Source organism: Janibacter sp. DB-40 (assembly GCF_029510815.1).
GTDB lineage: Bacteria > Actinomycetota > Actinomycetes > Actinomycetales > Dermatophilaceae > Janibacter.
Genome location: NZ_CP120360.1, coordinates 1,017,620 through 1,074,198, shown reverse-complemented (window position 1 = coordinate 1,074,198; position 56,579 = coordinate 1,017,620). Strand labels below are relative to the sequence as shown.

55 protein-coding genes and 2 pseudogenes (2 of these 57 running past the window's edge) are annotated in these 56,579 nt (G+C 72.0%); 8 read left to right on the top strand and 49 right to left on the bottom strand.

All coding sequences use genetic code 11. The features are described from left to right. Both PVE36_RS05145 and PVE36_RS05140 read left to right on the top strand, forming a co-directional pair. Positions 1–1,238, top strand: partial view of an aspartate aminotransferase family protein gene (locus PVE36_RS05145; protein ID WP_277455000.1) — the 3' portion only. It extends 157 nt beyond the left edge of the window; the window shows 1,238 of its 1,395 coding nt (coding positions 158–1,395); its start codon lies beyond the left edge, outside the window; the stop codon is at positions 1,236–1,238. Positions 1,239–1,286: 48 nt separating this feature from the next. Further along, positions 1,287–2,483: an LOG family protein gene (locus PVE36_RS05140; RefSeq protein ID WP_277454999.1), complete on the top strand. Its 1,197-nt coding sequence runs from the start codon at positions 1,287–1,289 to the stop codon at positions 2,481–2,483. 17 nt (positions 2,484–2,500) lie between these two features. Here PVE36_RS05140 and purU read toward each other — a convergent pair whose 3' ends face one another. The 12 genes from purU to PVE36_RS05080 all read right to left on the bottom strand — a co-directional run bounded on the left by purU (position 2,501) and on the right by PVE36_RS05080 (position 14,092). Next, on the bottom strand, positions 2,501–3,376 hold the full coding sequence (gene purU / locus PVE36_RS05135) for a formyltetrahydrofolate deformylase (RefSeq protein WP_277454998.1): 876 nt from the start codon (positions 3,374–3,376) through the stop codon (positions 2,501–2,503). Next, entirely contained in the window at positions 3,373–4,593 is a 1,221-nt protein-coding gene (rlmN, locus tag PVE36_RS05130) for a 23S rRNA (adenine(2503)-C(2))-methyltransferase RlmN (RefSeq protein WP_277454997.1), read from the bottom strand. Before rlmN ends, purU begins: the two co-directional genes overlap by 4 nt. Positions 4,594–4,675: 82 nt before the next feature. Next, entirely contained in the window at positions 4,676–5,554 is an 879-nt protein-coding gene (locus tag PVE36_RS05125; RefSeq protein WP_277454996.1) for a phosphatidate cytidylyltransferase, read from the bottom strand. Between the two features lies 1 nt (position 5,555). Continuing rightward, positions 5,556–6,113: a ribosome recycling factor gene (frr, locus tag PVE36_RS05120; protein WP_277454995.1), complete on the bottom strand. Its 558-nt coding sequence runs from the start codon at positions 6,111–6,113 to the stop codon at positions 5,556–5,558. 73 nt (positions 6,114–6,186) lie between these two features. Further along, a complete protein-coding gene (gene pyrH / locus PVE36_RS05115) occupies positions 6,187–6,915 on the bottom strand; it encodes a UMP kinase (RefSeq protein ID WP_277454994.1) in 729 nt (242 codons plus the stop codon). 196 nt (positions 6,916–7,111) lie between these two features. Next, entirely contained in the window at positions 7,112–7,939 is an 828-nt protein-coding gene (gene tsf, locus PVE36_RS05110) for a translation elongation factor Ts (protein WP_277454993.1), read from the bottom strand. Positions 7,940–7,988: 49 nt separating this feature from the next. Further along, on the bottom strand, positions 7,989–8,969 hold the full coding sequence (gene rpsB / locus PVE36_RS05105) for a 30S ribosomal protein S2 (RefSeq protein ID WP_277454991.1): 981 nt from the start codon (positions 8,967–8,969) through the stop codon (positions 7,989–7,991). Positions 8,970–9,262: 293 nt separating this feature from the next. Next, positions 9,263–10,594: an ABC transporter substrate-binding protein gene (locus PVE36_RS05100; protein ID WP_277454990.1), complete on the bottom strand. Its 1,332-nt coding sequence runs from the start codon at positions 10,592–10,594 to the stop codon at positions 9,263–9,265. A gap of 27 nt (positions 10,595–10,621) precedes the next feature. After that, positions 10,622–11,653: a branched-chain amino acid ABC transporter permease gene (locus tag PVE36_RS05095; protein ID WP_277454989.1), complete on the bottom strand. Its 1,032-nt coding sequence runs from the start codon at positions 11,651–11,653 to the stop codon at positions 10,622–10,624. Next, complete coding sequence (locus tag PVE36_RS05090; protein ID WP_277240029.1) at positions 11,653–12,528, bottom strand: branched-chain amino acid ABC transporter permease; 876 nt, start codon at positions 12,526–12,528, stop codon at positions 11,653–11,655. The genes PVE36_RS05095 and PVE36_RS05090 overlap by 1 nt, the downstream gene beginning before the upstream one ends. Before the next feature lie 12 nt (positions 12,529–12,540). Beyond that, on the bottom strand, positions 12,541–13,245 hold the full coding sequence (locus PVE36_RS05085; protein WP_277454987.1) for an ABC transporter ATP-binding protein: 705 nt from the start codon (positions 13,243–13,245) through the stop codon (positions 12,541–12,543). Next, positions 13,238–14,092, bottom strand: a complete 855-nt coding sequence (locus PVE36_RS05080; RefSeq protein ID WP_277454985.1) for an ABC transporter ATP-binding protein — start codon at positions 14,090–14,092, stop codon at positions 13,238–13,240. Before PVE36_RS05080 ends, PVE36_RS05085 begins: the two co-directional genes overlap by 8 nt. Before the next feature lie 155 nt (positions 14,093–14,247). Here PVE36_RS05080 and PVE36_RS05075 point away from each other — a divergent pair, with 155 nt between their 5' ends. The 3 genes from PVE36_RS05075 to PVE36_RS05065 all read left to right on the top strand — a co-directional run bounded on the left by PVE36_RS05075 (position 14,248) and on the right by PVE36_RS05065 (position 17,296). Further along, positions 14,248–15,504 carry a helix-turn-helix domain-containing protein gene (locus PVE36_RS05075; protein WP_277454984.1) on the top strand — a complete coding sequence of 419 codons (1,257 nt, stop codon included), beginning with the start codon at positions 14,248–14,250 and terminating at the stop codon, positions 15,502–15,504. A 21-nt stretch (positions 15,505–15,525) separates the two neighbouring features. Continuing rightward, entirely contained in the window at positions 15,526–16,686 is a 1,161-nt protein-coding gene (locus PVE36_RS05070; RefSeq protein ID WP_277454983.1) for a pyridoxal phosphate-dependent aminotransferase, read from the top strand. A 235-nt stretch (positions 16,687–16,921) separates the two neighbouring features. Next, positions 16,922–17,296: a M23 family metallopeptidase gene (locus tag PVE36_RS05065; RefSeq protein WP_277454982.1), complete on the top strand. Its 375-nt coding sequence runs from the start codon at positions 16,922–16,924 to the stop codon at positions 17,294–17,296. 10 nt (positions 17,297–17,306) lie between these two features. Here the strand turns inward: PVE36_RS05065 and PVE36_RS05060 are convergent, their stop codons facing one another. The 13 genes and pseudogenes from PVE36_RS05060 to rpsP all read right to left on the bottom strand — a co-directional run. After that, on the bottom strand, positions 17,307–18,251 hold the full coding sequence (locus PVE36_RS05060; RefSeq protein WP_277454981.1) for a tyrosine recombinase XerC: 945 nt from the start codon (positions 18,249–18,251) through the stop codon (positions 17,307–17,309). Positions 18,252–18,292: 41 nt separating this feature from the next. Continuing rightward, positions 18,293–19,483: a DNA-processing protein DprA gene (gene dprA, locus PVE36_RS05055; protein ID WP_277454980.1), complete on the bottom strand. Its 1,191-nt coding sequence runs from the start codon at positions 19,481–19,483 to the stop codon at positions 18,293–18,295. Continuing rightward, a complete protein-coding gene (locus PVE36_RS05050) occupies positions 19,480–21,018 on the bottom strand; it encodes a YifB family Mg chelatase-like AAA ATPase (RefSeq protein WP_277454979.1) in 1,539 nt (512 codons plus the stop codon). The genes dprA and PVE36_RS05050 overlap by 4 nt, the downstream gene beginning before the upstream one ends. Next, a complete protein-coding gene (locus PVE36_RS05045; RefSeq protein ID WP_277454978.1) occupies positions 21,015–21,386 on the bottom strand; it encodes a YraN family protein in 372 nt (123 codons plus the stop codon). The genes PVE36_RS05050 and PVE36_RS05045 overlap by 4 nt, the downstream gene beginning before the upstream one ends. A gap of 103 nt (positions 21,387–21,489) precedes the next feature. Continuing rightward, on the bottom strand, positions 21,490–21,819 hold the full coding sequence (locus tag PVE36_RS05040; RefSeq protein ID WP_277454977.1) for a DUF2469 domain-containing protein: 330 nt from the start codon (positions 21,817–21,819) through the stop codon (positions 21,490–21,492). Further along, positions 21,816–22,583: a ribonuclease HII gene (locus PVE36_RS05035; RefSeq protein ID WP_277454976.1), complete on the bottom strand. Its 768-nt coding sequence runs from the start codon at positions 22,581–22,583 to the stop codon at positions 21,816–21,818. The genes PVE36_RS05040 and PVE36_RS05035 overlap by 4 nt, the downstream gene beginning before the upstream one ends. Then, positions 22,580–23,401 carry a signal peptidase I gene (lepB, locus tag PVE36_RS05030; protein ID WP_277454975.1) on the bottom strand — a complete coding sequence of 274 codons (822 nt, stop codon included), beginning with the start codon at positions 23,399–23,401 and terminating at the stop codon, positions 22,580–22,582. Before lepB (PVE36_RS05030) ends, PVE36_RS05035 begins: the two co-directional genes overlap by 4 nt. Then, positions 23,385–24,104 carry a signal peptidase I gene (gene lepB / locus PVE36_RS05025; protein ID WP_346780636.1) on the bottom strand — a complete coding sequence of 240 codons (720 nt, stop codon included), beginning with the start codon at positions 24,102–24,104 and terminating at the stop codon, positions 23,385–23,387. Before lepB (PVE36_RS05025) ends, lepB (PVE36_RS05030) begins: the two co-directional genes overlap by 17 nt. Before the next feature lie 117 nt (positions 24,105–24,221). Then, positions 24,222–24,578 (bottom strand): 50S ribosomal protein L19, encoded by a 357-nt coding sequence (rplS, locus tag PVE36_RS05020; protein WP_277454973.1) that lies wholly within the window; start codon positions 24,576–24,578, stop codon positions 24,222–24,224. A gap of 229 nt (positions 24,579–24,807) precedes the next feature. Further along, positions 24,808–26,007: a tRNA (guanosine(37)-N1)-methyltransferase TrmD gene (gene trmD, locus PVE36_RS05015; protein ID WP_277454969.1), complete on the bottom strand. Its 1,200-nt coding sequence runs from the start codon at positions 26,005–26,007 to the stop codon at positions 24,808–24,810. Between the two features lie 38 nt (positions 26,008–26,045). After that, positions 26,046–26,558 (bottom strand): annotated as a pseudogene (gene rimM / locus PVE36_RS05010) (ribosome maturation factor RimM); the annotation flags it as partial. A 94-nt stretch (positions 26,559–26,652) separates the two neighbouring features. Further along, a complete protein-coding gene (locus PVE36_RS05005; protein WP_277240012.1) occupies positions 26,653–26,895 on the bottom strand; it encodes an RNA-binding protein in 243 nt (80 codons plus the stop codon). 29 nt (positions 26,896–26,924) lie between these two features. Further along, positions 26,925–27,386: pseudogene (gene rpsP, locus PVE36_RS05000) on the bottom strand (30S ribosomal protein S16); the annotation flags it as partial. A 290-nt stretch (positions 27,387–27,676) separates the two neighbouring features. On the opposite strand from rpsP, the gene PVE36_RS04995 reads away from it, so the two are divergent. Further along, positions 27,677–29,038: an alkaline phosphatase PhoX gene (locus tag PVE36_RS04995; RefSeq protein ID WP_277454968.1), complete on the top strand. Its 1,362-nt coding sequence runs from the start codon at positions 27,677–27,679 to the stop codon at positions 29,036–29,038. 55 nt (positions 29,039–29,093) lie between these two features. On the opposite strand, the gene PVE36_RS04990 is transcribed toward PVE36_RS04995, so the two are convergent. Further along, positions 29,094–29,552, bottom strand: coding sequence for an Rrf2 family transcriptional regulator (locus tag PVE36_RS04990; protein ID WP_277454967.1), 459 nt, complete (start codon positions 29,550–29,552; stop codon positions 29,094–29,096). 122 nt (positions 29,553–29,674) lie between these two features. On the opposite strand from PVE36_RS04990, the gene PVE36_RS04985 reads away from it, so the two are divergent. Then, a complete protein-coding gene (locus PVE36_RS04985; RefSeq protein ID WP_277454965.1) occupies positions 29,675–30,604 on the top strand; it encodes a sulfite exporter TauE/SafE family protein in 930 nt (309 codons plus the stop codon). 26 nt (positions 30,605–30,630) lie between these two features. On the opposite strand, the gene PVE36_RS04980 is transcribed toward PVE36_RS04985, so the two are convergent. The 15 genes from PVE36_RS04980 to PVE36_RS04910 form a co-directional block, all read right to left on the bottom strand. Further along, positions 30,631–31,719, bottom strand: a complete 1,089-nt coding sequence (locus tag PVE36_RS04980) for an amidohydrolase family protein (RefSeq protein ID WP_277454963.1) — start codon at positions 31,717–31,719, stop codon at positions 30,631–30,633. A gap of 31 nt (positions 31,720–31,750) precedes the next feature. Next, positions 31,751–32,398, bottom strand: a complete 648-nt coding sequence (locus tag PVE36_RS04975) for an SDR family oxidoreductase (protein ID WP_277454962.1) — start codon at positions 32,396–32,398, stop codon at positions 31,751–31,753. 55 nt (positions 32,399–32,453) lie between these two features. After that, positions 32,454–33,269: an alpha/beta fold hydrolase gene (locus PVE36_RS04970; protein ID WP_277454961.1), complete on the bottom strand. Its 816-nt coding sequence runs from the start codon at positions 33,267–33,269 to the stop codon at positions 32,454–32,456. Continuing rightward, positions 33,269–34,894 (bottom strand): signal recognition particle protein, encoded by a 1,626-nt coding sequence (gene ffh / locus PVE36_RS04965; protein WP_277454960.1) that lies wholly within the window; start codon positions 34,892–34,894, stop codon positions 33,269–33,271. The genes PVE36_RS04970 and ffh overlap by 1 nt, the downstream gene beginning before the upstream one ends. A 39-nt stretch (positions 34,895–34,933) precedes the next feature. Further along, on the bottom strand, positions 34,934–37,291 hold the full coding sequence (locus PVE36_RS04960; protein WP_277454959.1) for a [protein-PII] uridylyltransferase: 2,358 nt from the start codon (positions 37,289–37,291) through the stop codon (positions 34,934–34,936). A 13-nt stretch (positions 37,292–37,304) separates the two neighbouring features. After that, positions 37,305–37,643, bottom strand: coding sequence for a P-II family nitrogen regulator (locus PVE36_RS04955; protein ID WP_277454958.1), 339 nt, complete (start codon positions 37,641–37,643; stop codon positions 37,305–37,307). Further along, positions 37,640–38,983, bottom strand: a complete 1,344-nt coding sequence (locus tag PVE36_RS04950; protein ID WP_277454956.1) for an ammonium transporter — start codon at positions 38,981–38,983, stop codon at positions 37,640–37,642. Before PVE36_RS04950 ends, PVE36_RS04955 begins: the two co-directional genes overlap by 4 nt. Positions 38,984–39,081: 98 nt before the next feature. Continuing rightward, the gene (gene ftsY, locus PVE36_RS04945; protein WP_277455763.1) at positions 39,082–40,554 is read right to left on the bottom strand and encodes a signal recognition particle-docking protein FtsY; all 1,473 of its coding nucleotides are present in this window, start codon (positions 40,552–40,554) and stop codon (positions 39,082–39,084) included. A gap of 38 nt (positions 40,555–40,592) precedes the next feature. Continuing rightward, positions 40,593–41,051, bottom strand: a complete 459-nt coding sequence (locus tag PVE36_RS04940; protein WP_277454955.1) for a DUF309 domain-containing protein — start codon at positions 41,049–41,051, stop codon at positions 40,593–40,595. A gap of 4 nt (positions 41,052–41,055) precedes the next feature. Beyond that, positions 41,056–43,041 (bottom strand): M13-type metalloendopeptidase, encoded by a 1,986-nt coding sequence (locus PVE36_RS04935; protein ID WP_277454954.1) that lies wholly within the window; start codon positions 43,039–43,041, stop codon positions 41,056–41,058. Continuing rightward, positions 43,038–43,274: a hypothetical protein gene (locus PVE36_RS04930; protein WP_277454953.1), complete on the bottom strand. Its 237-nt coding sequence runs from the start codon at positions 43,272–43,274 to the stop codon at positions 43,038–43,040. The genes PVE36_RS04935 and PVE36_RS04930 overlap by 4 nt, the downstream gene beginning before the upstream one ends. Before the next feature lie 66 nt (positions 43,275–43,340). Next, positions 43,341–46,934 (bottom strand): chromosome segregation protein SMC, encoded by a 3,594-nt coding sequence (gene smc / locus PVE36_RS04925; RefSeq protein ID WP_277454951.1) that lies wholly within the window; start codon positions 46,932–46,934, stop codon positions 43,341–43,343. 139 nt (positions 46,935–47,073) lie between these two features. Beyond that, the gene (gene map / locus PVE36_RS04920; protein WP_277454950.1) at positions 47,074–47,838 is read right to left on the bottom strand and encodes a type I methionyl aminopeptidase; all 765 of its coding nucleotides are present in this window, start codon (positions 47,836–47,838) and stop codon (positions 47,074–47,076) included. After that, on the bottom strand, positions 47,835–48,140 hold the full coding sequence (locus PVE36_RS04915) for a chorismate mutase (RefSeq protein WP_277454948.1): 306 nt from the start codon (positions 48,138–48,140) through the stop codon (positions 47,835–47,837). Before PVE36_RS04915 ends, map begins: the two co-directional genes overlap by 4 nt. 53 nt (positions 48,141–48,193) lie before the next feature. Beyond that, the gene (locus tag PVE36_RS04910; protein ID WP_277454947.1) at positions 48,194–48,496 is read right to left on the bottom strand and encodes an acylphosphatase; all 303 of its coding nucleotides are present in this window, start codon (positions 48,494–48,496) and stop codon (positions 48,194–48,196) included. A gap of 71 nt (positions 48,497–48,567) precedes the next feature. On the opposite strand from PVE36_RS04910, the gene PVE36_RS04905 reads away from it, so the two are divergent. Beyond that, complete coding sequence (locus PVE36_RS04905; RefSeq protein ID WP_277454945.1) at positions 48,568–50,532, top strand: acyltransferase family protein; 1,965 nt, start codon at positions 48,568–48,570, stop codon at positions 50,530–50,532. 12 nt (positions 50,533–50,544) lie between these two features. Here PVE36_RS04905 and mutM read toward each other — a convergent pair whose 3' ends face one another. The 8 genes from mutM to PVE36_RS04865 all read right to left on the bottom strand — a co-directional run. Continuing rightward, positions 50,545–51,414, bottom strand: a complete 870-nt coding sequence (gene mutM / locus PVE36_RS04900) for a bifunctional DNA-formamidopyrimidine glycosylase/DNA-(apurinic or apyrimidinic site) lyase (protein ID WP_277454941.1) — start codon at positions 51,412–51,414, stop codon at positions 50,545–50,547. 1 nt (position 51,415) lies between these two features. Continuing rightward, the gene (rnc, locus tag PVE36_RS04895) at positions 51,416–52,201 is read right to left on the bottom strand and encodes a ribonuclease III (RefSeq protein ID WP_277454940.1); all 786 of its coding nucleotides are present in this window, start codon (positions 52,199–52,201) and stop codon (positions 51,416–51,418) included. Between the two features lie 13 nt (positions 52,202–52,214). After that, positions 52,215–52,409, bottom strand: coding sequence for a 50S ribosomal protein L32 (rpmF, locus tag PVE36_RS04890; protein ID WP_277454939.1), 195 nt, complete (start codon positions 52,407–52,409; stop codon positions 52,215–52,217). A 1-nt stretch (position 52,410) separates the two neighbouring features. Next, positions 52,411–53,007: a YceD family protein gene (locus PVE36_RS04885; RefSeq protein ID WP_277454938.1), complete on the bottom strand. Its 597-nt coding sequence runs from the start codon at positions 53,005–53,007 to the stop codon at positions 52,411–52,413. A gap of 105 nt (positions 53,008–53,112) precedes the next feature. After that, positions 53,113–53,607, bottom strand: a complete 495-nt coding sequence (gene coaD, locus PVE36_RS04880; protein WP_277454937.1) for a pantetheine-phosphate adenylyltransferase — start codon at positions 53,605–53,607, stop codon at positions 53,113–53,115. Positions 53,608–53,653: 46 nt separating this feature from the next. Further along, a complete protein-coding gene (locus PVE36_RS04875; RefSeq protein ID WP_277454934.1) occupies positions 53,654–54,211 on the bottom strand; it encodes a hemerythrin domain-containing protein in 558 nt (185 codons plus the stop codon). 27 nt (positions 54,212–54,238) lie between these two features. Continuing rightward, positions 54,239–54,814 carry a 16S rRNA (guanine(966)-N(2))-methyltransferase RsmD gene (rsmD, locus tag PVE36_RS04870; RefSeq protein ID WP_277454932.1) on the bottom strand — a complete coding sequence of 192 codons (576 nt, stop codon included), beginning with the start codon at positions 54,812–54,814 and terminating at the stop codon, positions 54,239–54,241. A gap of 53 nt (positions 54,815–54,867) precedes the next feature. Continuing rightward, positions 54,868–56,579, bottom strand: partial view of an ATP-dependent DNA helicase RecG gene (locus tag PVE36_RS04865; protein WP_277454930.1) — the 3' portion only. It continues 514 nt past the right edge of the window; 1,712 of the gene's 2,226 nt are visible here — the last part of the coding sequence; its start codon lies off the right edge, out of view; the stop codon is at positions 54,868–54,870.

Below are 56,579 nucleotides of genomic sequence, written 5' to 3'. Positions count from 1 at the left end.
CCGGCAAGGAGTACATCGACGGCCTCTCCGGGCTCTTCGTCGTCCAGGTCGGCCACGGCCGCCAGGAGCTGGCCGAGGCGGCCGCCAAGCAGGCCGAGCAGCTCGCCTTCTTCCCGCTGTGGTCCTTCGCGCACCCGACCGCCATCGAGCTGGCCGAGCGCCTGGCCCTCGGTGCCCCCGGCGACCTCAACCGCGTCTTCTTCACCAGTGGTGGCGGTGAGGCCGTCGAGTCGGCGTGGAAGCTGGCCAAGCAGTACTTCAAGCTCACCGGCAAGCCGCACAAGCACAAGGTGATCTCCCGCGCGGTCGCCTACCACGGCACCCCGCAGGGCGCGCTGTCGATCACCGGCCTGCCGCCGCTGAAGGCCGACTTCGAGCCGCTCGTGCCCGGCGCGCACAAGGTGCCCAACACCAACATCTACCGGGCGGCCGAGGAGCTGCGCGAGGACCCCAAGGCCTTCGGCCGCTGGGCCGCCGACCGCATCGCCGAGGCCATCGAGTTCGAGGGCCCGGAGACCGTCGCGGCGGTCTTCCTCGAGCCGGTGCAGAACGCCGGCGGCTGCTTCCCGCCGCCCCCCGGCTACTTCGAGCGGGTGCGGGAGATCTGCGACGAGTACGACGTGCTGCTCGTCTCCGACGAGGTCATCTGCGCCTTCGGCCGCATCGGCTCGATGTTCGCCTCCACCGACTTCGGCTACACCCCGGACATCATCACCTGCGCGAAGGGGATGACCTCCGGCTACTCCCCGCTCGGCGCGATGATCGTCAGCGACCGGCTCTTCGAGCCCTACCGGAAGGGCACCAACACCTTCCTGCACGGGTACACCTTCGGTGGTCACCCCGTCAGTGCCGCGGTCGGGCTGGCGAACCTGGACATCTTCGAGCGCGAGGGCCTCAACGACCACGTCAAGACCAATGCGCCGGCCTTCCGCCGCACCCTGGAGAAGCTGCTCGACCTGCCGATCGTCGGCGACGTGCGCGGTGAGGGCTACTTCTACGGGATCGAGCTGGTCAAGGACAAGGCCACCCGGGAGACCTTCACCGACGAGGAGGCCGAGACGCTGCTGCGCGGCCACATCGACAAGGGGCTCTTCGACGCGGGCCTGTACTGCCGCGCCGACGACCGCGGGGACCCGGTCATCCAGCTGGCCCCGCCGCTGACCATCGGCCAGGCCGAGTTCGACGACATCGAGCAGCGCCTGCGCTCGGTCCTCACGGAGGCCGGTCAGCACATCTGAGGCGAAGGGGGTCGGCCCGCGGCCCGAGCGTGCGGCTAGGTTGAGCGAATGAGCTACCGGGAGGCGCGCGCCCATCCCCTGCACGACCCGGCCCATCCCGGCCGGGGGCACCCCGCCTTCCGGGAGGTCCACGACACCGAGACGTTGCGGGCGCTGGTCGAGCGGGAGATCCCGCTCGGTGGCTGGCGCCTGCAGGGCCTGGACCTCACCCCCTACGCCGGCTACCTCCGGCGGGCCGACGTGCGGGGGCTCGTCGTCCTCGGCGGCGAGGTCCCCGAGGACCTCGCCCGCAGCCTCGTCGCGCGGGGCGCGGTCCTCATCCCGCACGACCCGGCCTGCCCCGTCGACCCCTTCCGGGCGCAGCTGTACTCCCCCTTCGAGCTCTACCGCGGGCTGCGCGACTCGGGCTACGCCACCACCACCGACGCGCTGGCCTACGCGTGGAGCCGGGAGCAGCGCACCCAGCACGACGCCTACGCCACCCTGCTGCGGGCCCTGCACGACGACGCCATGCAGGACGCGATCATCGAGGTGCTGCACGGTCACGAGGTCGTCGGGGTGATGGGCGGGCACGCCCTGGCCCGGGGCACCGCCGACTACGCCGACGCAGCGACCCTCGGTCACGCCATCGCCGACGCGGGACGTGTCGTCCTCACCGGCGGAGGACCCGGGGCGATGGAGGCCGCCAACCTCGGCGCCCTCGCCCGGTCCCCCGACGCGCTGGCGACCGCCCTGACCGATCTCGCCGCCGTCCCGGGCTTCGTCCCCTCCATCGACGAGTGGGCGCTGCTCGCGCTGGAGGTGCGTGAGCAGCTCGGCGTCGACGACGGGCGGGTCCGCAGCATCGGCATCCCGACGTGGTTCTACGGCCACGAGCCGCCCAACGTCTTCAGCACCGGGATCGCCAAGTACTTCTCCAACGCCCTGCGCGAGGACGTGCTGCTCTCGCAGAGCAGCGGTGGCCTCGTCGTCCTGCCGGGGGCGGCCGGGACCGTCCAGGAGATCTTCCAGGCCGCCACCCCGCTGTACTACGCGGACGAGGACGAGGACCTCCCGCCGCTGGTCCTCGTCGGCCGCGAGCACTGGACCGAGACGTTGCCGGTGTGGCCCGCCCTGCGCGCCCTGGGGGTCGGGCAGCCCCTCGGCGAGGTCATCCACCTCGTCGACACGCCAGCGGAGGCCGCCGCGATCGTGCTCAGCAGCACGGGTGGAGGTCAGCTCGCCGACGGCTCGCCGACGCGCTGACGGCCACCCCGCCGGCGTCAGTCGAAGACGATGGTGCGTCGCCCCCGCAGGACGACACGGCGCTCGACGTGCCAGCGCAGCGCGCGCGCGAAGGCCATCGCCTCGAGCTCCTGACCCGTGCGCGCGAGCTGCTCGGGGCTCATCCGGTGGTCGACGCGCCGGAAGTCCTGCTCGATGATCGGCCCCTCGTCGAGGTCGGCCGTCACGTAGTGCGCGGTCGCGCCGATGACCTTCACCCCGCGGTCGTGCGCCTGCCGGTACGGGCGCGCGCCCTTGAAGGAGGGCAGCAGCGAGTGGTGGATGTTGATGATCCGCCCGGGGAAGTCGGTGCACATGCCCTCGGAGAGCACCTGCATGTACCGCGCGAGGGCCACCGTCTCGACGTCCTCGGCGGCGATGATCTCGCGCAGGCGCTCCTCGGCCTGCGGCTTGGTCTCCGCTGTCACCGGGACGTGGTGGAAGGGGATGCCGTGCCACTCGACCTCGTCGCGGAAGTCCTCGTGGTTGGACACGACCGCGGGGACGACGACGTTGAGCTGGCCGGTGCGCACCCGGAAGAGCAGGTCGTTGAGCACGTGCCCCTGCCGGGAGACCATGATCAGCAGCCGGTGCGGCTCGTGGGGGTCGTGGACGTCCACATCCGCACCGAGCTGCTCCACCAGACCGGTGCGGGCGGCCTCGAGGGCCCCGGGGTCGATCGGCTCGTCCCCGCCGAGGTGCATCCGCAGGTGGAACTCCCCCGTCGACGGGTCGCCGAACTGCTGGCTGTCGAGGATGTTGAGGTCGAGAGCGACCATCTCGCCCGTGACCGTGTGCACGATGCCGCGCCGGTCGGGCCCGGACAGGGTCAGCACGACCTCGCGGCCGAGGCCGCTCGGGACGGGCCCGCTCATGAGCTCGTCGCCGCGAGCTGCCCGCAGGCCCCGTCGATGTCGCTGCCCCGCGTGTCCCGGACCGTGGTCGGGATGCCGTTGGCCCGCAGCCGCTCGACGAACTGCTGCTCCACGCCGGGGCGGGAGGCGGTCCACTTCGAGCCCGGGGTCGGGTTGAGCGGGATGGGGTTGATGTGCACCCAGCCCTTCCCCCGCGCGAGGAGCTTCTTGGCGAGCAGGTCCGCCCGCCACGCCTGGTCGTTGATGTCGCGGATCATCGCGTACTCGATGCTCACCCGTCGGCCGGTCGCGAGGTAGTAGCGGTGGGCGGAGTCGATCGCCTCGTCCACCTTGAATCGGGTGTTGATCGGCACCAGCTCGTCGCGCAGCTCGTCGTCCGGGGCGTGCAGCGACAGCGCGAGCGTCACCGGGATGCCCTCCCGGGTGAGCCGGTCGATGCCGGTGACGAGGCCGACCGAGGACATCGTGATCCCCCGGGCGCTCATGCCCAGCCCCTCGGGCGAGGGGTCGACCATCCGTCGGATGGCGCCGATGGCGGCCTTGTAGTTCGCCAGCGCCTCCCCCATGCCCATGAAGACCACGTTGGTCACCCGGTGACCGCCGCGCGAAGGGGGGTTCCCCCCTTCGCCCTGCTCCTCGTCGGCCTCGTCGCCGAGCTCCGCGCCGTCGTCGACGGGGGCGGTGAGGTCACCGGCCTCGGCGAGCATGCGGTTGGCCGCGACGACCTGGTCGACGATCTCGGCGGTCGACATGTTGCGGGTGAGGCCGGCCTGGCCCGTGGCGCAGAAGGGGCAGTTCATGCCGCAACCGGCCTGGCTGGAGATGCAGATCGTCGCCCGGCGGCGGTAGCGCATGAGCACCGACTCCACCGTCGCGCCGTCGTGCAGGCGCCACAGGGACTTCAGGGTCGCGCCCTGGTCCGCGGAGATCGTGTGCACGGGCGTCAGCAGCCGCGGCAGCAGCCCGGAGACGAGCTCCTCGCGGCCCTTCTTGGGCAGGTCGCTCATCTGCGCCGGGTCGTCCGTGTGGTGCGTGAAGTAGTGGGTCGACAGCTGCTTGGCGCGGAAGCCCGGCAGACCGAGCTCCTTGGCCAGCTCGACCCGGCCGGCGAGGTCGAGGTCGGCGAGATGGCGTGGCGGCTTGCCGCGCCGGGGTGCGGTGAAGGTCAGCTGGCCGGGCACCGGGCGCGTCGTCGAGGGTGGGGGCAGATCGGTCATCGGGACCATTGTCTCAGCATCGGGCCGGGAGTCCGACGCGGACGGCCCCGAAGCGCATTTCCCCGGGGTCGTGCGCCCGGCGTCAGTACGGGGCGATGAGGCGCAGCGCGAACCAGGCCAGCGGCACGACGAGGACGAGCGAGTCCAGCCGGTCCATGAGTCCGCCGTGGCCGGGGAGGATGTTGGACATGTCCTTGATCCCGAGGTTGCGCTTGAGGCTGGACTCGATGAGGTCACCGATCGTCGCCACGGGGGCGATGAGCGCACCGAGCAGTGCACCCTGCCACCACTGGCCGGAGTCGAGGCACAGGGGCACCGCGACGCCGCCGACGAGCGCGCAGGTGGCGACGGAGCCGGCCATGCCCTCCCAGGACTTCTTCGGCGAGAGCCGCGGCGCCATCGGGTGTTTGCCGAAGAGCACGCCCACGGCATAGCCGCCGATGTCGGAGAAGACGGTGATGAGGATGAAGACGAAGATCCGCCACCGGCCATCCGGCTCGGAGAGCATCAACGCCGCGAAGCCGATGAGGAAGCACGGGTAGAGCAGCACCAGCGCTCCTGCGCCGATGTCGCGCAGCGCCCCGGTCAGCCCGTCGGCGACCCGCCAGATGATGATCGCCAGGACCGTCAGCGTCGCGGCGAAGACCATCGCCTCGGCCCCCCGCAGGTAACCGGCGACGAGCAGACTCACCGCGCCCACGGCGACGGGGACGAAGGGGGCGAACAGGCCCCCTTCGGACAGCGCCTGACGCATCTCCCACACGGCGACGATCGCGGCCACGCACACGACGGCCAGGAAGGCCACCGGGTGGAGGATCAGCGAGCCGGCCGCCACGACGCCGAGGGCCACCCCGGTGCCGATGGCCACGGGCAGGTTGCGCCCCGCCCGACTCGTGGAGCCGCCGGCCGCCCCCGCCTGCGCCCGCACGGAGCGGCGGGTGGCGTTCTCGGGTGGGGTCACATCAGACCTCGGACAGCTCGGCTTCCTTGGACTTCAGCAGGGAGTCGACGCTGTCGGTGTACTTCTTCGTCAGCACGTCGAGTTCCTTCTCCCCGCGGTTGCCCTCGTCCTCACCGACATCGCCGTCCTTGACGGCCTTGTCCATGATGTCCTTGGCGTGCCTGCGGATGTGGCGGATGGAGACCTTGGCGTCCTCGGCCTGGCCCTGGGCGAGCTTGATGTACTCCTTGCGCCGCTCGGCGGTCAGCTCCGGCATCGTGATGCGGATGACCGACCCGTCGTTGCTCGGATTCGCGCCCATGTCGGAGTCACGCAGCGCGGTCTCGATCGCCTTCAGCGACGACTGGTCGTAGGGCGTGATGAGCAGGGTGCGCGCCTCCGGGCTGGCGAAGGAGGCGAGCTGCTGCAAGGGGGTCGGCGCGCCGTAGTAGTCGACCATCACCTTGTTGAACAGGCCGGGGTTGACCCGCCCGGTGCGGATGCCGCCGAAGTTCTCCTTCGCGACCTCCACGGCCTTGTCCATCTTCTCCTCTGCTTCCAGCAGGGCTTCCTCGATCATGTCTCTCGGCTCCTTCTCGTCAGCCGCCGCGACGGCGCGCGGGGCTGTGGTCGTCTGGGGGTCAGTGTCTCACTCAGGAGGTGACGAGCGTGCCGATCGGCTCGCCGAGCAGGGCACGGGTGATGTTGCGCTCGCCGTCCATCCCGAAGACGAGCATCGGCAGGTGGTTCTCCCGGCACAGGCTGAAGGCGGCGGCGTCCACGACCTTGAGGTCCTCCTGCAGCGCCTGCTCGTAGGTGACCCGGTGGAACTTGCGGGCATCGGGGTTGCTGCGCGGGTCCGAGTCGTAGACCCCGTCGACCCCGTGCTTGGACATCAGGACGATGTCGCACTTGATCTCCAGGGCCCGCTGGGCGCTGACCGTGTCGGTGGAGAAGAAGGGCATGCCGGCGCCGGCACCGAAGATGACGACGCGCCCCTTCTCGAGGTGGCGGATCGCCCGACGCGGGATGTATGCCTCGGCGACCTGCCCCATGGTGATGGCGGTCTGCACGCGGGTGTCGATCCCCGCGTCCTCGAGGAAGTCCTGCAGCGCCAGGCAGTTCATGACGGTGCCGAGCATCCCCATGTAGTCCGCCCGCGTGCGGTCCATGCCCTGCTCCTGCAGCTGCTTCCCGCGGAAGAAGTTGCCGCCACCGACGACGATGGCCACCTCGACGCCCCTGTTGACGGCGGTGGCGATCTGCTCGGCGATGCCGCGTACGACGTCGGGCGCGACTCCGACCTTGCCGCCGCCGAAGGCCTCGCCGGAGAGCTTGAGCAGAACCCTGCGGTAGGGCGTGTGTGGGGTCTGTTCGGTCACGTGGACACTCCCTGGAGATCGGGCATACGGGGTGTGCCCGATCCTTCCACAGGTGCGGGCGCTTCGTGGACTCCCCCCGGGCGACCACGACGGGGGCGGCGCCCTGGGGGGCGTGCTCAGTGGACATCACGAAGGGGGCCGCCACCGTGATGGTGGCGACCCCCCTTCGAGGCTCAGGACAGCGCCGTCGCTGGGATCAGGAACCGACGCGGAAGCGGGCGAACTGCGTCGCGCTCGCACCGGCCTCCTCGAGAACCTTGCCGACCGACTTCTTGGCGTCCTTGGCGAACGGCTGGTCGAGCAGCACGTTCTCCTTGAAGAAGCCGTTCACGCGACCCTCGATGATCTTGGACATCGCGGCCTCCGGCTTGCCCTCCTCCTTGGCGGTCTCCTCGGCGATCCGGCGCTCGTTGGCGACGGTCTCCTCGGCGATCTCGTCACGGGTGAGGACGTTCGGGCTGAACGCGGCGATGTGCATCGCGACGTCGCGGCCGACCTGGTCGTCGCCGCCCTCGGTGCCCAGGAGGACACCGATCTGCGCCGGCAGGTCGGGGCTGGTCTTGTGCAGGTACGCCGAGACGACCGGGGCCTCGATGCGGGCGATCCGCTTGACCTCGATCTTCTCGCCGATGGTGGCGTTGGCGTCGTCGAGCAGCTCCCGGACCGTCTTGCCGTCCGCGGGGGCCGCGAGCAGGCTCTCGGCGTCCGAGGCCTTGGCCTCGACGGCCGCGACGAGGACCGAGTCCGCGAGCGCGCCGAAGGGCTCGCTCTTGGCGACGAAGTCGGTCTCGCAGAGGACCTCGACGAGGGTGCCCACCCCGGCCTCGGCCTTGGCGACCACGAGCCCGTTGGAGGTGGTGCGCCCCTCGCGCTTGGTGACGCCCTTCAGGCCCTTGATCCGCAGGCCCTCGATGGCCTTGGACTTGTCGCCCTCGGCCTCGTCGAGTGCCTTCTTCACGTCGAGCATGCCGGCGCCGGTGCGCTCGCGCAGCTCCTTGATGTCAGCGGCGGTGTAGTTCGCCATGTGCGTGCCGTTCTCCTTCTGGGGAAGTGGACGAGTGGTGAGTGGTGGCTCAGGCCTCGGGGGTGTCCGCGGCCGGCGTGGCGGGCGCGGTCTCCGGGGACGTCGCGGTCTCGTCGGAGGCCGCGGTCTGTGCCGGGGTCTCCGCCTCGGCGGGCGCCTCGGTGACCGGCACCTCGGCAGCGGCCTCGGTGGCGGCGGCCTCGGTCTCCGCCTCCGGAACAGCAGCGGCCGGCGCCTGCTCGACGGCAGCGGCGGTCTCACCCTCGCCGGCGAGGAGCTCGCGCTCCCACTCGGCCATCGGCTCGGCCGCGGCCTCGCCCTGTGCGGCGGCGCCGCCACCACCACGGGACATGAGGCCGTCGGCGACCGCGTCGGCGACGACCCGGGTCAGCAGGGTGACCGAGCGGATCGCGTCGTCGTTGCCGGGGATCTTGTACTGGACCTCGTCCGGGTCGCAGTTGGTGTCGAGGATGGCGATGACCGGCAGGCCGAGCTTCTGGGCCTCGTCGACCGCCAGGTGCTCCTTCTTGGTGTCGACGATCCAGACCGCGGAGGGGACCTTGGTCATGTCCCGGATACCGCCGAGGGTCTTCTCCAGCTTGTCCTTCTCCCGGCGAAGGATGAGGAGCTCCTTCTTGGTGTAGCCGGAGCCGGCGACCGTGTCGAAGTCGATCTCCTCGAGCTCCTTCAGGCGGGTGAGGCGCTTGGAGATCGTCTGGAAGTTGGTGAGCATGCCACCGAGCCAACGGTGGTTGACGTAGGGCATCCCGACGCGCGTCGCCTGCTCGGCGATCGGCTCCTGGGCCTGCTTCTTCGTGCCGACGAACAGGATGGTGCCGCCGTGGGCGACCGTCTGCTTGACGAACTCGTAGGCGTCGTTGATGTAGGTCAGCGACTGCTGCAGGTCGATGATGTAGATGCCGTTGCGCTCGGTCATGATGAAGCGCTTCATCTTGGGGTTCCACCGGCGGGTCTGGTGCCCGAAGTGGACGCCGCTCTCCAGGAGCTGGCGCATGGTGACGACGGCCATGCCGAAGTCCTCTCGTCGTGGGTTGTCAGTTGTCTCCTGGTGCCCCGACCCACCCCACCCGGCCGCTCGGCCGGGACTGCCGTGGTGTGCCCCGGATTCGGAGGGATACCTCGTCACCCGGAAGTGGGACACGCGAATTCATCCAGACACACTGGATGTGCTTGCCATCTTACGGGCACGCGGGACGACAGGGGAAATCCTCCCTTCGCCCGAGGCACGGCAGGAGAGCGGACACACGTCGACGGTGGGGCCGCAGCCCCACCGTCGACATCGGTCCGCTCAGCCGGCGACGATCACTCGGTCACCTCGGCATCCGGCAGGCCGTCCTCCGGCGGCTCCGACGCGGCCACGTCATCCGGGTCCGCGGTGATCTCGGCGTCGCCGATGTCGGTCACGAGCACCTCGGTCAGGGGCGTGGTCGACTGGCCCTTGATCTCCGACATGCGCACACCGGAGATCCCCAGGTGGCTGTCCTCGGAGTAGCGGAAGGGAGCCAGGTGCGGCCCGGGCCAGTTCTGGGCATCCTGCTCGATCACCTCGACGATGCGCTCACGGGTGAGGTCCTCACCCGATGCCTGCAGCGCCGAGGCGGTCAGGTAGGCCATCGACATGCCGTAGACCCGGTAGTTCGTCAGCTCGCCCTTGCCGCCCTGCTCCTCCCAGACCTTCTCCCACAGGTCGACCCACGGGCTGTCCTCGCCGACACCGGGGATGTACTCGGTCGTCATGGCGCCGTCCAGGGCGCCGCCGCCCTCGACCTTGCCCTCGGAGAACTTCGAGAGCAGGCTGCCCACGAGCTTGGGGTCGGAGCCGACGTTGGTGTACATCCACGTCGGGTCGTACCCCAGCGTCCGAGCGGTGAGCTGGCTCAGCGCCGTGTAGCTCGGGGTGTTGAAGCCCACGACCAGGTCCGCGCCGGAGGCCTTCAGCTTCGAGATCTGGGGCCCCACGTCGGTGTTGCCCGAGGCGTACTCCACCCGCTCGACGATCTGGTCGTCGATGTACTGCCGCAGGCCCTTCTCGCCGTCCCCACCGAGCTCGTCACCCTGCAGGAAGAGTCCCACCTTGGCGTCCGGCTCGTTCTCCTTGATCCACTGGCCCATGATCTTGCCCTCGATCTCGTAGTCGGGCTGCCAGCCGAAGGTCCACGGACGCTCCTGCGGGTCGTTGCCCCACAGCTGGGCACCGGAGGAGACGAAGAGGTCTGGGACCTCCTCCTGGTTGAGGAAGTCGACGACGGCCGTGTGCGTCGGCGTCCCCAGCCCGCCGACGATCGCGAAGACCTCGTCCTGCAGGACGAGCTCGTCGACGACCTTGGAGGTGTTGGTCGGGTTGTAGCCGTCGTCCTTGACGGTCAGCTCGATCTCCCGGCCGTGGATGCCCCCGGCCTCGTTCACGTAGTCGAAGTAGGCCTTCATCCCCGTGTTGATCTCGGAGTAGCCCGGCGCCGCCACCCCCGTCAGCGGCTGGTGCGTACCGAAGCTGATGGTGCTGTCGGTGACGCCGGTGGTGTCGCCCTCCGCACTCTCGCCGCCGCCCGACTCGCGTCCGCCGGCTCCGCAGCCGGCGAGCACGACAGCAGCCGTGCCGGCGGCGAGCGCTGACCTCCATCGAATTGTGGTCATGTGAATCCTCCTGGTGTTGGGGCGTGGTCAGGAACGCGAGGTTCGCGCTCGACGGATGAGTGGTGCCAACGAACCGACGAGACCTCCCGGTGCCAGGAGGATGACGAGCATCGTCGTCAGGCCCAGCACCAAGGGGGCGAGCTCGGCGGACTGCAGGTCGGACAGCCCGACGCTCGAGCCGACATTCGTCACGTAGGTGGGCAGCAGCGTCAGCAGCGCGGCCCCGACCAGAGCACCGCTGAGGGCTCCCATCCCGCCCAGGACGACAGCCATGAGCAGGGTCAGGGACAGGACCAGGTGGAAGCCACTCGGCGCGGCCACCCGGGTGGCCAGAGCCATGAGCGCACCCGCCAGACCCGCGCAGGCGGTGCTCACCACGAAGCAGACGACGCGGTTGCGTCCCAGGTTGATGCCCGCGAGCTGGGCCGCCACCGGGTCATCGCGCACTGCACGCCACTGCCGACCCACGCGAGAGGTGGAGAGGTTGCGCAGCAGGAAGTAGGTCAGGACGAGGCACGCCACGGATACGGTGGCGAGCCACTGCGTCGTCCCGACCTCCGTGCCCGTGAGGAAGAAGAGCGCATCATCGGCGATGGGCGGCAGGTCAGGCGTGGACACGCGCAGCCCCGGCTCCCCGCCGAACGTGTCACGGAAGTGGACCGCCAGTGAGGGCACCGCGACGGCCAGCGCCAGGGTGGCACCGGCGACGTAGGGCCCCTGGAGCCGGGCTGCGGCGACACCCACGACGGCTCCGACCGCGAGGGTCACCAGCAGGGCGGCGACGAGGAGTACCAGCAGCGGGACCTCACGTCCGTCCTGGAGCAGCTTGGCGGTCGTGTAGGCACCGATGGCCATGAACGCGCCGTGTCCGAGCGAGAGCTGGCCGTTGAGTCCCGTCAGCACCGTCAGTCCCCCGGCGGCGATCGCCAGGGACGCGACCGAGGCGGCCTGACTCTGTCGGAAGTCGGACAGCAGATCGATGACGAAGATCGCGGCGATGAACACTGCGATGGCGATGAGCGCCCTGCGCAGCGCGGTCGAGCCGGTGAGTCGCGCCATCAGACCGTCCTTTCATTCGTGGTGGAGAACAGCCCGCCGGGCCGGACGAGCAGGACGACGACGAGCACGACCAGGGCGGCGAGCGGGACGAGGCCGGAGCCGATGTACCCGCTGACGAGCGAGAGGACGATCCCCATCGTCAGCCCGCCGACGACGGCCCCGGCGGGGCTGTCGAGCCCGCCGAGAACCGCTGCGACGAAGCCGTACACGACGACCCCGTCCATGTAGCCGGGGTGGACGAGACCACCACCGGCGATGAGCAGGCCGGAGAGGGAGCCGACGACCGCCGCCAGTGCCCAGCCGAGGGTGAGTGCCCGGTTCACCCGCACCCCGAGGATGCGGGCGACCTCCTGGTTGAAGGCCGCGGCGCGCATGGTCAGGCCGAGGTCGGTCTTGATGAAGAGCAGGCGGAGCAGCGCCATCACCAGGACGACGACGAGGATCGTGAACATGCTGAAGGGCGTCAGGGCCAGCGTCCTGCCTCCCAGCTCGACACCCCGGAGGCTGAATGCCGCAGGGAAGGACTGGAAGTTGCTCCCGAAGACGATCGCAGCGAGCGCGTGCAGGACGATGAAGAGTCCCAGGGTGAGGATCACCGGATTGATGTGGTTGTCGTGGTCGACGTAGCGGATGACCACTCGCTCGACCACCGCGCCGAGCACGAGGCCGCACAGCAGTGCCACCGCGAAACCGACCCAGTAGCCGTACCCGGCGTCGATGATCTCCAGGGCGATGAAGGTCGTGACCATGGCCATCGGCGCCTGCGCGAAGTTGACGACCCGGGTGGACTGCCAGATGAGCACGAGCGCCAGCGCGAAGGCGGCGTAGATCATGCCCAGCGACAGCCCACCGAGGAGGGTGTTGATCAGTTGCACGGGGACTCCTTGTCAGTAACCCAGGTAGGCATGACGCAGGTTCTCGTCAGCGCTCAGGACCTCGGCGCTGTCGCAGGCGACCACCCTGCCGAGTCCGAGGACGACACCGGTGTCGGCGATGGACAGCGCACTTCGGGCGTTCTGCTCCACGAGCAGGACCGTCAGTCCGTGCTCGTCGACCAGCGTTCGGATCACGGCGAAGATCTGTGCGCTGATCCGGGGTGCGAGACCCAGGCTGGGTTCGTCGAGCAGGAGCATCTTCGGCGTCGCGAGCAGGGCGCGGGCGATGACGAGCATCTGGCGCTCACCACCGGAGAGGGTGTGCGCCACCGCGTGGGATCGGTCCGCAAGGATGGGGAAGAGGTCGAAGACCTCGTCGATGGCGACGGCCTCACGGTGCGTCGATCGGCCCAGCGCCCCGAGCCGCAGGTTCTCCCGCACGGTCAGCTCGGTGATCACCCCGCGCCCCTCCGGCACGTGGGCCAGTCCGGCCCGGGCCATCTTGTCCGCCGACAACCCGGTGATGTCCTGCCCGTCGAAGTGCACGGTCCCGGACTGTGCGGGGTGCAGCCCCGAGATGGTGCGCAGCAGGGTCGTCTTGCCGGCGCCGTTCGAGCCCAGGACCGAGGTGACCCGACCCTCCTCGGCCACGAGGTCGACGTCGTGCAGGGCAGTGATCGGCCCGTACCTGCTCGTCACCCCGCGCAGCTCAAGCACTGGTCGCTCCCTTCGTCGTCGCGGCATCTCCGGAGACCGAGGTCGCCGCGTCCTCCCCGGAGGGGTCCTCGACCGAGGCCCCCAGGTAGGCATCGAGGACGACGGGGTCGTTGCGGACCTCGTCCGGGGTCCCGGCGGCGATGACCCGCCCGAAGTCGAGGACCGTGAGCCGGTCGCAGACCCGCATCACGAGGTCCATGTGGTGCTCGACGAGCATCACCGAGACCTCCTGGGCGAGGTCGAGGATGATGTCCCCGAGCTCGCTCATCTCCGTCTCGGAGAGACCGGCGGCGGGCTCGTCGAGCAGGAGCAGCCGGGGCTGCGCCACGAGGGCCCGGGCCAGCGCCACCCGCTTGCGAAGGGGGTACGGCAGGCTGCCCACCGTCTCCCCCGCTCTCCCCTTGATGTCCAGGCGATCGAGGACCGCCATCGCCCGGTCCCGCAGGGCTGCCTCGTCCTTGACCGCCCCGGGCATCGCCAGGAGTGAGGAGAAGAAGCCCGCACGTGCGTGGCGCTCCGCCCCGATGAGCACGTTGTCGAGGACGCTGAGCCGGTTGAAGAGACCGAGCCCCTGCAAGGAACGCGCGACGCCGTGATGCACCAGGTCGTGAGGTCGCCACCCGGTCACGTCCTTGCCCTCGAAGTGGATCCGGCCCTTCGTCGGGGCGACGAACCCGCAGGAGACGTTGAAGAGGGTGGTCTTGCCCGCCCCGTTGGGGCCGATCACCCCGAGGACCTCACCGGGAGCGACGTCCAGGTCGACTCCGTCGAGGGCCACGACGCCACCGAAGCGGACGACGATGCCGTCCATCGTGAGCACGGGCTGGGACGTGGGTCGGGACGCCACACGGTCTCCTTCCTCGAAAGGGTCGCCGCACGTCCTCGTGCGGCTCTGGCTCGAGACTGGCCGATAGGGTCCGTGTCACACCATGGACGCAGTGCACAAGATCTCCTGTGCACGACGACACTTGTCACCCACTTCCGTCCGCAGAGCGAGGTCCCATGCCACACCCGCCCACCGGACAGCGCCCGGGCGATCACGGCCCCGATCTCGACGAGTCCCCGGCCGCGACCCCCTCGATCAAGGCGGCCTTCGCCGCCCTGCTGCCCCGGTCGGCCGAGATCGCCGACAGCATCAGCGTGCAGGTGCTGGATGCCGAGCACGCCTGGTACGGCGAGGCCTCACCCCAGACCCGCGCGGAGCTGCGGGCGAGCACGCGACGACACATCCGCACCGCCATCGAGCGCCTGGCCGGCCATCCCGATGCGGGCCCCCGAGCCGTTGACGTGTGGCGCGACACCGGACGGCGGCGGGCCCAGCAGGGCATCCCCGTCGCCGCCGTCATCTCCGCCTACACCCTGGGCTCACGACGACTGTGGGAGGAGCTCCTCGAGGCGGGACAGGGCATGGGCGTACCGGCCGAGGTCCTGCTGGAGGCCGGCCAGACCCTCTGGGGCCAGCTGGACGTGCAGTGCCAGATCCTGCGTGAGAGCTACCGCCGGGAGGAGCTGGCGCTCCAGAGCAGGAACCCTGCGCAGGCGGCTGCGATCCTCGACGGGCTGCTCCGGGGCCGCGGCTCGGACCCGCGGTTCGCCAGCGAGGCACGAGGCGTCCTGGACCTGACCGTCAACACGGAGCTGGTGTGTCTCGTGTGGCTGACCGAGCAGTCGGTGCCCTCGGTCGCCGTCGCGCACGAGGGTCTGCAGGACGCGGGCTTCCGGGGCCCGTGGCGGCTGCACGGCGATTACGGGGTCGGGCTCGTCGCCGCGAGGCCCGACCAGAGACCAGCGCTGCAGCGGGCACTGTCCCGCTCGCTCAAGGGTCGGGTCGGCACCGCGACGTGTCGCGACGGGCTGGCGGGGGTCGTCGCCGCCCACCACCACGCGCTCGCAGCCGCAACCTCCCTGCCCGAGGGCACCGACGCGGTCGCCGACATCAGCGAGCGCCTGCCGGAGGCGCTCCTCGCCGGCAGCCCCGAGCTGACCGCGCTGCTCGTCGACGAGACGATCCGGCCGCTGCTGCACCTCGAGGGGGTGACGCGAGAGGCCCTGCTCGAGACCCTCGTCGCGGCCGTACGGCGCGGGGGGTCGCCCACCGCTGCCGCCGAGGACCTCGTGTGCCACCGAAACACCGTCGTCTACCGGATCAAGCGCATCGAGAAGCTCACCGGCCGGTCCCTCGAGGACCCCCGCGACCGCTTGCTCCTGTCGCTGGCGACCATCGTGATCCGTCAGGACGTGGGGTCGAGAGACGGCTGATGTCTCCGTAGGGTCGTGCCCATGAGCGACCCTCTCGTGACCCGCATGCGCCCCTACGGCCAGACCGTCTTCTCGAAGATGTCGGCGCTGGCCCGCCAGCACGACGCGGTGAACCTCGGTCAGGGGTTCCCGGACACCGACGGGCCCGACGAGGTGCTCGAGGCGGCCCGGCGCGCCATCACCGCCGGGCACAACCAGTACCCGCCCGCCCAGGGCGTCCCCACCCTTCGCTCCGCCATCGCCGACCACCAGCGCGAGCGGTACGGCATCGACCTCGACCCGGGGTCGCAGGTGCTCGTGACCTCGGGGGCCACCGAGGCGATCGCGAGCGCACTGCTGGCCCTCGTGGAGGCGGGCGATGAGGTCGTGACCTTCGAGCCGTACTACGACAGCTATGCCGCCGGGATCTCGCTCGCCGGTGGCGTGCAGCGCTCCGTGCCGCTGACCTTCCCGGACCTCGGCTTCGACCGCGAGCGCCTGGCCGCGGCGTTCTCCGAGCGCACGAGGGTCGTCCTGATCAACACCCCGCACAACCCGCTCGGCAAGGTCTTCACCCGGGAGGAGCTCACCGTCATCGCCGACCTCGCCCGTGAGCACGACGCGTGGGTGGTCAGCGACGAGGTCTACGAGCACATGACCTACGCCGGTGCCGTGCACGTGCCGATCGCGAGCCTCCCGGGCATGGCCGAGCGGACGCTGACGATCGGGTCGGCGGGCAAGGCCTTCTCGGTCACCGGGTGGAAGGTCGGCTGGATCAGCGGCCCGGAGCCCCTCGTCACGGCGGTGACGACCGTCAAGCAGTACCTGACCTTCACCACGGCCTCCCCGCTGCAGCACGCCGTCGCCGAGGCGCTGCGGCTGGGGCCGGGGGTCCTCGAGGAGATGGCCTCGTCGCTGGCCGCGCGTCGGGACCTGCTCGTCGAGGGCCTCACCGCGGCCGGCTTCGAGGTCGCCGTGCCGCAGGGCACGTACTTCGTCGTCGCGGACGCCGCGCCGCTCGGGGTCACCGACGCGGTGGAGTGGTGCCTGCAGCTGCCCGAGAAGGTGGGTGTCGTCGGGGTGCCGGTGTCGGTCTTCTGCTCCTCCCCCGACGAGACGACGGCGAGCCTCGTGCGCTTCGCGTTCTGCAAGCAGGAGGACAAGCTGCGCGAGGCCTGCCGGCGTCTTGCCGCCATGGACTGAGCGACGACGCACCGCGGTGGTGGCCCCCGTCGTCCACAACCCCTCCCGCCTCCCGCCCCTCGTCCACGTCGGCACCCGCTCGCACCCGACGAGCAGACATCCCGGCGAGGCTGGTCGGCATGGCCGCCACCGCACCCGTCGCCCTCGCCCTCGCCGGCGCGCTCGTCGGGCTCCCTCCCCCTCCCCCACGGACCCGACATGGCTGTGGCCCGTCGGCGACGGTGCGCGGCCTGCGGTGGCGGCCTCCTTCGACGCGCCGGACGGGCGGTGGGGCCCCGGTCACCGCGGGATCGACCTGCGCACGGCGAAGGGGGCGGACGTCACCGCGGTCGCGGACGGCGTCGTCACCCACCGCGCCGTGATCGCGGGGCGCGCGACGATGAGCATCACGCACGACTCCGGGGTCCGCAGCACCTACGAGCCGGTGGCCAGCGACCTCGCCGTCGGCGACCGGGTCCGGCGTGGCCAGCCCGTCGGGCGGATCGGGGCCGGGGCGAACCACTGCGCACCACGCACCTGCCTGCACCTGGGGGCGAAGCGCGCCGAGGACTACTTGGACCCGCTGCCCTTTTTCGGCGCGCGACGGGTGATCCTGCTGCCCGTGCCGTGATCCGCCCGGGTCAGGCGCGCGGGTGGGCCTGACGGTAGCTGTCGCGGAGCCGGTCGAGCGAGACGTGCGTGTAGATCTGGGTGGTGGCCAGCGACGAGTGGCCGAGCAGCTCCTGGACCATCCGTAGGTCCGCACCTCCCTCGAGCAGGTGCGTCGCGGCGGAGTGCCTCAGCCCGTGCGGACCGAGGTCCGGAGCGTCCGGGACGTGCGCCAGCAGGCTGTGCACCACCTCGCGCACCTGGCGCGGGTCGACCCGTCGCCCCCTCCGCCCGAGGAAGAGCGCGGGACCCGAGTCGGCCTTCACCACGAGCGGGCGACCGCGCTCGAGCCACTGCTCGAGCGCGACCTCGGCCGGCTGCCCGAAGGGGACCATCCGCTCTTTGCGGCCCTTGCCGAGCACGCGCACGACCCTGCGGTGGCGGTCGACGTCGTCGACGTCCAGGCCGGTGAGCTCCCCGACCCGGATGCCCGTGGCGTAGAGCAGCTCGAGGACGGCCCGGTTGCGCAGGTGGATGGGGTCCTCGTCGTCGGCGGCCACCGCCGCGACGTCGAGGACGGCGGTGGCGCCGTCCGTGGTGAGGACGTCGGGCAGGGTGCGCTGACGCCGGGGCGAGGCCAGGCGCAGCGCCGGGTCCGTCCCGACCCGTCCGGTGCGTCGCGCCCAGGCGAAGAAGGTGCGTACCGCCGCGGACCGTCGGGACAACGTCGACCGGGCCGCTCCCCCGCTCGCGAGGGTGCCCAGCCAGGCACGCAGTGCCGGCAGGTCGATGTCAGCGAGCGAGGTGCTGCCCTCGCCCGCGCACCACGTCAGGCACGCCCGCACGTCGCCGGCGTAGGCCCGGACGGTGTGCTCGGAGCGGTCGCGCTCGCGGACCAGGTGGTCGGCGAACGCGTCGACGGACTGCACCACCCACTCCGGTACGGGTGGCGGCTCCTGCGTGGATGCGGCGCTCACCCGCCCACCGTGCCACGCGCGGCGCCGGAGACGGTGCACGCTCACCGTGTCGGGCCGCCACCGCGGTGCCAGCGACCGTCGTCGGCCTGCTGCGCCCACCCCTCGAGCTGCATGATGGCCAGCTGGCCGATCACCTCCTCGACCGGCACCACCAGCTCGGTCGCCAGGGCGCCGACGTCCCTGCCCCGCCGGACGTCCAGCAGGTCGTGGACTCGGCGCTGGTCGCTGGGCAGCACGTCGGGGGTGCGACGCGGGCCCAGGAGCTCGACCACCTCCGCCGGGGCCTCCCCGACGGGGGCCGCCAGCCCCAGGACCTCGTCGGCATCGGTGACGAGGGTCGCCTGGCCCCGACGGATCCACTCGTGACAGCCCGCCGAGGACATCTGCGTGACGGGACCGGGCACGGCCCCGACGGGTCGGTGCAGCGCGTCGGCCCAGCCCGCGGTGTTCAGCGATCCCGAGCGCAGGCCGGCCTCGACGACGACGCAGGCGCCGCCCAGGGCAGCGATGAGTCGGTTGCGAGCGAGGAAGCGGTGTCGTCGCGCCGTCGTGCCGGTGGCCAGCTCGGTGATGACCACGCCGGCCTCGGCGACCGCGTGGATGAGTCGTTCGTGCCCCCGCGGGTACACGCGGTCCGGCCCGCAGGGCAGCACCGCGATAGCCGCACCGTCGACCGCGAGCGTCCCCTGGTGGGCCGCCGCATCGATGCCGTAGGCGGCCCCCGAGACGACGCTCCACCCGTGCCGCGCGACGCCGGCGCCCATCTCGCGGGCGATGGCCTCGCCGTAGCCGGTGCTCGCCCGGGAGCCGACGATGGCCACCGCCCTCGCGGCGAGGTCACCCAGACACCCCTGCCCACGCACGTGCACCAGGTGCGGCGCGATGATCGGGTGGTCGAAGCCCACGGGCCAGTCGGCGTCCCCGGGGATGACCACCCGTGCGCCCGATCGCGCGGCCCGGCCCAGCTCCCCGTCGACGTCGACGTCAGGGACCCGGGCACGGGCGCTCTCGCACCGCGGGAGGTCGTCGTCGACCAACCGGTGCCAGGCATCGACGTGCCCGAGAGTCGCGATGTGCTCGTGGAGCGCCGAAGGGGTGTCGCTGACGCGTTCACGCTGGGGTTCCAGCAGGCGGGACCACGCGATCCGGGCGCGCCGCTCGTCGGAACCGACCTCCGCGTGGGCGCGGGCCACCTCGGCCCGGGTGGGGACCCGCGGACCACCGGCGCTCACGCGGCCACCGCGCCCTGGGTGCGGTACATCAGCGCCAGGCCGACGTCGTCGACGCTCGGGGTCGTGCGGCCGTGCAGGTCGGCGCTCGACCAGGCCAGCCGGAGGACCCGGTCGTAGCCGCGCAGGGTCACCTGCCCGAGCTCGAGGGCGCGGTCGAGCACCCGGGTCGTCGCCGACGGCAGACGCCACGGGGCCCGTCGCAGCACGGGGCCGGGCACCTGGCTGTTGAGCTGCCAGCTGTCGGCGGGCCATCGCCGCGCCTGCGCTCGGCGGGCCTCCACCACCCGCGCCCCGACCGCGGCGCTGGAGTCCGGGGGGTCCTCGCTGAGGTCGGCGAGGCTGACCTTGGGCACCTGCACCTGGATGTCCATGCGGTCCATCAGCGGCCCGCTCAGGCGTGCGGCGTAGGCCCGCCGCTCCGTCGGTCGGCACCGGCAGCTCAGCCCCTTGCCGTGGCCCTCGCCGCAGGGACAGGGGTTCGCGGCGAGGACGAGCTGCACGCGTGCCGGGTAGGACACCCGCTCGCGAGCCCGGGCGATGACGACCTCCCCCGACTCCAGCGGCTGGCGCAGGGCCTGCAGGGAGGACCCCGCGAACTCCGCCGCCTCGTCCAGGAAGAGGACGCCGTGGTGGGCCTGCGAGATCGCGCCGGGCAGCACCGCAGCGGTCCCGCCGCCGACGAGCGAGGGCACGCTGGCCGAGTGGTGCGGTGCGACGAAGGGCGGCACGAGGTCGATTCCCGTGGTGGGGACCGCGCCGAGCACGGAGCGCACCGCAAGGCTCTCCAGGGCCTGCTCACGGGTCAGGGGCGGCAGGATCGTCACCAACCGCTCGGCCAGCATGGTCTTGCCCGACCCGGGCGGCCCGTTGAGCAGCAGGTGGTGCCCACCGGCGGCGGCGAGGGTCAGCGCGGACCTGGCCTCGTGCTGTCCCGAGACGTCGGCGAGGTCGAGGCTGCGACCGTGCGGCTCCGTCACCTGCGCCGGTGGGGCGGGAGCCGGGGGCGGCGACTCCCCCGCCGCCAGTGACCGGTAGCCGTCGACGAGGTCCCTGAGCGTGGTCGCGGTCGAGACGGTGACTCCCTCGACGAGCCCCGCCTCCGCGACGTCGCTCGGGGCGACGACGACGTGCGTGCAGCCGGCTGCCTGGGCGGCGAGCACGGCCGGGAGGATCCCGGTGACGTGGCGGAGGCGACCGTCGAGCCCGAGCTCGGCCAGGTGGACGATGGGTCGCACCGTCTCCGCCGGGAGGACCTCGCAGGCGGTCAGGGCGGCCACGGCGATCCCCAGGTCGAAGGACGTCCCGTGCTTGGGGATCGCCGCCGGGGAGAGGTTGATCGTCAGCTGCCGCTGGTTCAGGGAGTACCCGGCGGCGATGGCCGCCGCACGGACCCGTTGGGGTGCCTGGCGCAGCGCGGTGTCCGGCAACCCACCGATCTCGAAGGAGGGCAGCCCCTGCCCACTGTGGCACTCGACGTCCACGACCCGGCCGGTGATCCCGCGCAGGGCCACGCCGCGGGTGACCCCGATGCTCACTGCCCCACCCCGGGGCGGTGGTCGACCGAGAAGCTGCCGTCGGGGTGCTGCAGCAGGGCGACGACGTCCAGGCGCAGGCCGTGAGCGGGCACCGGGTGGTCGGCGAGCCAGCAGCCGGCGAGTCGACGCAGCCGGGCCAGCTTCGCCCGGGTGATCGCCTGGATCGGCTCGCCGAAGGTCGTCGTGCGGCGGGTCTTCACCTCGCACACGACCACCGTGCCGCCGTCGCGCAGGACGAGGTCGATCTCGCCCTCACGGCAGCGCCAGTTGCGGTCCAGCAGGACCATCCCCCGGTCGGTCAGGTACTGCTGCGCCATGTCCTCGCCGGCCACCCCGAGAGCGGCTCGTGCGGATGCTTGCTCGGTCATCTCGACCACCTCCGCCGCCAGTCAACGGCGGCCCGGGGGTGATCGGGAGGTCACCGGAGGGCGCTGTGGATCCGGTCGCTGCCCCTCGTGGGCTTGTGGACGACTAGCGGCCGCCGGGACGGAAGCCGCTGTCGGGGACCTCGAGCTCGTTCTTGGCCAGCTCCTCGACGTTGACGTCCTTGAAGGTGACCACCCGCACCTGGCGGGCGAAGCGCGCGGGACGGTAGATGTCCCATACCCACGCGTCCTCCATCGTCACCTCGAAGTAGACCTCGGCCCCCTCGCCACGGACCTTCACGTCGACGCTGTTGGCGAGGTAGAAGCGCCGCTCGGTCTCGACGACGTGGCTGAAGAGGTGGACGACGTCCCGGTACTCCCGGTAGAGCGCCAGCTCCATCTCCGTCTCGTACCTCTCCAGATCCTCCGAGCTCACTGCGGCCTCCCTTCGCTGACCATGTCCTCCAGGGGTCGGGCGACGACCTCTCCCTCATCATCCATGACGACCACCGGCCCACCGGAGGTCACCCCGGGCAGGGACCAGGAGCGACGATGGTGGTCGCAGGGACCGTGGGCGGCGAGGGCATCCATGTGCGCGCTCGCCGAGTAGCCCTTGTTGTCGGCCCAGCCGTAGTGCGGGTACTCGTGGTCGAGCTCGGCCATCATGCCGTCGCGCTCCACCTTGGCCAGCACGCTCGCGGCAGCCACCGAGCTGCACCGCATGTCGCCCTTGACCAGGGTGCGCACCGGTGGGGTGGTGCTCCCCGCCAGCTCGGCGAGGAGACCGACCTGCTCGGGGTCGGTGAGCCAGTCGTGGTTGCCGTCGAGGAGCACGAGGTCCGGCACGACGTCGAGGGCGGCCAGCGCTCGCGTCCCCGCCAGGCGCAGGGCCCCGATGATCCCGACCTCGTCGATCTCGGCGGGCATCGCGTGACCGACGGCGTGGCCGCGGGCCCAGCGGGTCAGCCGCGGGACCATCGCCTCGCGGGCGGCGGGCGTCAACAGCTTGGAGTCCTTCACGCCGGTGGGTGCGCTCGGGCAGGCCTCGTCGATGACGACGACCCCGACGCTCACCGGGCCGGCGAGGGCCCCACGGCCGACCTCGTCCATCCCGGCGAGCACCCGGTGCCCGGCCCGCTGCAGCTCGCGCTCGACGCGCAGGCTGGGGCGGGAGGACCGAGGGGTGCCGGGGCGGGTCATCGTGTCGCGGGAGTCTCGCGGGCGGCCAGGCCGAACGCCCGGTTGCCCGGGTCCGGCACGTCGGCGAAGACGTCGTCGTGGTCGGAGAGCGGGCCCATGCGGTTCAGGGGCCACACCTTCAGGACGGCCTTGCCGACGACGAGGTCGATGGGCACGGACCCCTCCGCACCGGTCCCGCCCGGGTCGTGGAAGCGGGAGTCGGACGAGTCGCCGCGGTTGTCCCCCAGGACCCACAGCCGCCCCTCGGGGACGGTGATGTTGAACTCCTGGGTGTCCTCGCCCTGACCGGGCTTGAGGTAGGCCCGCTCGTCGATCGCCGTGCCGTTGACGAGCAGCCGGCCCTCGGCGTCGCAGCACTGCACCGTGTCGCCCGGCAGGCCGATGACGCGCTTGATCAGGTGTCCCTCGGAGGTGTCGGGCAGCAGACCGACGAACATCAGGCCGTCACGCAGGGCGTTCAGCGCCGCCCCGCGATCGGCCTCGGGCGCCGGGTCGAGCCAGTCACCGGGGTCGTCGAAGACGATGACGTCGCCGCGGTCGATGTCCACGAGCGTCGGGGACAGCTTCGAGACGACGACGCGGTCGCCGACGAGCAGGGTGTCCTCCATCGACTCGCTCGGGATGAAGAAGGCCTGGATGAGGAAGGTCTTGACGATGAAGGAGAGCACCAGCGCCATCGCGAGGACGATGAAGACCTCCTTGACCGCGGAGCCGAGTCTGGCGCCGAAGCCGCGCTCGCGGTGCGTGCGGTCGGCACGGGCCCGCTCCCGTCGTGCGTCTTCGGCCTCCGCGCGTGCGGAGTCAGGGTCGTGTGCCACTGGTCTCTTCCTCTAGTGCGCCCGGGTCCCGGGTACGGTCCCGTCCAGTATCGCTGCTCGTGCGGTGCACGTGTGCACCGGAGCCCGTGTCGACGTGTCGGTCGGCCCGCTCCCCGAGCCCACCGAGGCGGTCGAGGGGCCAGTAGCGCCACGCGACGTGCCCGATGACGTCGTCGAGCGGGACCATCCCGCCCCCCGGGTCACCCAGGTGACTGCGGGAGTCCGCCGACTCCGACCGGTTGTCGCCGAGGACGAAGAGCCGCTCGGGCGGCACGACCACGGAGAAGGGGTGCTCGCACGGCACCTCCTCGGGCGAGAGCCACGGCTCGGCGACGGGCTCGCCGTCCACGACCAGCCCCTCCTCGGGCGTGCACGAGACGGTGTCGCCGCCGACACCCGCCACCCGCTTGAGGTGGGCCCGCTCCCCCAGGTCGATCGAGAAGGTCGATGCGGTGGCCGAGAGGGCCCGGCCGACGCGACCGCCGAGCGGTGACCCGGTGTCGTCCCCGGACGCGAACGTCGGCGTGCCGTCGAAGACGATCACGTCGCCGCGCTCGACGGCACCCGCACCGATCTTCGTCACGACGACGCGGTCCCCCGGCCGGATCGTCGGTTCCATCGAGCCGCTCGGGACGTGGAAGGACTGGATGACGAGGACCCGCAGCAGGACGAGGAGCAGGATGCCCACACCGATCTCGAGCAGCAGACGTCGGGCCGGATGCGCCTCGACCCCGCCGGCTCACCGGCGGGGGTCGAGGCGTTCGCGGCGGGGTCGGTCGACATCGGGCGTCAGCCTACGACCGCCGCGAGGGCGGATGCGTCAGTTCGCGGGGGTCTCGCGCTTCTCGCGGATGCGAGCGGCCTTGCCTTTGCGGTCACGCAGGTAGTACAGCTTCGCGCGGCGGACGTCCCCACGGGTGGCGACCTCGATCTTGTCGATGACCGGCGCGTGCACCGGGAAGGTGCGCTCCACGCCGACACCGAAGGAGGTCTTGCGGACGGTGAAGGTCTCGCCGACGCCGCCGCCGTGGCGACGGATGACGACACCCTGGAAGACCTGGATACGGGAGCGGCTGCCCTCGATGACCTTCACGTGCACCTTGACGGTGTCACCGGCGCGGAACTCGGGGACGTCGTCCCGCATGGAGGCCTTGTCGATCTCGTCGAAACGCTGCATGGCGTTGTCGCTTCCTGCGGACGCCACAGGTCGTCCGCCCTCGTCAATGGTGTGGAGGTCGCGCTCACCGCCGCGTGCAGGTCGTGGCCACCCGAGGGTGGCTGCGGGCCCGTCACTCCCCCTGTGGCAGGGGCGGTGTCATGAGCGCGATGACCAAGTCTGCCAGAGGACGTGCGTGACCAGAAATCGAGCACGCGTCGAGAGGGCCCGGGCCCGCGGCCGACCGGCGTCAGTGGTCGGCGCGACGGACGAGGTCGACAGTGCCCGGCCCGACCCCGGGGCCGACGACGCGGTACCCGGCCTTCTTGTAGATCTTGAGCAGGCGCGGCTGGTCGGCGCCGGTGTTGAGCCAGAAGGTCGTGATGTCCGCGGGAGCGAGCGCCTCGGCGTGCGCGAGCAGGGCCCGTCCGAGGCCCTGCCGCTGCAGGTCGGGCGCGACCATGATCCGACTGATCTGCCAGGTCGTCGGCTCGTGCGGGTCGCGCCGCACGCGCACGGACATGACCAGGCGACCCTCGGAGCGGAAGAGATGCGTCGTCCACTGCCCGAGGTTCTCGGCGACCGTGCCCGCGTCCTCGGCCGGCGCGCCCCACCAGTGCTGCGGCTGGGCGACCATCTCGATCCAGCAGGCCTTCTGCAGCACGGCCAGCTCGGGCGCGTCCGCGGGTGAGGCGACGGCGTGCTCCAGGTCGGCGAGGTCCGCCGTCGTCGCCGCCGTGTGCAGCAGGTCGGGGCGCCGGGCGGCCGTGCGCGCGAGGCGCTGCTCGTGCCGCCACCGGGCGATGGCGGCGTGGTTGCCGCCGAGCAGCACGTCCGGCACCGCGCGCTCCACGCCGTCGCCGCCGTCCCACACCGCCGGCTTGGTGTAGATCGGGTACTCGAGCAGCCCCCCTTCGTGCGACTCCTCGACGAGCGACTCCGCGTTGCCGACGACCCCCGGCAGGAGGCGCCCGATCGCCTCGACCATCGCGAGCACCGCGACCTCGCCGCCGTTGAGCACGTAGTCACCCAGGGAGACGACTCGGACCTCCATGCGTTCGGCGGCCCACTCGTAGGTGCGCTCGTCGATCCCCTCGTACCGGCCGCACGCGAAGGTCAGCCAGGGGGCCGCGGCGAGCTGGTGGGCCATCGCCTGGGTGAAGCGCTCTCCACCGGGCCCGGGGACGATGAGCACCGGGGCCGGGCCCGTCGCCTCGTCGGCGGAGTCGAGGACGTGGGTGAGGGCCTCGCTCCACGGCTGGGGCTTCATGACCATCCCGGCCCCGCCCCCGTACGGCGTGTCGTCCACCGTCCGGTGGCGGTCGTGGGTGAAGTCGCGCAGGTCGTGCACCCGCACGTCGAGGATCTGCTCGCGACGCGCCTTCCCGATGAGCGAGAGGTCCAGGGGCGCCAGGTAGTCCGGGAAGATCGAGATGGCGTCGATGCGCACGGCTCACTCCCCTTCGCGTCGAGGTCGAGCAGGCCGGGCGGGGGGTCGACGACGAGCCGTCCGGCCGACGGGTCCACCTCGGTGACGATCGCCTCGACGAAGGGGACGAGCGCCTCCTCGCCGTCGGGTCGGCGCAGCACGAGGCGGTCCTGCGCGGCACCGATCTCGAGCGCGGTGACCTCGCCGACGACCGCCCCGTCGGGCGTGCGTGCCGTCAGACCGACGAGATCCTCCTCGTACCAGCCGTCGTCGTCCGCCTCGTCCATCGCGTCCGGCTCGGCCAGGAGCAGGCGGGTGCCGCGCAGTGACTCCGCACCGGTGCGGTCGGGGATCCCCTCGAAGCCCAGCAGCCAGATGCCGCGGTGGACCCGGCTCGTCGCCAGGGTCAGCTGCCGCGGGACGCCCGAGCCGGCCTCCGCCCGGGTGTCGAAGACGACCCCGGGCACGAATCGGGACTCGGGGTCGTCCGTGTGCAGCTGGACCGTCACCTCACCGCGCAGGGCGTGGGGTTTGCCGATGCGGGCGACGACGTGGCCCTCGGGAGCATCCATGCGGGCCAAGATACGTGCCCGGGACGACCCCGTGTGACACGACGGGGGGCCGCCATCCGTGCTGGATGGCGGCCCCTCGTCTCCCGCGGGCGACTCAGCGCTCGCGGTCGGTGTCGACGATGTCGATCCGGACGTTCTCACCACCGGAGAGCGCACCGAGGACGGTGCGCAGCGCCGAGGCGGTGCGGCCGGAGCGACCGATGACGCGGCCGAGATCGTCGGGGTGCACGCGCACCTCGAGGATCTGCCCGCGACGCAGGTTCTTGCTCCGCACGACGACGTCGTCCTTGTGGTCGACGATGCCGATGACCAGGTGCTCGAGCGCCTCGTCGAGCATCTCAGGCCTCGGGGGGTCTCGGCGGGGGACTCGGCGGGGGCGCTCGGGGCGTCGTCCTTGGCAGCCGGCTCGGAGGCGGCCTGCGCCTTGGCGGCCTCCCTGTCGGCCTTCTTCTTGGACGTGATCGCCTCGTGCTCGCTGGCCTCCTTGTCGGAGGAGGCGAGGGCGGCCTCGTAGAGCTCCTTCTTCGAGGTCCGCGGCTCCCTGGACTTCAGGGTGCCCTCGGCGCCGGGCTCGCCCTTGAACTTCTGCCAGTCACCGGTGACCTTGAGCAGGGCGGCGACGGCCTCGGTGGGCTGGGCGCCCTCGGAGAGCCAGTACTGCGCACGCTCGCTGTTGATGTCGATGACCGAGGGCTCCTCGGTGGGGTGGTACAGGCCGATCTCCTCGATCGCCCGGCCGTCCCGCTTGGCACGGGCGTCCATGACGACGACGCGGTAGAACGGGGCGCGGATCTTGCCCATGCGCTTGAGACGAATCTTGACGGCCACTGGCGTGGTCTCCTTCACGATCATGAGCACGGCCAGACCGTGCGCCTGTCGCACGGGGTACCGCTGCTCGGGGTGTAGGCATCCGGCGCGCGGACAGCGCGGACGGGTACACCCGGGATTCTTCCACGACCGGCGGTACCCGACCAAAAGCAGCTGGTGAACGGTCACCCGTTCCATACCCGGCGTTGACCCGGGCGTCACGCGAGGTTCTCACGTGCCGCCTTGGATTGCGGTGTCCCACGGGCACGCCGACCGGCGCGGCCGTCACCGACATCGCAGGAGAGAGCCGCATGACCACCGAGCAGTCCCCCTTCGTCCAGCGCCGTACCCTCATCCAGGGAGCCGCCTCCCTCGCCGCACTCGGCCCGCTGGGAGCCCTCGGCGCCCGCACCGCCGGGGCCGCCCCGATGAGCCGCCGCCCCTTCGGCCCCGACTACGGCCCGCTCCACCCGGTGAAGGACCAGACCACCGGGCTCGAGCTCATCTCGCTCCCGAAGGGCTTCGAGTACCTCACCTACGGCTGGACCGGCTCGATGATGTCCGACGGCCTGCGCACCCCCGCCATGCACGATGGCATGGCCGCCTTCCGCGACGGTGACCTCGTCCGCCTGGTGCGCAACCACGAGAACGGCACGGGCCCCGCCTACGACAGCACGGCCTACGACGCCCGCGAGGGCGCCGGCGGCACGACGACGGTCGTCTTCGACCCGGACGCGGGACAGTTCCTCGAGTCCTACGCCTCCCTCTCGGGCACCGTGCGCAACTGCGCCGGCGGGCCGACCCCGTGGGGCACCTGGCTCTCCTGCGAGGAGACGACGCACATCTCCGCCGACGGCACCCGCCACGGCTACGTCTTCGAGGTCCCGACCACGGGCAAGAGCAACGCCGAGCCGATCCGGCAGATGGGCCGCTTCTCGCACGAGGCCACGTGCACCGACCCCTCGACCGGGATCACCTACCTCACCGAGGACGCGACCCCGTCCGGCCTCTACCGCTACGTCCCCAGGACGCCGGGGCGCCTCGCCGACGGTGGCGAGCTGCAGATGCTGGCCATCGGCAGCACGTCCCACCAGACCTACCGTGCCGGTACCGGCACGACCTACCGCAACCTGACGTGGGTGACGATCGACCAGCCCGACCCCGGAGCGGGCGAGACGAGCGTCGTGCAGCAGGGCATCGCGAAGGGGGGCGCCCAGTTCGCCCGCCTCGAGGGCGCGTGGTGGGGCAACGACCGCGCGTACATCGTGTCCACGAGCGGCGGCCCGGCCGGCCAGGGCCAGGTCTTCGAGTACGACCCGCGGACCGAGACGATGACCGTCCTCATCGCCTCGCCCGACGCCGCGACGCTGAACAACCCCGACAACATCTGCGTCTCCCCGCGCGGCGGCATCGTGCTGTGCGAGGACGGCAGCGGCAGCGAGTTCCTCCACGGCCTGACCGCCACCGGCGAGATCTTCCCCTTCGCCCAGAACACCGTCGTGCTGCCCGAGAGCGGCATCGCCGGCAGCACCGTCGCCGCCGGCACCTACACCGGGTCGGAGTGGTGCGGGTCGACCTTCGAGCCGAAGAACGGCAACTGGCTCTTCGCCAACGCGCAGAGCCCGGGCATCACGTTCGCGATCACGGGCCCGTGGCGCAAGGGCGCCCTCTGAGCCACGACAGGACGAAGGGGGTGGGAGCGACGGCTCCCACCCCCTTCGCCGTCGGTCAGCGGTTCTCCCACGCCCCCGGCAGCTCGAGCGCCTGACGGACGCTCTGCGGCAGGTCCCCGGAGACCACGTCGGCCAGGGTCGTCTCGTCGAGGACCGAGCGCACGCTCGCGCGCACGGCGACCCACAGGGTGCGCAGGTTCGCCGCGGCCCCGTCGTAGCTGGTGGCCTGCGGCCGCTCGCCGCGCACCTCCGCCAGGGGGCCGTCGACCGCGCGGATGACCTCGCCGACGCAGATGTCCCCGGCGGGGCGGGCGAGCACGTAACCGCCCATCGCCCCCATGCGACTGGTCACCAGCGAGGCCCGGCGCAGGTCCCCGAGGATGGCCTCGAGGAACTTGCGGGGCAGGTCCTGCTCCTCGGCCAGCCGCTGGACGGAGACCGGCGCCCCATCGGCTGCATCGGCGAGCGTGAGCATCGCACGCACTGCGTAGTCGGCCCGGGCAGTGATGTGCATGCCCCCAGTATCCCCGCACGCGCGGCGGCGTCGACGACCGGGAAGTCCGACTTGTGCGATGGGACATTGACACACCAAAATGATAGGAGTTCGAATCGCGCCTCTCCACGAAGGAAGTCCCCATGCGCAAGCTCGTCCTCCTCGCCGTCGTCGGTTTCCTCGCCCAGCTCGTCGACGGCTCGCTCGGCATGGCCTACGGCGTGACGACCACGACGCTCCTGCTCGCCATCGGCACCAGTCCGGTCGCGGCCTCGGCGACCGTCCACCTCGCCGAGATCGGCACGACACTCGTCTCGGGGACCGCTCACTGGCGCTTCGGCAACGTCGACTGGCCGGTCGTGCTCAAGATCGGCGTCCCGGGAGCGATCGGCGCCTTCGCCGGAGCGACCTTCCTCGCCGGGCTCGACACCTCGACCGCGACACCCGTGATGTCGGGGATCCTCCTCGCGCTGGGGATCTATGTCCTCGTCAGGTTCACCGTCGGGGGCCTGCGCAAGGACCGGCTCGGCACTCCCCTGCGCGCGCGATTCCTCGTCCCGCTCGGGCTCTTCGGTGGCTTCGTCGACGCCACCGGCGGCGGTGGCTGGGGCCCCGTCGGCACCCCTGCGATCCTCGCCAGCGGCCGCATGGAGCCGCGCAAGGTCATCGGCTCGATCGACACCAGCGAGTTCCTCATCTCGGTGGCCGCGAGCATCGGCTTCCTCGCGGCCCTCGGTTCCCGGGGCATCGACTTCTCGTGGGTCGCCGTGCTCCTGCTCGGCGGCATGATCGCCGCGCCGATCGCCGCCTGGCTGGTGCGCACGATCCCGCCACGCGTCCTCGGCTCCGCCGTCGGGGGGATCATCGTGCTCACCAACTCCCGCACGATCATGGGTGAGGGCGCCCTCGACCTCTCCGGGTCGGTCGTGTGGAGCGTGCAGCTCCTGGTCATCACCGCCTGGGTCGCTGCGGTCTCCCACAGCGTCCGTGCCCACCGGGCAGAGGTGGCGGCCGAGCAGCGCGCGAGGATGCAGACCGAGCAGGAGCGCGCGCTCGTCAGTGACCCCGCCTGAGGCCCCCGCCCGGGCCGGGAGGGGTGTCAGCGTCCGGCGACCCGCCGGCCGCGCAGGATCACGTGCTCTGGCGTGCCGCAGGTGCGCACGTCCTCGCGGGGGTCCTCGGCCACGACGACGAGGTCGGCGTCCTCACCCTCGGCGATCGCGGGCCGGCCCAGCCACTCGCGCGAGCGCCAGGTACCGGCAGCAAGGGCCTCGGTCTGCGAGAAGCCGGCACGGGTGAGCAGCTCCATCTCCTGCGCGACCAGGCCGTGCGGCAGCGAACCCCCGGCATCGGTCCCCACGTAGACGTCGATGCCCGCATCCCGGGCCGCGGCGATGGTCTCGAAGCGCCGCTCGTGCAGCTGGAGCATGTGGCGGTGGTAGTCGGGGAACTTCTCGGCCGCCGGAGCCGCGATCTGCGGGAAGGTCTCGATGTTGACCAGGGTCGGGACGATGGCGATGCCCTGCCGGGCGAAGGCGTCGATGGTCTCCGGCACCAGCCCGGTGGCGTGCTCGATGCAGTCCGTCCCCGCGGCGGCGAAGTCGGCGAGCGACTCCTCGCCGAAGCAGTGCGCGGTCACCCGCGCACCCTCCTCGTGGGCGGCGGCGATGGCCTCGGCGAGCACGTCACGGGGCCAGCACGGGGTGAGGTCACCGGCTCCACGGTCGATCCAGTCGCCGACGAGCTTGACCCAGCCGTCCCCGGCGCGCGCCTCGGCGCGCACCCGGGAGACGAGCTGGTCCGGCTCGATCTCGTGCGCGAAGTTGCGGATGTAGCGGCGGGTGCGCGCGATGTGCCGGCCGGCGCGGATGATCTTGGGCAGGTCGTCGCGCTCGTCGACCCACCGGGTGTCCGCGGGTGACCCGGCATCGCGGATGAGCAGCGTCCCGGCGTCCCGGTCCGTGAGCGCCTGCTGCTCGCTGGTCGCGTCGTCCACCGCCCCGTGGGCATCGAGCCCGACGTGGCAGTGGGCGTCGACGAAGCCCGGCAGGACGAACCCCCGGACGGTCTCCACGTCACCGCTCGCAGGCGGTGTGAAGGAGATCCTCCCGTCGACCACCCACAGCTCGGGGACGCTCTCGTGCTCGGAGACGAGCACCTCTCCCGTGACGTGCAGCACATCGGTCATGGCTCGAGGCTATCCTCCGACGCGGGCCGGGTCAGCGCAGCGCCTCGGTGATCGGGGTGGACCCGTCGTGGAACTCGATGGTGCGCCGGACGGTGCCGTTGGACTCGATCGACTCGGCGATGACCCGGGCGACGTTCCCCCGGGAGACCTCACCGCTGCCCTCCGCCCTCGAGGCGACCTCGATGGCCCCGGTGGACGGGCCGTCGGTGAGCTTGCTCGGGCCCAGGACGGTCCAGTCGAGGTCGGTGCCGCGCAGGTGCTCGTCGGCCGCCGCCTTGGCCTCGGCGTAGGGGAAGAAGGGGCTGTCCGGCTCGACCCCGTGGTCGGGGCCGGCTCCGCAGTAGCTGACCATGACGTAGCGCTGCACGCCCGCCCGGGCGGCGGCGTCCATCGAGCGGATCGCGGCGTCACGGTCGACCGCGTAGGTGCGGTCCGGGTTGCCGCCGCCGGCACCGGCCGACCAGACGACGACGTCGTGGTCGGCCACGACCTCGGCGATCCCGTCCACGTCGAGCTCCGCGACGTCGGCGAGGACGGGGGTGCCGCCGGCGGACTCGACGTCACGGACGTGGTCGGGGTTGCGGATCACGGACGTCACCGTGTGGTCCTCCTCGGCGAGGAGGGGTGTGAGCTCGAGGGCGACCTTTCCGTGTCCACCGATGATGGCGATGCGCGACATGACAGCTCCTTCTGCTCGGGAGTGCCCAAGAATAGTCAGGCACCCCTCCACCCCATCACACCTCGGCCCGGCCGCGCTCGCCGGTGATCAGTGCGCGCAGGGCCGCGGTGGTCACCTCCGGCTGCTCGGAGTGGACCCAGTGGCCGGCCTCCTTGACCGTCACCTGGCGCACCCGGGGGAAGAGCCGCCGCATCTCGGCGTCGTTCTCCTCCGAGACGTAGGGGGAGTTCGCTCCGGAGAGCCACAGCACCGGCCCGTCGAAGGGGGGAAGCTCGGCGATGCGCTCCTCCGGCCACCCGCCGATGGCGGCGATGTCACGCTCGAGCAGCGCCAGGTTGGGCAGCCAGCGCCACCCGTCGCCGTCACGTCGCAGGTTCTGCAGGAGGAATCCGCGGATCGCCGGGTCGGGGGCCGCCTCCCGCATCGCCTCGTCGGCGTCCGCGCGGCTGCTCACCTCGTCGAGGTCCATCCCGCGCATGCTGGCGAGAAAGGTCTCGAACTGGGTGAACGAGGCCGTGGGCGCCGGTGAGATGTCCACGACCGCGAGCCGCTCGACGAGCTCGGGCTCGGTCAACGCCAGCACCATGGCGGTCTTGCCGCCCATCGAGTGCCCGACGACCGTCCACGGCTCCTCGGGGTCGATGGTCCGCAGCGTGTCGGCGAGCACGGCGGCCGCGTCGAAGTAGTCGATGCGGTCCGACCACGGGGAATGCCCGTGGTCGGGCATGTCGACCAGGGTGGGTCGGCTGACGTCGGCGAGGCCCTTGGCGATCTGGTTCCAGTTGCGTCCCTGGCCCAGCAGGCCGTGGCAGAAGGCGATCCGGGGCCCCGACTCGCCCGAGCTGACCGTGTGCAGCGCCGGCTCGCCCACTACTGACCCAGGAACTTCTCGAAGCCCTTGGGCAGCTGGCTCGGGTCGAGGTCAGCGGGCCGGGGCTGGTCGGAGCCCTCCCCGGCGGCTGCACCGCCGAAGGCCGAGCCGGGGGCGCTGGTCCGCCCGGCCGCCTTCTCGGCCGCCTCCCGCTCCTGCTGGGCGCGCTTGGCCGGGTTGCCCGACTTGCCCTTCTTGCGCTGCTGCTGCTTGCCCTTCTTGCGGTTGGCGCCACCGCCACCGCCCCCGGGGGCACCGGGCATCCCCGGCATGCCGCCGCCACGGGCCATCTGCTTCATCATCTTCTGCGCCTGCCCGAAGCGTTCGAGCAGCTGGTTGACCTCCGAGACGCTGACGCCGGAGCCCTTGGCGATGCGCGAGCGGCGCGAGCCGTTGATCTGCTTGGGGTGGGTGCGCTCGAACTGCGTCATCGAGCGCACCATCGCCTCGATGCGGTCGAACTCGCGCTCGTCGAGGTTGTCCAGCTGAGCGGACATCTGGCCCATGCCCGGCATCATCTTGAGCATCGACTTCAGCGAGCCCATCTTCTTGATGGCCGACATCTGCTGGAGGAAGTCGTCGAAGGTGAAGTCCTCCTCGGCGAGGAACTTGCGCTGCATCTCCTCGGCCTGGCCGCGCTCGAAGGCGCGCTCGGCCTGCTCGATGAGCGTGAGGACGTCACCCATGTCGAGGATGCGGCTGGCCATCCGGTCGGGGTGGAAGACCTCGATGTCGCGGGTCTGCTCACCGACGGAGGCGAACATGATCGGTCGTCCGGTGGTCCCGGCGACGGACAGCGCGGCACCACCGCGGGCATCGCCGTCGAGCTTCGACAGCACGACACCGGTGAAGTCGACGCCCTCGGCAAAAGCCTGGGCCGTCTCGACCGCCGCCTGGCCGATCATCGCGTCGATGACGAAGAGGACCTCGTCGGGGCGGACGGCCTCGCGGATGTCGGCCGCCTGCTGCATCAGCGCCTCGTCGACCGCCAGCCGGCCGGCGGTGTCGACGATGACCACGTCGTGGTGCTGCGCCTCGGCGTGCGCGACCCCGGCGCGGCCGACGGCGACCGGGTCACCAAAGGAGCGGGTGCCCTCCCCGGAGTCGAGGACGGCGTCGTGGCCGCCCAGGTTGCCGCGCTCGGGCGCGAAGACGGGCACCCCGGCCCGCTCACCGGTCACCTCGAGCTGGGTGACGGCATTGGGGCGCTGCAGGTCGGCCGCGACGAGGATCGGCGTGTGGCCCTGCTCCTTGAGCCAGGCACCGAGCTTGCCGGCGAAGGTCGTCTTGCCGGAGCCCTGCAGGCCGGCGAGCATGATCACCGTCGGCGGTCGCTTCGCGAACTCGATCGAGCGGGTGTTGCCACCGAGGATCGTCACGAGCTCCTCGTTGACGATCTTGATGACCTGCTGCGCCGGGTTGAGCGCCCCGCTGACCTCGGCCCCGGTGGCCCGCTCGCGCACCGCGCGGGTGAAGTCCTTGACCACGGGCAGCGCCACATCGGCGTCGATCAGGGCCATCCGGATGTCCCGGACGGTCTTGTTGACATCGGACTCGGACAGCCGCCCCTTGCCGCGAAGGTTCTTGAACGTCGCGGTCAGGCGGTCGGACAGGCTGGTGAACACCCGACCTAGGCTATCTTCCCGCGCGACCCCCTTCGTCCCCTACCCGTCGCAGGCACCGAGGATCGCCGAGATCGCTCGTGCGACGGCGGCAGGAGGCAGGGGCGCCCCCGCCGGGTCGCTCAGGCAGAACGTGTCCAGGGTCTGGTCCGCGACGGTGGCGATGTGCGCCGAGCGCACGACGACGTCCGTCGAACCCAGGGCGCACCCGATGTCGTGGAGCAACCCGGGGCGGTCCCCCGCCCGCACCTCGATGAGCGTCTCTGCCTGCGTGCCCGGCACGACGAAGGCCCGCGCTCCCGGCGTCGCGGCACCCGGTACCGCGCTCTCCCTCGTGCCGGACCGTCGGGCCCGCCCCAGCCGGGCCAGCACGGACCGGTCCCCCGCCGCCAGGCGCTGCAGCCCCGCGACGATGCGTCCGGCGTCCGGGGCGTCCGGGCCGGGCGACTCGACGATCCACTCGTCCACCGCGTGGTCCCCGATCGTGACCAGCTTGGCGCGGCGCACGTGGAAGCCCTGCGCAGCGAGCAGGCCGGCGGTGTCGGCGAACAGACCCCGGCGGTCCCGGGCCTGGACCGTCACGGCCCAGCCGCAGCCCGCGTCCTCCACCCGCACGTGCGCCCGTCCCTCGTCGACGGCTCGGCGCCCCTCGTCGTCGGCGACGGGGTCGGCCACCACCGGCAGTGCGGCGCCGGGGACCTCGCCGGTCAGCCGGGCGCGGACCTGACCGGTGAGGGTGTCCACGAGGGTGGCCCGCCAGTCGGTCCACGCGGCGGGCCCCGCTGCGCGGGCGTCCGCGATCGTCAGTGCACGCAGCAGCTCGAAGGTCTCGACGTCCCCGCCGACGAGCTCGCAGACCGCGTCCGCCGTCGCCGGCTCGGACAGGTCGCGGCGGGTGGCGAGGTGCACGAGCGTGAGGTGCTCGCGCACGAGGAGCACGACCAGCTCCCGCTCGGCAGGAGGCAGGCCCCACCTGTGCAGGATCCTGCCTGCCAGGTCGGCACCGGTCCTGCAGTGGTCACGCGAGCCGGCGACCTTGCCGATGTCGTGCAGCAGTGCGGCCAGCAGCAGCAGGTCGGGCCGGGCGACGTCCCGGGAGAGCGCACAGGCCTGCTCGACCGTCTGCAGCAGGTGCCGATCGACCGTGTGCCGGTGCACGGGGTTGTGCTGGGGCCGGCAGCGCACGCCGTCCCACTCGGGCAGCCACATCTCGACGATCCCCACCTGATCCAGGGCCTCCCACACCGGGGTCAGGCCGCTCCCGGCCGAGAGCAGGTCGGTCAGGAGCGTGAGCACCTCCGCGGGCCACGGGGTCGGCAGGCGCGGCGCCCGCGAGAGGTTGTCCACCGTCACGGGAGCCAGGGCGAGCCGGTGGCGGGCGGCGACGGCTGCGGCGCGAAGGGGGAGGGTCGCCTCGGTCCGGACGCGCCGGGAGTCGGCGAGGACCACCTCGCCGTCGTGGGCGTGCAGGCCGTGACCGAGCGGGGTCAGCCGAGGCCGCCGTGGCCCCACGCGCAGGGTGCGGGCCCGCTGGCTCTGCTCCGCCCGGCGCATCGTCCCCTCCAGGGCCCACGCGATGGTCCGCGCGGCGGTGGCGACGCGCACGAGCATGTCGTCGGGGTCGCCGAGCCCGAGGAGGGCGGTGACGGCGTCGTGCTCCTCGGCGACCAACCGGTCGCGACCACGACCGGTGACGACGTGCAGGGCGTCCCGCACGTCAAGCAGCTGCGCCAGGGCGGGCTCGACCGGACCGTGCGGCTGGTCGGCGAGCCAGGCGCGGGTCAACGCGCCCAGGACCGTGACGTCCCGCAGTCCCCCGACCGCCTCCTTCAGGTCGGGTTGGATCTGCTGGGCGAGCTCACCGTGCCGGCGGTGGCGCTCGCGCACGGTCTCGACGAAAGCCGGCAGTCGCGTGCGCGCCCCGGCGCGCCAGTCGCGCCCGACCCCGGCACGGACCGCCTCGACCACGCCGTGGTCGCCGGCGACCGGGGACAGGTCGAGCAGGCCGGTGGCGGCCGACAGGTCCGCTCCGGCCACCGACCGGCACTGGGCGATCGAGCGCACCGAGTGGTCGAGGGACAGGCCCGAGTCCCACACGGGGTACCAGAGCCGCTCTGCGGCCACGCCCAGCTCGGCGGCGGGCAGGCTGCGGCCGTCGTGGAGGAGGATGAGGTCGAGGTCGCTCAGCGGACCCGACCACCCCCGCGCCAGGGAGCCGACGGCGGCCAGCGCCACACCCTCGCGCTCCCCCACCGCATCGGCGTACAGGCCGGCGAGCCAGTCGCGGGTCACTCCGGCGATGGCGGCCCGACGTGCCGGGCCGGCACCCGGGGTGGCGAACTCCCGGGTGCCGGCCAGGTCGAGGCGTGCGGCCCTGATCCCGGCGCTGTCGCTCCTCATCGGCGACGGAGGCTCACAGCGCCTCCTCCCCCTTTTGTCCCGTGCGCACGCGGACGACCTCGTCCACGGGGCTCACCCAGACCTTGCCGTCGCCGATGCGCCCGGTGTGGGCCGCGGTGACGATCGCGTCGACGACGGGGCCGGCGTCGACGTCCTCGACGAGCACCTCCACGCGGATCTTCGGCACGAAGTCGACGACGTACTCGGCGCCGCGGTAGACCTCGCTGTGACCGCGCTGGCGACCGAATCCGCTCGCCTCGCTGACGGTCATGCCCGTGATCCCGAAGGTCTCCAGGGCCTCCTTCACATCGTCGATGCGGTGCGGCTTGAGGATTGCCGTGATGAGCTTCATGAGCGGACCTCCGAGGTGCTCTCGGCCGGAGCGGCCGGGGTGGGAATCGGGCTGAAGGGCCCCACGAACGCGGTCGAGCGCGGTGCGCCCAGCCCCCCGAAGTCGTAGCCGGACTCGGCGTGCGCCGAGGCGTCGATGCCGCTGGACTCGTCGTCCTCGCTGACCCTCCACCCCATCGTGTACTTCAGGGCCAGGGCGATGATGGTGGTGACGACGACGGAGATGGCCACCGCGACGAGGGCGATGATGACCTGGACGGCGAGCTGGGAGAGGCCGCCTCCGTAGAAGAGACCGGTCTCGGTGCCGAGGAATCCGATGGCGACGGTGCCCCAGAGGCCGGCGACGAGGTGGACGCCGACGACGTCGAGGCTGTCATCGAGACCGAAGCGGAACTTCAGGCCGACGGCCACCGCGCAGAGTGCTCCGGCCACGGCGCCGAGGGCGATCGACCCGACCGGAGAGACCGACCCGGCGGCCGGGGTGATCGCGACCAGACCGGCGACGACGCCCGAGGCCGCGCCGAGCGAGGTCGCGTGCCCGTCCCGGACGCGCTCGACGAGCAACCACCCGAGGATCGCCGCGCACGTGGCGGTCGTGGTGTTGACCCAGGCCAGGCCGGCGACACCGTCCGCGCCGTACGCGGACCCCGCGTTGAAGCCGAACCACCCGAACCACAGCAGAGCCGCGCCGAGCATGACGAGCGGGAGGTTGTGCGGGCGCATCGCGACCGTGCCGAATCCCTGTCGGCGTCCCACGATCATGGCCAGCACGAGTGCCGCGGCACCGGCGTTGATGTGCACGACGGTGCCGCCGGCGAAGTCGATCGGCTCGGCGATGGATGCGAAGGGCCCGTCGCCGCTGAGCAGTCCGCCGCCCCACACCATGTGGGCCATCGGGAAGTAGGCCAGGGTCACCCACAAGGCGGCGAAGACGAGCCACGTGCCGAAGCGCGCACGGTCGGCGATGGCTCCGCTGATCAGCGCCACGGTGATGATCGCGAAGGTCGCCTGGAAGCCCACGTCCACCACGACCGGCAGACCGCCGTCGAGGACGAACTCGCCCGTGGCGTCGGTGATCGTTCCGTCGAGACCGAAGTGGGTGAAGGGGTTGGCGAACAGCCCGGCGACGGAGGCGCTGCCGTAGGACATCGACCACCCCCACAGGACGTAGACGACGCCCACGACGGCCATGGCGCCGTACGACATCATCATCATGTTCAGCACGGACGTGCGGCGGACCATGCCGCCGTAGAACAGGGCGAGGCCCGGTGTCATCAGCAGCACGAGCGATGCGCTGACGAGCATCCAGGCGGTGAGGCCGGTGTCGAGTGAATTTTCCATGTCGGCAGCATCCGACCCCGTGATTTCACCGGCGGTGCTCCCGGGTTACCCCGGTGTTTCGTCCGGGCCCTCCACGTGAACTTCCTGTGTCGGCCCGGTCAGCCGACGATCGCGTCGACGAAGGCCTCCGGGACGAAGGGCGCCAGGTCGTCGCGACCCTCACCGAGCCCGACCAGCTTGACCGGCACGCCGAGGGTGCGCTGGACCGCGACGACGATGCCGCCCTTAGCGGTGCCGTCGAGCTTGGTCAGGACGACGCCGGTGATGTTGACCGCCTCGGCGAAGACCTTCGCCTGGGCCAGGCCGTTCTGCCCGGTCGTCGCGTCGAGGACGAGGAGCACCTCGTCGATCGGGTTCTGCTTCTCGATGACGCGCTTGACCTTGGCCAGCTCGTCCATCAGCCCGACCTTGTTGTGCAGGCGACCCGCGGTGTCGATGATCACCGCGTCGGACTCCATCTCGTGGCCGGCCCGGACCGCGTCGAAGGCCACCGACGCCGGGTCGGCCCCGTCGCGGTCGCTGCGGATGGTCGGCACCCCGACGCGCGCGCCCCAGGTCTCGAGCTGGTCCGCCGCGGCGGCACGGAAGGTGTCGGCCGCGCCGAGCACGACGTCGCGGTCGTTGGCGACGAGGACGCGGGCGAGCTTGCCCACGGTCGTCGTCTTGCCGGTGCCGTTGACCCCGACGACGAGGATGCACGCCGGCCGGCCGTCGACGCGGCTGGCCGCGAGGCCACGGTCCATGCTCGGGTCCACCAGGCGCAGCAGGTCCTGGTACAGCCAGTCCTTGGCGACCTCGGGGTCGGTGGTCCCGTCCACGGACACGCGCTCACGCAGGGAGTCGACGAGCTCGGTGGTCGGCTCCATGCCCAGGTCGGCTGCCAGGAGGGTGTCCTCGACGTCCTCCCAGTCCTCCTCGGACAGCGAGCCCTGGGAGAGGAGCGCGAGCAGGCCCTTGCCGATCGCGCCGTTGGAGCGCGCCAGGCGGGAGCGCAGCGCACGCATCCGGTCGCGGGTCGGGGCCGGGGTGTCCAGCTCCGGCTCGGGTGCCGCCTCGGGCTCGGGTACCGCCTCGGGCTCCGTGTCAGGGAGGGCCTCCGGCTCGCTCGTCGGCTCCGCGGGCGGGGCGGTGGCGGCGGTGCGGGCACGCTCGTCGGCGTCCGGCTCGACGGGGGTGAAGTCCTCGTCGGTCGCCTCCCGGGCGGCCGGCTCCTCCGCCGGGGCCCCGGTCGGGGCCTCGGTCGGGGTGGCGGTCTTCTCCTCGACCGGCTCCTGCGCGGGCGTCGTCGGCTCGGTCGGCTTCTCGGCGGGGGCCTCCGAAGCCGGGGGCTGGTCCCCCTTCGCCTCCTCGGGCGGCGCCTGCGGCCTGGCGTGGTCGCTCGGCCGGTCGAGGACGATCGTGCCGCTGCGGTGGTCGGTGGTGCCCTTCGGCCGCTCCGGCGGGCGCTGCTCCGGGGGGAGCTCCTTGGACTTCCCGCCGCGGCCGCGCAGCAGCCCGACGGCCATCCCCCCGAGGAGGAGCAGCAGCCCGAGGGCCACGAGGATGTACTCGGTCAGCGTGTCGATACCCATCACGGGCACCATCTTCGCAGGGTCTACGAGTGCCCCGGTCAGGCCACCAGGTGTGGCACCGGCACATCGGCTGACGGGTCGTCCACGAGCTGCGCCGCCCAGGCCACGAGACCGCTCACGTCGATGCCGTGGGGCGGGTCGGTGGCGAAGGGGGCGATCGCCTCGCCACCGCGCGCGGTCACCGTGCGCGCTCCGCGCGGGTTGCCCCGGCGCTGGTGGGTCAGCCCGACGGCGAGCTGGGCCAGGCCCTGCCACAGCGCGCGCTCCGGCGACTCCCGGGGCAGGGTCTTCCACTGCTCCTCGAGGACCTCGTGGGCGTGGAAGGGCATCTCCCGGTCGAGGTAGTCCTGCGCCCGGGCCAACGCCTCGCGCGGGGTCCGCTCACGCTCCTCGACGCGCTCGACCCCGGTGCTGCCGTGCGGCAGCGGACGGCCGAGGCCGTCGCGCGGGCGGGCGCTTTCCGCCCGTCCGGCGGCATTGCGGTCGCGGGAGGGCACGGCGTCAGAAGAGGCTGACGCGCTCTGCCGGGGCGAGCCACATCCCGTCGCCCTCGCGGGTCCCGAAGGTCTCGTGGAAGGCGTCGATGTTGCGCACTGCATTGCCGCGCACGTCCTGGGGGCTGTGCGGGTCGATCGAGAGCAGCCGGATCGCCTCCTCGGTCCGGGCGTCGCCGCACCAGACCCGGGCCCAGTTGGTGAAGAAGCGCTGGTCACCGGTCAGCCCGGAGTCGTCGGTCTGCGTGGCGCGCTCGCCCACGGCGATCCGGTAGGCGGCGTGCCCGATGGCCAGGCCCCCGATGTCGCCGATGTTCTCCCCGACGGTCAGGGCGCCGTTGATGGTGTGGCCGGGCGCGTGGCGCGTCTCGTAGACGTCGAACTGCTCGATGAGGGCATCACGCCGCTCCTCGAAGGCCTCGCGGTCGGACTCGGTCCACCAGTCGCGCAGGTTGCCCTGCCCGTCGAAGGTCGAGCCGGCGTCGTCGAAGCCGTGCCCGATCTCGTGGCCGATGACCGCGCCGATGCCGCCGTAGTTGTCCGCGTCGTCGCCCTCGGCGTCGAAGAAGGGCGGCTGGAGGATGGCGGCGGGGAAGACGATCTCGTTCAGACCGGGGTTGTAGTAGGCGTTGACGGTCTGCGGCGTGAGGAACCACTCGTCCCGGTCGACCGGCCCACCGAGCTTGGTCAACGCGCGGTCGACCTCGAAGGCGGCGACCCGGCGCACGTTGCCGACGAGGTCACCCTCGACGATCTCGAGGGCGGAGTAGTCGCGCCACCGGACGGGGTGGCCGATCTTCGGGGTGAAGGCCTCCAGCTTGCGCAGTGCCTCCTCCTTGGTCTCCTCCCCCATCCACGTGGACGCGGCGAAGGAGCGACGGAAGGCCTCGACGAGGTTGTCGACGAGCGCGACCATCCGCTCCCGGGCGGCCGGCGGGAAGTGCCGCTCGACGTAGAGCTCGCCGACGGCCTCGCCGAGGGAGGCGTCGACGAGCGAGACGCCGCGCTTCCAGCGGGCCCGCTGCTCGGGGATCCCGGAGAGGGTGCGGCCGACGAAGTCGAACTCCTCCTCGACGATGCTGCTGTCGAGGTAGGCGGCCAGCGACTGCACGATGCGCAGGCGCAGCCAGTCGCGCCACGTCGCCAGGTCGACCGAGGCGAGCAGCGAGGACAGCCCGCGCAGGTAGTCGGGCTGACGCACGACGACCTCGGCGAAGGGGGTGGCCGCCCCGAGCGCCGCTGCCCACCCGGCCCAGTCGATCCGGGGCGTGAGGCCGGCGAGCTCGTCGGCGGTCATGAGGGTGTAGGTGCGGATCGGGTCGCGGTTGGCGACCCGGTCCCAGTGGTCCTCGGCCAGCCGGGTCTCCAGGTCGACGACCCGCTCCGCGGCGTCCGCCGCGGCGGCCTCGTCCATGTCGGTCGCCAGGGCGAGCAGGCGCGCGACGTGCCCGCGGTAGGCGGTGACCGTCGCCTCGTGCTGGGACTCGCGGTAGTACGACTCGTCGGGCAGCCCGAGGCCACCCTGCTCCAGGTAGACGACGTAGCGGGAGGAGTCCTTGTCGTCGGTGTTGACGAAGGGCTGGACGAAACCGCTGACACCGTCCCGGGCCAGCCGGCCGGTGAGCGTGACGAGATCGGCCACGGAGGCGACCTCGTCCACGGCGGCGAGCAGCTCGGCCAGTGGGCTCGCGCCGAGCGCGTCGGCACGCTCCTCGTCGAGGAAGGAGCGGTAGAGGGCCCCGACCTTGCCCGCGATCGAGTCGCTCGGGCTGTCGGGGTCGGCGCCGACCTCCTCGATGAGGGCACGCACGTCATCCTCGGCGCGTTCGCGCAGGACGTCGAAGACGCCGTAGCGTCCACGGTCCGCGGGGATCTCGACGGTCTTCAGCCAGTGGTTGTTCACGTGGCCGAAGAGGTCGTCCTGCGGACGCACCCTCGGGTCGACGGGGCCACGGAAACCCACAGGTGCGGTGGCGGCGTGGGTGTCGGTCATGAGGCCTTCCGGTTGCTCGGCGGGTCCGACCGTCGCGTCGGGTTGGCCTGCGCGACGGCCTCGGAGGCTCGGCTGGTGGCGTTGTCCGTCCGCTCGCGGACCCTGACCACGACGCGCTCGCCGCGGGCGGTCAGGATCTCGCGCCCGTCGCGGCGGGCGGGGATCGCGACGACGGCCATCACCGCGGCGGAGAGGACGAGGCAGATCAGCAGCCCCACGATTACGGCGGTCATGGGGCAATAGTCTCCCGCCGGCCGTCACCACTCAACTCGACAGGCCGTTGGGGCGGGACCGTGACCTCAGGCGGGTTGCTGCTCGCCCTCGGGCGCGACGTCCCGCAGTCGCTGGCTGACGAGCGTGGTGATGCCGTCGCCGCGCATCGAGACGCCGTAGAGCGCGTCGGCCACCTCCATCGTCTTCTTCTGGTGGGTGATGACGATCAGCTGGCTGGAGTCGCGCAGCTCCTCGAAGAGCATGATCAGTCGACCGAGGTTGGTGTCGTCGAGGGCGGCCTCGACCTCGTCCATGATGTAGAAGGGCGAGGGCCTCGCCTTGAAGATGGCCACGAGCAGGGCCACCGCGACGAGCGAGCGCTCGCCACCGGAGAGCAGGGACAACCGCTTGACCTTCTTGCCCGGGGGGCGGGCCTCGACCTCGATGCCCGTGGTGAGCATGTTGCCCGGGTCGGTGAGGACGAGCTTGCCCTCTCCCCCCGGGAAGAGCCGGGAGAAGACGCCCCGGAACTGCTCGGCCGTGTCGGCGAAGGCCTCGGCGAAGACCTGCTCCACCCGCTCGTCGATCTCGGAGACGATGTCGAGCAGGTCCTGCTTCGAGCGGCGCAGGTCCTCCAGCTGCGTGGTGAGGAAGGTGTGCCGCTCCTCGAGCGCGGCGAACTCCTCCAGCGCGAGGGGGTTGACCTTGCCCAGCGACTTCAGTCCGCGCTCGGCCGCACGCAGGCGCTTCTCCTGGACGGCACGCTCGTAGGGCTGCGGTGGGGGGAAGTCCGCGGACTCAGGGTCCTCGTCAGGCCCGGGCACGTGTGGCACGAGCTGGTGCGGGCCGAACTCCTCCATGAGGACGTCCGGGTCGACGCCCAGCTCCTCGACGGCCCGCGTCTGGAGCTGTTCGATCCTGGCGACCTGCTGGGCCCGAGCCACCTCGTCGCGGTGCACCTCGTCGGTCAGCTCGCGCAGCGCGTCCTGCTGCTCGGTCAGCTCCGTGCGCAGACCCCGCAGTGCCTCGTCCCGTTCGGCCCGGGCCGACTCCCCCGCGTCGCGCTCCCGCCCGGCCACCTCGGCCGCGGAGGAGATGCGTCCGGCGGTCCAGCGTGCGGCCGTCTCGACGGCAGCGGCGACCTCGGCCTCCCGGCGGCGCCGCTCCCTTCGCTCCCGCAGTCGCTCCCGGGCGGCGATCTCGTTGCGCGCCGCCCCCTCGAGGGACTCGGCGCGGCCGTGCAGCGAGCGGGCCCGCTCCTCCTTGGTGCGCAGGGCGAGCCGCACCTCGGTCTCTGCGGTGCGGGCCGAGGACGCCTCGAGCTCGAGGCGGTCGCGGTCGTCCGTGGCGTCGTCACCCTCGTCCTCGGCGGGCTCCGCGGAGGCGTCCTCGAGGCGCTGCTCGAGCTCGGCCAGCTCGGCCCGGTCGGACTCGAGCGCGTCCGTGGCCTGCGCGATGGAGGCCTGGGTGCGCTCCGCCTCGGCCCGGGCGGTGCGGGCGGTCGTCCCCAGCGCTCCGAGCTGCTCGGCGACGGCGGCCATCCGCGCATCGGACTCGTGGAGCGCCTCCATCGCGGCATCACGCGCCTCGGCGCGCTCGGCGAGGGTCTCCCTGGCCCTCGTCAGGGCGAAGGTCGACTCCTCGCTGCGGCGGGTGGCGTCCTCGAGCACGGCGCGGGTCTCGTCGACGGCGGCCTGCAGCTCGAGCAGGCTCGGGGCGGCGCTGGACCCTCCGCGGACGAAGCCGGGACCGTAGACGTCACCGTCCCCGGTGACGACCGTGAGGTCACCGGTCTCGGAGAGGAGGGCGAGGGCGTCCGGGGTGTCCGCGACGATGGCCACCCGCTCGAGGACCTGCTCGACGGCGGGGCGCACCTCGGTGGGCGCGCTGACCACGTCGAGCGCCCAGACCGCGTGCGAAGGGAGGGACGGCCACCCCTCGCGACCGCGCGGGCGGGCGGTGGCACCGACGACGAGGTGCGCGCGGCCGGAGTCGTCGGTGCGCAGCCGCTCGACGGCGCGGGCGGCGGCATCGACGCTGCCGACGGCCAGGGCGTTGCCGGCCTGGTCGAGGGCCGCGGCGACGGCGGCCTCGTGGCCCCCGCTGACGGCGACGAGCTCGGCGACGGAGCCGAGGATCTCGTGCTCGTCGGCGGATGCCTCCTTCAGTGCCTCGACGCCGTCCTTGCGGCGCAGGCTCAGCTCGAGGGCCTCGAGCCGGGCCTGGGCCGACTGGCGGTCACGCTCGGCGGTGCGCCCCGCCTCGGTGATCTGCTCGACCTGCGCGGCGGCGTCGTCATGGGCCCCGGCGGCCTTCTCGTAGGCGTCGTCGAGTCCCTCCTCGCTGCCCTCCTCGTCGGCGATCGTGCTCTCGAGCCGGGTGAACTCGTGCTCGGCCTCGTCGGCACGGGCCAAGGCGGTGGACACACTCTCCCGGAGCCGGCCGACCTCTGCCTCGGCGGCCTCGATCCGGGAGCGACGGGCACCGACCTGCCCCGCGAGACGGGCCAGGCCCTCCCGCCGGTCCGCGGCGCGCTGCGCGAGGGCGGTGATGCGCCGCTGCTCCTCGGCGAAGGCCTTCTCCGCGGCCTCTCGTGCGGCAACGGTCTCGGCGAGCTGATCGGTGGCCTCCGCGATCTCGGCGCGCAGGGCGTCCTCGTCCTCGCGGGCCCGGGCGGCCTGCGCCCGCAGGGCCTCGGGGTCGCGGCCACTCGTGGTCTCGACCTCCTCGTCCTGCCCGAGCAGGCGGACCCGCTCGGCGGCCAGCTCCGCGGTCGCGGTGAGCTTGTCGGTGAGGGAGGCCAGGCGCACGGCCCGGTCCCGGGCGGCGGCGAGCTGCGCGGTCGCGGCGGCCCCGGCCTCCTCATGGGCGGTGATCCGGTCGCGGACCGCGGCGACGGCCTCCTCGAGGGTCTTGCGCCGCGCGAGCATGGCCTCCTCGTCGGCGACTTCCTGCTCGAGGGCGGAGGTCAACCGCACGAGGTCGTCCGCCAGGAGCCGGTGTCGCGCGTCGCGGGCGTCGGCCTGGATGACGGCGGCCTTGCGCGCGGTCTCCGCCTGGCGTCCGAGGGGGCCGAGCTGACGGCGGATCTCGGAGGTGAGGTCGGCCACCCGGGAGAGGTTGGCCTCCATCCCGTCGAGCTTGCGCAGCGCCTTCTCCTTGCGCTTGCGGTGCTTGAGGACGCCCGCGGCCTCCTCGATGAACCCGCGGCGGTCCTCGGCCGTCGCCCGCAGCACGGCGTCGAGCTGGCCCTGCCCGACGATGACGTGCATCTCGCGGCCGATGCCGGAGTCGGAGAGCAGCTCCTGGATGTCGAGCAGGCGGCAGGAGGTGCCGTTGATCGCGTACTCCGAACCGCCGTTGCGGAACATCGTGCGGCTGATCGTCACCTCGGAGTAGTCGATCGGCAACGCGCCGTCGGTGTTGTCGATCGTCATGGTCACCTCGGCGCGGCCGAGTGCCGCCCGCCCGGTGGTGCCGGCGAAGATGACGTCCTCCATCTTGCCGCCGCGCAGGGACTTCGCCCCCTGCTCCCCCATCACCCACGCGAGAGCGTCGACGACGTTGGACTTGCCCGAGCCGTTGGGTCCGACGATGCACGTGATGCCCGGCTCGAGGCGCAGGTGCGTCGACGAGGCGAACGACTTGAAGCCCTTGAGGGTGAGGCTCTTGACGTACACGAGCGGGACTCCTCGGGCAGACGGGGGACGACGATCCCGGTCACTCTACTTCCCGAGCGTCGACTCGAGCCCTTGCGTCAGCCCACCCCCGGTCGCGGAACAGGCCCGGGTCGACCCCGTTCCCTCGACCCGTGAGGAGTCAGCCGGCGGTGAGGATGACGGGGTCGCCGTCGGTGATGGCGATCGTGTGCTCGCTGTGCGCGCCGCGGGAGCCGTCCGTGCTGCGCAGGGTCCAGCCGTCGGGGTCGGTGCGGATCTCGTCGGTGCCGGCCATGAACCACGGCTCGATGGCGATGACCAGGCCCGGACGCAGCGGCATCCCGCGACCCGGTCGGCCGGCGTTCGGCACGTGCGGGTCACCGTGCATCGTGCGGCCGACGCCGTGCCCGCCGAACTGGGTGTTGACGGTGTAGCCCTCGCTGTGGGCGACCTCGGAGATCGCCGCGCCGAGGTCCCCCAGCTTCTTGCCGGGGCGGGCGATGTCGATGGCCGCCGCCAGGGCTCGCTCCGTGGTGTCGATGAGACGCAGGTCCTGCGGGTCGGGCGTGCCGATGACGAAGGACCGGGCGGCGTCGCCGACCCAGCCGTCGACCTCGACGGCGAAGTCGACGGACAGCAGGTCCCCGTCACGCAGGCGGTAGTCGTGCGGCAGGCCGTGGAGCACCGCGTCGTTGACCGAGGTGCACAGCACCTTGCCGAAGGGCATCGCGCCGAAGGAGGGGTGGTAGTCGATGTAGCAGGAGACGCCACCGGCGCGACGGATCATGTCGTGGGCGAGCGCATCGAGCTCGAGGAGGTTGGTCCCCACCTCCGCGGCCTCGACGAGCGCGTCGAGCACGGAGCGCACGAGCCGACCCGCGGGTCGCATCGCCTCGATCTCGTCGGGGGTCTTCAGCTCGATCACGACTCGGTCCCCGTGGTCTCGCCGGCGATCCGCTCGTGGTGGTGGATGACCTCGGCGATGACGAAGTTGAGGAACTTCTCCGCGAAGACCGGGTCCAGGCCGGACTCGTCGGCGAGGTCCCTCAGCCGGGTGATCTGACGCTCCTCGCGGGCCGGGTCCGCCGGCGGCATCCGGATGCGGGCCTTGAGCTCACCGACGCTCTGGGTCGCCTTGAACCGCTCGGCGAGCAGGTGGATCAGCGCGGCGTCGATGTTGTCGATGGACTGCCGCAGCCGCAGCAGATCGGGGTGCGTCTCACTCACCCGGCCAAGGCTAAGCCACTCCCACGCGGAGAACGCGCCCGGCCGGAGCCGCCTCACTTCTCCACGAAGCCGGCGACGTCACCGCGAGCGTCCTGGTCGACCCGTCCGACGGCGGTGACCCGTCCCGGCCGCGCCGTCCCGGAGACCTCCTCGCGCAGCAGCGCGTCGAGGCGGTCGAGCTCCTCCCGCGTCCCCTCGGCGACGACCTCGACGCGGCCGTCGTCCATGTTGCGGGCGTGACCGACGAGCCCGATCTCGAGCGCACGTGCCCGGGTCCACCACCGGAAGCCCACCCCCTGCACGCGGCCGCGGACGAACCAGGTCGAGCGAACGGTCCCTGTCTGCTCGGAACTCATGGAGCCGAAACTACCGCCCCGACCGGTGCGCCTCCCCCACCCGGGCCCCCTGAGTGCCTAGCGTCGGACACGTGGCTCCCACCTCCACCATCGACGACGCCAGGGTGGCGTCGCGCGCGTCGTCCGCGTCCGCCGCACCGACGCGGGCCCCGCGCGGCCACCTGGCCGGACTGGACGGCCTGCGGGCCCTCGCGATCGCCGCCGTCATCGTCTTCCACCTCGACCCCGACTGGCTGCCCGGTGGGTTCCTCGGCGTCGACATCTTCTTCGTCATCTCCGGCTTCCTCATCACGACACTGCTCGTGCGGGAGAAGCGCAGCACCGGCCGGGTCGACCTCATGAGCTTCTGGACCCGACGCGCCCGGCGGCTGCTGCCGGCGCTCGTCGTCGTCGTGCCGGTCGCGATCCTCATCGCCCGCACCGTCGAGACCGACCTGCTCGTCGGCATCCGCAGGCAGGCCCTCGGCGCACTGACCTTCTCGACCAACTGGCTCGAGATCGCCCACGGCAGCAACTACTTCGCCGCGACCTCGCCGCAGCTGTTCATGAACTTCTGGAGCCTGGCGGTCGAGGAGCAGTTCTACCTCTTCTGGCCGCTGGTGACGCTCGTCCTGCTCGCCCTGCACCGGCGCCTCGCCATCACCGAGGGCGCCCTGGCCACGCTCGTCCTCGGTGTCGGCGTGGCCTCGGCGGTCATGATGGCCGTGACGTACGACCCGGCCAACCCCACTCGCGCCTACTACGGCACCGACACCCACCTCTTCGGGTTGATGCTCGGGGCCGCGCTGGCGATCGCGTGGACCGGGCCCACCCGCGCCTGGACCACCACGGCGATCTGGCGGGAGCGCCGCAGCTGGCTGGTCGGGGGCTCGCTCGCCACGATCGCCGTCCTGCTGGTGCTGGCCGGCGAGGGAAGCGCCTGGACGTTCCGTCTGGGCATCCCGCTGATCTCGGTCGCGACCGCCCTCCTCCTGCTCGCTGCCGTCGAGCGGCCCGGCCCCCTTCGCTCCGTGCTCGAGCTGGCCCCCCTGGTCTGGGTGGGCCGACGCTCCTACGGCATCTACCTGTGGCACTGGCCGGTCATCCTCATCGTCGGTCAGGACATCCCCACCAGCGCCGGCACCCAGGAGTTCGTCTGGACGCGGGTCTGGGCCGTCCTGGTCACCCTCGCCCTGGCCGACCTGTCCTTCCGCTTCGTCGAGACGCCGGTGCGGCGCCTCGGCTTCCGCGGGAGCCTGCGACACGTCGCGACCTCGGTGCGCTCCTTCTCCCTGGGTGGCCGCCGGGTCGTCACCGGCACCGTGGTCGTCCTGGCGGCGGCACTGGCCTTCGTGGTCCTCACCGCTCCCGACATCAGCCGCACCCAGCAGATGATCGAGGACAACCAGGCCCGGATCGCCCAGCAGAAGGACTCCCCCGCCGCGGCCGGCGCGAGCACCCCGTCGCCCGCAGCGAACGGCAGGGCCGACACCCGGAAGGACTCCCCGAGCGGCTCGGAGCGCCGCAAGGACTTCACCATGCCCACGGGCCAGGAGATCGTGATCTTCGGCGACTCCATGGTCGTCGGCGCCGTCCCCGCCCTGGAGTACTACTTCCCCGGCGTACGGATCGATGCCGAGTCCAACCGTCAGTGGGCCGACGGCCTGTCGGCCGTCGCCGCGGCGGATGACTCACTCCGCCGGGCGGTGGTCCTCGCCTTCGGCACCAACGCCGGGACCGACCCGGAGACCGTGGAGAAGATCCTCGCCGAGATCGGTGACAAGCGGATGGTCGTCCTGGTCAACCTGCACGCCGACCGCCTCTCCCGCATCGGCGGGGACAACGCGGCCCTGGAGGAGATCGCCGGCGAGCACCCCAACGTCACGATCGCGGACTGGGACTCGGCCGTGGAGGCCGAGGACCTACAGTCCGACGGGATCCACCCCTCGCTCGGCGGGGCGCACACCTACGCCGCCACCATCCGGCAGGCCTTCGCGGACCTGTCGGAGCAGCACACCGGCAAGAAGGTCACGCTCAAGGACCTTCCGCGCCCCTGAGGCGCCCACGGCTCAGCCGGGGATCCTCCGCGGCCGGACCTGGCAGCGCGGGCAGCTGGTGGAGCTGCGATTCATGAACTGCTCACGGCGCATCGTCGTGCCGCACCGGGGGCAGGGCCGCCCCTCCTGCCCGTACGCGGACAGCGAGCGGTCGAAGTACCCCGAGGCGCCGTTGACGTTGACGTACAGCGCGTCGAAGCTCGTGCCGCCCTGCTCGAGCGCATCGGACATGACGTCCCTCGCGTGGTCCAGCACCCGCCCGATCGCCGGTCCGGTCAGGCGGCTGGCCAGGCGCTCGCCGTGGATGCCCGCGCGCCACAGTGCCTCGTCGGCGTAGATGTTGCCGATGCCGGAGACGACGGACTGGTTGAGCAGGACACGCTTGATCCCGCTGCGGCGGCGCCTGATGTCGGCGATCACCGCGGCCCGGTCGTAGGCCGGGTCGAAGGGGTCGAGGGCGATGTGGGCGATGGTCGTGGGGACCCCGTCCACGAGATCGGCAAGGGCGAAGCCACCGAAGGTGCGCTGGTCGACGAAGCGCAGCTCGTCACCGCCGTCGGTGAACGACAGGCGCGCGTGGGTGTGCTTCGGTTCCGGAACCCCGGGACCGGCCACCAGCATCTGGCCGCTCATCCCGAGGTGGACGATCAGCGCCTCGTCGGGCACCGCATCCTGGTCCCCCAGGGCGAGCCAGAGGTACTTGCCGCGGCGGTGGGCCCCGGTGATCACCCGGCCGCGCAGGCGGTCGGCGAGGTCCTGGGGGCCCGCGACATGGCGGCGGGCGACGCGGTGACCACGGATCTCGGCGTCGGCGACGGTACGTCCCGCCACGTGGCCGGCCAGACCACGGCGGACGACCTCGACCTCCGGCAGCTCGGGCACGTCAGCCGGTGGCGGCGTCCGTCGCCGGCGACTCGAGGGGCTCCGACTCCCGCACGGTCTGTGCGCTCAGGGTCGTGTACGCGCGCTCCGCGGCCTGCTGCTCGGCGTCCTTCTTCGTGCCCCCGACACCGGTGCCGACGACCTCCTCGTCGATGACCGCCTCGGCGGTGAAGGTCTTGTCGTGGTCCGGGCCCTCGTCGCTCGTGCGGTAGCTCGGTGCACCGCGCCCCTGGCCGGCCGCGACCTCCTGCAGGGAGGTCTTCCAGTCCAGACCGGCGCCGAGCTTCGCCGACGAGGTCATCACGGAGTCGAGCAGCTCGTGGACGAGCTTGGCGGCGGCGTCGAGCCCCCGCGGCTGGGGCGTCGAGAGGTAGACGGCCCCGATCACCGCCTCGACGGTGTCGGCGAGGATGGAGTTCTTGTCCCGCCCACCCGTGCTGATCTCGCCGCGGCCGAGGTGGATGAAGGAGCCCAGGTCGATGGCGCGCGCCACCGTGGCCAGGGCCCGCATGTTGACGACCGCGGCGCGCAGCTTGGCCAGGTCACCCTCGGTGACGTCGGTGTGCGTGGCGTGCAGGTGGTCGGTGACCACGAGCCCCAGCACCGAGTCGCCGAGGAACTCCAGGCGCTCGTTGTGGGGCAACCCTCCGTGCTCGTAGGAGTACGAGCGGTGCGTCAGCGCACGCGTCAGCAGCGGCTCGTCGACGGGCTCCCCGGTGACCTCCGTGAGGTATCGGGAGAGCTCCTCGACGGGCCGCTGCTGCGGTCGTGAGTGCCTGTCGCCCATTGCGACAGGACGCTCAGGCCTGGTGCTCGGTACGGTCCGCGGTCGCGTAGTAGCGACCCTTGTAGGTGCCGCAGCTCGGGCAGGCCTGGTGGGCCGGCGCCGGGGACTTGCACTGGGGGCAGGTCGACAGCGCGGGCGGCGTCGCCTTCCAGTTCGCGCGGCGGCTACGGGTGTTCGAGCGCGACATCTTCCGCTTCGGGACGGCCACGTCAGTTCCTCTTCTCTTCGTTGTCCGTAGGCCCCGTGTCGGAGGCCAGAGGCGCCAGCGCCTCGAGTGCCGCCCACCGGGGGTCGATCTGCTCGTGAAAGTGCTCCGGGTCGTCCTCGAGCCGTGCCCCGCACTCGGAGCACAGACCCGGGCAGTCGTCCCGGCACACCGGCTGGAACGGCAGGCTCGGAAGCACTGCGTCCCGGAGCACCGGCTCGAGGTCGATCATCTCGTCCTCGATGAGGTACTCCTCATCCTGGTCGGACTCGGCGTCCACCTCGCGGTGGTGCTTCGCCCGGTCGGGCCACAGGAACAGCTCCTGGAACGAGGCGTCGACCGGGTGGTCGATCTCGTCCAGGCACCGCACACAGGCACCGCTGGCCGTGGCGGAGACCGTCCCGGTCACCAGCACGCCCTCGTGCACCGACTCCATGCGCACCTGCAGGTCCATGGGCTGGTCCTGCGGGACGGCAAGGACCTCCGTACCGAAGTCGGCCGGTGCGCCGACCTCGAGATCCACTTCGTGCATCGCACCCGGTCGACGACCGACGTCCTTGGTGTCGAGCACCAGGGGCGAGGTGAGGGCGTTGCGTTCCATGACTCCAGTCTCCGTCAGAATCGGCCCGCGACTTGGACGACGCAGACCGACGTCCCAGAGTACCGGGGTGACCCCCTTCGCCCCAAACCGGGGAAGGGGGTGGGCTCAGGGCCGCGGCAGACGCTCGCGGAGGGCATCGCGCACCTCGTCGGCGACGAGGCCGTTGACGTCCCCGCCGAAGCGCGCGACCTCCTTGACCAGCGAGGAGGAGACGTGCTCGTGGCGCGGGTCGCCGGGCAGGAAGAGCGTCTCGACGCCGGTGAGATGACGGTTCATCAACGCCATCGGCCACTCGTAGGAGAAGTCGGTCTCCCCGCGCAGGCCCTTCAGCAGCACCCCGGCCTCGAGCTCGGCGCACACGTCGACGATCAGCCGGTTGGCGAAGGCCTCGACCCGCACGTTGCCCAGGTCGTCGACCTGGTGGTGGATGAAGGCCGCCCGCTCGTCGACCGTGAAGGCCCCCTGCTTCGCCGGGTTGTGCAGGATGGCGACCACGACCTCGTCGAAGAGCGCCGAGGCGCGACGGAAGACGTCGATGTGACCGACGGTCACGGGATCGTAGGAGCCGGGGCAGACGGCGCGACGGGTCGTGGAGGTCATGCCAGCGATCGTGCCAGAGACCGGCCTCTGCGCCCGGTCCGGCCCGTCAGCCCTCCGGCTGCTCGTCGTTGGGCAGGAGCCCGTCGTCGTAGGCCTTCTTGACGATCTTCTCCACCGACTCCAGCGTCCCGCAGCCGGAGTCCAGCAGCGAGTTGCGCTTGCTCGTCCACGCCTCGGCCAGCGACTCACGCAGGTCCTGCGAGGCGTCCTCCTTGGCCGGGTTGAGGATGCTCAGCTCCTCCTCACCGATGTGGTGGTTGAGGACCTCGGCGACCTCCTCGAGGGCGTCCTCGAATTTCTGCGTGTCGGTCCCCTTGGCCTGCAGCAGGTGCAGGAGCGCCTCGTTGGTCGCGGCGTGCTCCTTGTCACCGTGCTCCTGCTCCTCGCCGTCGATGACCTTCTTCGACTTCAGGTGCGGGTAGACGGTCTCCTCCTCGGCCTCGCTGTGCGCGACGAGCAGGTCGGAGAAGGCGGCGCGGGCCGCGTCACGGTCCGCCTCGCTGTCGCGCATGTCGCGCATCAGGTCCTCGAGGAGGCGGTGGTCGGCGGCGATGAGGTCGGTGATGTCACCGGCGGTCGGGCGCGGGATCGAGTAGCTGGTCATGGCACCTGTCTACCCCATTCGTCCGGCTCAAATCTGGTAGTCCGGCTCCACCTGGGTGGCGAACCACAGGACGGTCTCGCCGTAGGACTTCGACCCCTGCGAGATGATCCCGTCGGGCCACGTCGGCTCGGGCGAGCGCGAGGAGCGCTCGACGACGATGATCGGCTCCTGCGCGAGCCACTGGTGGGCCAGCAGCATCTCGAGGACCGCCGCGAGGGACTCCTCGGTGACGTCGTAGGGCGGGTCGGCGAGGACGACGTCGTAGCGCAGTGAGGCGGGACGCTCCAGGGCCCGCTCCACGGTGCCCGACTGCAGCCGGGCTCCGGCGACGCCGAGGTCGGAGATGTTGGCGCGGATCGTGGCCGAGGCGCCGCGGTCGGACTCGACGAGCAGCACGCTGGCGGCGCCCCGGCTGGCGGCCTCGAGCCCGAGCGCGCCGGAGCCGGCGTAGAGGTCCATCACGTGCGCGCCGTCGATGGCGTCGCGCGCCTCCAGCGCGGAGAAGAGCGCCTCGCGCACGCGGTCGCTCGTGGGCCGTGTGCCGTCCCCACCGGGGGTGCGCAGTCGCCGTCCGCCGGCCTCGCCGCTGATGATCCGAGTCACGCGTTCCATCATGCGGCATCCGTGCGCAGCCGTCGCAACCGGGAGGAGGGGGCTCAGCCCTTCTCGAGGTAGGCCGCCCGCTCCGCGTCGAGCCAGTCGGTGATCCGCTCGCGCAGCGCGGGGTGGTCACCCAGGTCCGGGTCCTCGGCGAGCAGCTCCCCGGCGTCCGCGCGGGCGGCCTCGATGAGGTCCTCGTCGCGCAGCACGGACAGGTGCTGCAGGTGCGTGCGGGCCCCGTGCTGCGCCGAGCCGAGCACGTCACCCTCACGACGCTGGGTCAGGTCGAGGCGCGCCAGCTCGAAGCCGTCGGTGGTCGCCGCGACGGCGGCGAGGCGCTCGAGGGCCGACTCCGTCTCGGTGGCGGTCATGAGCAGGCAGATGCCGGGATCGCCGCCACGGCCGACGCGCCCGCGCAGCTGGTGCAGCTGGGAGACGCCGAAGCGGTCGGCGTCGAGGATGACCATCGTCGAGGCGTTGGGGACGTCGACACCGACCTCGATGACCGTGGTGGAGACGAGCACGTCGATCTCCCCGGCGGTGTAGCGCGCCATGACGGCGTCCTTGTCCTCCGGCGGCATCCGGCCGTGCAGCATCTCGATCCGCAGGCCCTGCAGCGCAGGGTGCCCGCGCAGGACGTCGATGGTCTCGACGACGCCGGCGAGGGGGCGCTCCGGTGACCCGCCGTCCTCGACCCGCTCCCCGTCGTCCTGCTCGTCGTCGACGACGCCCTCCTCGGCGACGAGGTCGAGGCCCTCCTCGAGATCGCCTTCGCCGTCGTCGTCACCGATGCGGGGGCAGACGACGTACGCCTGCCGGCCGGCAGCGACCTCCTCGGCGACCCGCTGCCAGGTGCGGTCGACCCAGTCCGGCTTACCGGTGGGCACGAGGTGCGTGGTGATCGGCGCGCGGCCCCGGGGCAGCTCGCGCAGGGTCGAGGTCTCCATGTCACCGAAGACGGTCATCGCGACGGTCCGTGGGATCGGCGTCGCGGTCATCACGAGCAGGTGCGGCGGGGTGGTGCCCTTGGCCCGCAGCGCGTCCCGCTGCTCGACGCCGAAGCGGTGCTGCTCGTCGACGACGACGAGCGCCAAATCCCGGAAGCTGACCTTGTCCTCGAGCAGGGCGTGGGTGCCGACGACGATGCCGGCGTCGCCGGAGGCGATCTCGAGCAGCGCCTCGCGGCGCCGGGCGGTCGACATCGACCCGGTGAGCAGGGCGACGCGGGTGGCGTGCTCGTCGCCGCCGAGCATCCCCCCTTCGGCCAGGTCGCCGAGCATCCGGCGGATGGAGGCCTCGTGCTGGGCCGCGAGGACCTCGGTCGGCGCGAGGAGGACGGCCTGGCCGCCGGCGTCGACGGCCGCGAGCATCGCGCGCAGCGCGACGACCGTCTTGCCGGAGCCCACCTCGCCCTGCAGCAGCCGGTGCATCGGTGTCGGGCGGGCCAGCTCGTCGAGGATCTCGCCGCTGACCCGCTGCTGGCCCTCGGTCAGCTCGAAGGGCAGGCGCTCGTCGAAGGCACTGAGCAGGCCGCCCTCGCGCTGCTGCCGGCCCTCGGTCGCCACCCGGGAGGCGGCGATGCGTCGCTGCCCGAGCAGGCACTGCAGGACGAGGGCCTCCTCGTAGCGCAGCCGGCGGCGGCCGGCGTCGACGTCGTCGTGGGTGCGCGGTGCGTGCACGGCGCGAAGGGCGGCGGCCCGGTCGAGCAGGTCGCGGCGGCTGCGGACCGGCTCGGGGATCGCGTCGGTGACCTCGTCGAGCTGCCCCA

Coding starts and splice junctions, on each gene's coding strand:
- coaD (WP_277454937.1), bottom strand. CDS start 53,607: ATGACCTCCACGACCCGTCGCGCCGTCTGCCCCGGCTCCTACGATCCC.
- PVE36_RS05035 (WP_277454976.1), bottom strand. CDS start 22,583: ATGACCCGCCCCGGCACCCCTCGGTCCTCCCGCCCCAGCCTGCGCGTC.
- PVE36_RS05045 (WP_277454978.1), bottom strand. CDS start 21,386: ATGACCGAGCAAGCATCCGCACGAGCCGCTCTCGGGGTGGCCGGCGAG.
- rpsB (WP_277454991.1), bottom strand. CDS start 8,969: ATGGCCGTCGTCACCATGCGCCAGCTCCTGGAGAGCGGCGTCCACTTC.
- rplS (WP_277454973.1), bottom strand. CDS start 24,578: ATGCAGCGTTTCGACGAGATCGACAAGGCCTCCATGCGGGACGACGTC.
- PVE36_RS04955 (WP_277454958.1), bottom strand. CDS start 37,643: ATGAAGCTCATCACGGCAATCCTCAAGCCGCACCGCATCGACGATGTG.
- PVE36_RS04885 (WP_277454938.1), bottom strand. CDS start 53,007: ATGGAACGCAACGCCCTCACCTCGCCCCTGGTGCTCGACACCAAGGAC.
- frr (WP_277454995.1), bottom strand. CDS start 6,113: ATGATCGAGGAAGCCCTGCTGGAAGCAGAGGAGAAGATGGACAAGGCC.
- PVE36_RS04935 (WP_277454954.1), bottom strand. CDS start 43,041: ATGACCGACACCCACGCCGCCACCGCACCTGTGGGTTTCCGTGGCCCC.
- PVE36_RS05140 (WP_277454999.1), top strand. CDS start 1,287: ATGAGCTACCGGGAGGCGCGCGCCCATCCCCTGCACGACCCGGCCCAT.
- PVE36_RS05075 (WP_277454984.1), top strand. CDS start 14,248: ATGCCACACCCGCCCACCGGACAGCGCCCGGGCGATCACGGCCCCGAT.
- PVE36_RS04930 (WP_277454953.1), bottom strand. CDS start 43,274: ATGACCGCCGTAATCGTGGGGCTGCTGATCTGCCTCGTCCTCTCCGCC.
- PVE36_RS04985 (WP_277454965.1), top strand. CDS start 29,675: ATGCGCAAGCTCGTCCTCCTCGCCGTCGTCGGTTTCCTCGCCCAGCTC.
- PVE36_RS04975 (WP_277454962.1), bottom strand. CDS start 32,398: ATGTCGCGCATCGCCATCATCGGTGGACACGGAAAGGTCGCCCTCGAG.
- PVE36_RS04910 (WP_277454947.1), bottom strand. CDS start 48,496: ATGAGTTCCGAGCAGACAGGGACCGTTCGCTCGACCTGGTTCGTCCGC.
- PVE36_RS04980 (WP_277454963.1), bottom strand. CDS start 31,719: ATGACCGATGTGCTGCACGTCACGGGAGAGGTGCTCGTCTCCGAGCAC.
- rnc (WP_277454940.1), bottom strand. CDS start 52,201: ATGGGCGACAGGCACTCACGACCGCAGCAGCGGCCCGTCGAGGAGCTC.
- PVE36_RS04960 (WP_277454959.1), bottom strand. CDS start 37,291: ATGAGGAGCGACAGCGCCGGGATCAGGGCCGCACGCCTCGACCTGGCC.
- PVE36_RS04875 (WP_277454934.1), bottom strand. CDS start 54,211: ATGACCAGCTACTCGATCCCGCGCCCGACCGCCGGTGACATCACCGAC.
- purU (WP_277454998.1), bottom strand. CDS start 3,376: ATGAGCGGGCCCGTCCCGAGCGGCCTCGGCCGCGAGGTCGTGCTGACC.
- PVE36_RS04950 (WP_277454956.1), bottom strand. CDS start 38,983: ATGGAAAATTCACTCGACACCGGCCTCACCGCCTGGATGCTCGTCAGC.
- PVE36_RS05100 (WP_277454990.1), bottom strand. CDS start 10,594: ATGACCACAATTCGATGGAGGTCAGCGCTCGCCGCCGGCACGGCTGCT.
- PVE36_RS05095 (WP_277454989.1), bottom strand. CDS start 11,653: ATGGCGCGACTCACCGGCTCGACCGCGCTGCGCAGGGCGCTCATCGCC.
- ftsY (WP_277455763.1), bottom strand. CDS start 40,554: ATGGGTATCGACACGCTGACCGAGTACATCCTCGTGGCCCTCGGGCTG.
- PVE36_RS05070 (WP_277454983.1), top strand. CDS start 15,526: ATGAGCGACCCTCTCGTGACCCGCATGCGCCCCTACGGCCAGACCGTC.
- PVE36_RS05005 (WP_277240012.1), bottom strand. CDS start 26,895: ATGCTCGACGAGGCGCTCGAGCACCTGGTCATCGGCATCGTCGACCAC.
- tsf (WP_277454993.1), bottom strand. CDS start 7,939: ATGGCGAACTACACCGCCGCTGACATCAAGGAGCTGCGCGAGCGCACC.
- PVE36_RS04995 (WP_277454968.1), top strand. CDS start 27,677: ATGACCACCGAGCAGTCCCCCTTCGTCCAGCGCCGTACCCTCATCCAG.
- PVE36_RS04990 (WP_277454967.1), bottom strand. CDS start 29,552: ATGCACATCACTGCCCGGGCCGACTACGCAGTGCGTGCGATGCTCACG.
- rlmN (WP_277454997.1), bottom strand. CDS start 4,593: ATGACCGATCTGCCCCCACCCTCGACGACGCGCCCGGTGCCCGGCCAG.